52 protein-coding genes and 4 tRNA genes (1 of these 56 cut by a window edge) are annotated in these 55,399 nt (G+C 69.4%); 22 read left to right on the top strand and 34 right to left on the bottom strand.

Annotated elements, in window-relative coordinates; all coding sequences use genetic code 11:
- The 6 genes from ACIBH1_RS44160 to ACIBH1_RS44135 form a co-directional block, all read left to right on the top strand.
- Positions 1-851, top strand: the 3' portion of a protein-coding gene (locus ACIBH1_RS44160; protein ID WP_397320091.1) for a LacI family DNA-binding transcriptional regulator. 163 nt of this gene lie to the left of the window's left edge; only the last 851 of its 1,014 coding nucleotides appear in the window; the start codon falls outside the window, past its left edge; the stop codon is at positions 849-851.
- Between the two features lie 74 nt (positions 852-925).
- The gene (locus ACIBH1_RS44155; RefSeq protein ID WP_397320090.1) at positions 926-1,174 is read left to right on the top strand and encodes a hypothetical protein; all 249 of its coding nucleotides are present in this window, start codon (positions 926-928) and stop codon (positions 1,172-1,174) included.
- Positions 1,175-1,193: 19 nt separating this feature from the next.
- Positions 1,194-1,988 carry an N-acetylmuramoyl-L-alanine amidase gene (locus ACIBH1_RS44150; RefSeq protein WP_397320089.1) on the top strand — a complete coding sequence of 265 codons (795 nt, stop codon included), beginning with the start codon at positions 1,194-1,196 and terminating at the stop codon, positions 1,986-1,988.
- A 13-nt stretch (positions 1,989-2,001) separates the two neighbouring features.
- Positions 2,002-3,570, top strand: coding sequence for a beta-N-acetylhexosaminidase (locus ACIBH1_RS44145; RefSeq protein WP_397320088.1), 1,569 nt, complete (start codon positions 2,002-2,004; stop codon positions 3,568-3,570).
- A 65-nt stretch (positions 3,571-3,635) separates the two neighbouring features.
- Positions 3,636-4,148: an RNA polymerase sigma factor gene (locus ACIBH1_RS44140; protein WP_397320087.1), complete on the top strand. Its 513-nt coding sequence runs from the start codon at positions 3,636-3,638 to the stop codon at positions 4,146-4,148.
- Between the two features lie 5 nt (positions 4,149-4,153).
- Positions 4,154-5,248, top strand: a complete 1,095-nt coding sequence (locus ACIBH1_RS44135; protein ID WP_397320149.1) for a CU044_5270 family protein — start codon at positions 4,154-4,156, stop codon at positions 5,246-5,248.
- Here ACIBH1_RS44135 and ACIBH1_RS44130 read toward each other — a convergent pair.
- Positions 5,245-5,850, bottom strand: coding sequence for a hypothetical protein (locus ACIBH1_RS44130; RefSeq protein WP_397320086.1), 606 nt, complete (start codon positions 5,848-5,850; stop codon positions 5,245-5,247). The two genes, ACIBH1_RS44135 and ACIBH1_RS44130, sit on opposite strands and share 4 nt — an antisense overlap.
- The gene (locus ACIBH1_RS44125; RefSeq protein ID WP_397320085.1) at positions 5,847-6,605 is read right to left on the bottom strand and encodes a type II CAAX prenyl endopeptidase Rce1 family protein; all 759 of its coding nucleotides are present in this window, start codon (positions 6,603-6,605) and stop codon (positions 5,847-5,849) included. The genes ACIBH1_RS44130 and ACIBH1_RS44125 overlap by 4 nt, the downstream gene beginning before the upstream one ends.
- A gap of 110 nt (positions 6,606-6,715) precedes the next feature.
- Between ACIBH1_RS44125 and ACIBH1_RS44120 the strand changes: the two genes are divergently transcribed.
- Both ACIBH1_RS44120 and ACIBH1_RS44115 read left to right on the top strand, forming a co-directional pair.
- The gene (locus ACIBH1_RS44120) at positions 6,716-8,650 is read left to right on the top strand and encodes a sensor histidine kinase (protein ID WP_397320084.1); all 1,935 of its coding nucleotides are present in this window, start codon (positions 6,716-6,718) and stop codon (positions 8,648-8,650) included.
- Positions 8,647-9,288 (top strand): response regulator, encoded by a 642-nt coding sequence (locus ACIBH1_RS44115; RefSeq protein WP_397320083.1) that lies wholly within the window; start codon positions 8,647-8,649, stop codon positions 9,286-9,288. The genes ACIBH1_RS44120 and ACIBH1_RS44115 overlap by 4 nt, the downstream gene beginning before the upstream one ends.
- On the opposite strand, the gene ACIBH1_RS44110 is transcribed toward ACIBH1_RS44115, so the two are convergent.
- Together ACIBH1_RS44110 and ACIBH1_RS44105 are read right to left on the bottom strand one after the other, a co-directional pair.
- Positions 9,285-10,340 carry a quinone-dependent dihydroorotate dehydrogenase gene (locus tag ACIBH1_RS44110; RefSeq protein WP_397320082.1) on the bottom strand — a complete coding sequence of 352 codons (1,056 nt, stop codon included), beginning with the start codon at positions 10,338-10,340 and terminating at the stop codon, positions 9,285-9,287. The genes ACIBH1_RS44115 and ACIBH1_RS44110 overlap by 4 nt on opposite strands.
- A 6-nt stretch (positions 10,341-10,346) precedes the next feature.
- On the bottom strand, positions 10,347-10,982 hold the full coding sequence (locus ACIBH1_RS44105) for a response regulator (RefSeq protein WP_397320081.1): 636 nt from the start codon (positions 10,980-10,982) through the stop codon (positions 10,347-10,349).
- Positions 10,983-11,001: 19 nt separating this feature from the next.
- Here ACIBH1_RS44105 and ACIBH1_RS44100 point away from each other — a divergent pair, with 19 nt between their 5' ends.
- From ACIBH1_RS44100 to ACIBH1_RS44090, 3 genes are all read left to right on the top strand, one after another.
- Positions 11,002-11,361, top strand: coding sequence for a tautomerase family protein (locus ACIBH1_RS44100; protein WP_397320079.1), 360 nt, complete (start codon positions 11,002-11,004; stop codon positions 11,359-11,361).
- A gap of 19 nt (positions 11,362-11,380) precedes the next feature.
- Positions 11,381-12,760 (top strand): dihydrolipoyl dehydrogenase, encoded by a 1,380-nt coding sequence (gene lpdA, locus ACIBH1_RS44095; protein ID WP_397320078.1) that lies wholly within the window; start codon positions 11,381-11,383, stop codon positions 12,758-12,760.
- A gap of 76 nt (positions 12,761-12,836) precedes the next feature.
- Positions 12,837-13,130 carry a hypothetical protein gene (locus ACIBH1_RS44090; protein WP_397320077.1) on the top strand — a complete coding sequence of 98 codons (294 nt, stop codon included), beginning with the start codon at positions 12,837-12,839 and terminating at the stop codon, positions 13,128-13,130.
- Here the strand turns inward: ACIBH1_RS44090 and ACIBH1_RS44085 are convergent.
- From ACIBH1_RS44085 to ACIBH1_RS44075, 3 genes are read right to left on the bottom strand one after another with little or no spacing between them, the layout of a single operon-like run.
- Positions 13,052-13,606 carry a TetR/AcrR family transcriptional regulator gene (locus ACIBH1_RS44085; protein WP_397320076.1) on the bottom strand — a complete coding sequence of 185 codons (555 nt, stop codon included), beginning with the start codon at positions 13,604-13,606 and terminating at the stop codon, positions 13,052-13,054. The genes ACIBH1_RS44090 and ACIBH1_RS44085 overlap by 79 nt on opposite strands.
- A gap of 9 nt (positions 13,607-13,615) precedes the next feature.
- Positions 13,616-14,059: a DUF1772 domain-containing protein gene (locus ACIBH1_RS44080; RefSeq protein ID WP_397320075.1), complete on the bottom strand. Its 444-nt coding sequence runs from the start codon at positions 14,057-14,059 to the stop codon at positions 13,616-13,618.
- Between the two features lie 60 nt (positions 14,060-14,119).
- Entirely contained in the window at positions 14,120-14,917 is a 798-nt protein-coding gene (locus ACIBH1_RS44075; RefSeq protein ID WP_397320074.1) for an NmrA family NAD(P)-binding protein, read from the bottom strand.
- A gap of 74 nt (positions 14,918-14,991) precedes the next feature.
- Between ACIBH1_RS44075 and ACIBH1_RS44070 the strand changes: the two genes are divergently transcribed.
- Positions 14,992-15,909, top strand: coding sequence for an AraC family transcriptional regulator (locus ACIBH1_RS44070; RefSeq protein WP_397320073.1), 918 nt, complete (start codon positions 14,992-14,994; stop codon positions 15,907-15,909).
- Between the two features lie 66 nt (positions 15,910-15,975).
- A complete protein-coding gene (locus ACIBH1_RS44065) occupies positions 15,976-16,860 on the top strand; it encodes an alpha/beta fold hydrolase (RefSeq protein ID WP_397320072.1) in 885 nt (294 codons plus the stop codon).
- Here the strand turns inward: ACIBH1_RS44065 and fxsT are convergent.
- Genes fxsT through ACIBH1_RS44045 form a run of 4 tightly spaced genes read right to left on the bottom strand, consistent with a single transcriptional unit; the run spans position 16,829 to position 24,263 of the window.
- On the bottom strand, positions 16,829-20,719 hold the full coding sequence (gene fxsT, locus ACIBH1_RS44060; RefSeq protein WP_397320071.1) for an FxSxx-COOH system tetratricopeptide repeat protein: 3,891 nt from the start codon (positions 20,717-20,719) through the stop codon (positions 16,829-16,831). The two genes, ACIBH1_RS44065 and fxsT, sit on opposite strands and share 32 nt — an antisense overlap.
- Positions 20,720-20,735: 16 nt before the next feature.
- Positions 20,736-21,794, bottom strand: a complete 1,059-nt coding sequence (locus tag ACIBH1_RS44055; RefSeq protein WP_397320070.1) for a TIR-like protein FxsC — start codon at positions 21,792-21,794, stop codon at positions 20,736-20,738.
- 58 nt (positions 21,795-21,852) lie between these two features.
- Positions 21,853-24,081, bottom strand: coding sequence for an FxsB family cyclophane-forming radical SAM/SPASM peptide maturase (locus ACIBH1_RS44050; RefSeq protein ID WP_397320069.1), 2,229 nt, complete (start codon positions 24,079-24,081; stop codon positions 21,853-21,855).
- 23 nt (positions 24,082-24,104) lie between these two features.
- The gene (locus ACIBH1_RS44045; protein WP_397320068.1) at positions 24,105-24,263 is read right to left on the bottom strand and encodes a hypothetical protein; all 159 of its coding nucleotides are present in this window, start codon (positions 24,261-24,263) and stop codon (positions 24,105-24,107) included.
- A gap of 133 nt (positions 24,264-24,396) precedes the next feature.
- Between ACIBH1_RS44045 and ACIBH1_RS44040 the strand changes: the two genes are divergently transcribed.
- Positions 24,397-25,179 carry a GNAT family N-acetyltransferase gene (locus ACIBH1_RS44040; RefSeq protein ID WP_397320067.1) on the top strand — a complete coding sequence of 261 codons (783 nt, stop codon included), beginning with the start codon at positions 24,397-24,399 and terminating at the stop codon, positions 25,177-25,179.
- An 18-nt stretch (positions 25,180-25,197) separates the two neighbouring features.
- Here ACIBH1_RS44040 and ACIBH1_RS44035 read toward each other — a convergent pair whose 3' ends face one another.
- From ACIBH1_RS44035 to ACIBH1_RS44020, 4 genes are read right to left on the bottom strand one after another with little or no spacing between them, the layout of a single operon-like run.
- The gene (locus ACIBH1_RS44035; RefSeq protein WP_397320066.1) at positions 25,198-26,379 is read right to left on the bottom strand and encodes an ABC transporter permease; all 1,182 of its coding nucleotides are present in this window, start codon (positions 26,377-26,379) and stop codon (positions 25,198-25,200) included.
- Complete coding sequence (locus tag ACIBH1_RS44030) at positions 26,376-27,029, bottom strand: ABC transporter ATP-binding protein (RefSeq protein ID WP_397320065.1); 654 nt, start codon at positions 27,027-27,029, stop codon at positions 26,376-26,378. The genes ACIBH1_RS44035 and ACIBH1_RS44030 overlap by 4 nt, the downstream gene beginning before the upstream one ends.
- Complete coding sequence (locus ACIBH1_RS44025; protein ID WP_397320064.1) at positions 27,026-28,060, bottom strand: efflux RND transporter periplasmic adaptor subunit; 1,035 nt, start codon at positions 28,058-28,060, stop codon at positions 27,026-27,028. Before ACIBH1_RS44025 ends, ACIBH1_RS44030 begins: the two co-directional genes overlap by 4 nt.
- Positions 28,057-28,563 carry a hypothetical protein gene (locus ACIBH1_RS44020; protein ID WP_397320063.1) on the bottom strand — a complete coding sequence of 169 codons (507 nt, stop codon included), beginning with the start codon at positions 28,561-28,563 and terminating at the stop codon, positions 28,057-28,059. Before ACIBH1_RS44020 ends, ACIBH1_RS44025 begins: the two co-directional genes overlap by 4 nt.
- 88 nt (positions 28,564-28,651) lie before the next feature.
- On the opposite strand from ACIBH1_RS44020, the gene ACIBH1_RS44015 reads away from it, so the two are divergent.
- Both ACIBH1_RS44015 and ACIBH1_RS44010 read left to right on the top strand, forming a co-directional pair.
- Entirely contained in the window at positions 28,652-29,293 is a 642-nt protein-coding gene (locus ACIBH1_RS44015) for a response regulator transcription factor (protein WP_397320062.1), read from the top strand.
- Complete coding sequence (locus tag ACIBH1_RS44010; protein ID WP_397320061.1) at positions 29,290-30,420, top strand: sensor histidine kinase; 1,131 nt, start codon at positions 29,290-29,292, stop codon at positions 30,418-30,420. The genes ACIBH1_RS44015 and ACIBH1_RS44010 overlap by 4 nt, the downstream gene beginning before the upstream one ends.
- Here ACIBH1_RS44010 and ACIBH1_RS44005 read toward each other — a convergent pair.
- Positions 30,392-30,829: a GNAT family N-acetyltransferase gene (locus tag ACIBH1_RS44005; RefSeq protein WP_397320060.1), complete on the bottom strand. Its 438-nt coding sequence runs from the start codon at positions 30,827-30,829 to the stop codon at positions 30,392-30,394. The genes ACIBH1_RS44010 and ACIBH1_RS44005 overlap by 29 nt on opposite strands.
- A 78-nt stretch (positions 30,830-30,907) precedes the next feature.
- Between ACIBH1_RS44005 and ACIBH1_RS44000 the strand changes: the two genes are divergently transcribed.
- Positions 30,908-31,555, top strand: coding sequence for a sensor domain-containing protein (locus tag ACIBH1_RS44000; protein ID WP_397320059.1), 648 nt, complete (start codon positions 30,908-30,910; stop codon positions 31,553-31,555).
- A gap of 57 nt (positions 31,556-31,612) precedes the next feature.
- Here the strand turns inward: ACIBH1_RS44000 and ACIBH1_RS43995 are convergent, their stop codons facing one another.
- The 5 genes from ACIBH1_RS43995 to ACIBH1_RS43975 form a co-directional block, all read right to left on the bottom strand.
- Entirely contained in the window at positions 31,613-33,031 is a 1,419-nt protein-coding gene (locus ACIBH1_RS43995; RefSeq protein ID WP_397320058.1) for a PEP/pyruvate-binding domain-containing protein, read from the bottom strand.
- Entirely contained in the window at positions 33,028-33,579 is a 552-nt protein-coding gene (locus ACIBH1_RS43990) for a transcriptional regulator (RefSeq protein ID WP_397320057.1), read from the bottom strand. Before ACIBH1_RS43990 ends, ACIBH1_RS43995 begins: the two co-directional genes overlap by 4 nt.
- Complete coding sequence (locus tag ACIBH1_RS43985; RefSeq protein ID WP_397320056.1) at positions 33,576-35,033, bottom strand: TetR family transcriptional regulator; 1,458 nt, start codon at positions 35,031-35,033, stop codon at positions 33,576-33,578. The genes ACIBH1_RS43990 and ACIBH1_RS43985 overlap by 4 nt, the downstream gene beginning before the upstream one ends.
- Positions 35,034-35,085: 52 nt before the next feature.
- Positions 35,086-36,732 carry a RecQ family ATP-dependent DNA helicase gene (locus tag ACIBH1_RS43980; protein WP_397320055.1) on the bottom strand — a complete coding sequence of 549 codons (1,647 nt, stop codon included), beginning with the start codon at positions 36,730-36,732 and terminating at the stop codon, positions 35,086-35,088.
- A 115-nt stretch (positions 36,733-36,847) separates the two neighbouring features.
- The gene (locus ACIBH1_RS43975; RefSeq protein WP_397320054.1) at positions 36,848-38,989 is read right to left on the bottom strand and encodes a LamG-like jellyroll fold domain-containing protein; all 2,142 of its coding nucleotides are present in this window, start codon (positions 38,987-38,989) and stop codon (positions 36,848-36,850) included.
- 218 nt (positions 38,990-39,207) lie between these two features.
- On the opposite strand from ACIBH1_RS43975, the gene ACIBH1_RS43970 reads away from it, so the two are divergent.
- Positions 39,208-40,653: a PLP-dependent aminotransferase family protein gene (locus ACIBH1_RS43970; RefSeq protein WP_397320053.1), complete on the top strand. Its 1,446-nt coding sequence runs from the start codon at positions 39,208-39,210 to the stop codon at positions 40,651-40,653.
- 104 nt (positions 40,654-40,757) lie between these two features.
- On the opposite strand, the gene ACIBH1_RS43965 is transcribed toward ACIBH1_RS43970, so the two are convergent.
- The 7 genes from ACIBH1_RS43965 to ACIBH1_RS43935 form a co-directional block, all read right to left on the bottom strand.
- Positions 40,758-41,687, bottom strand: a complete 930-nt coding sequence (locus ACIBH1_RS43965; protein ID WP_397320052.1) for a serine hydrolase domain-containing protein — start codon at positions 41,685-41,687, stop codon at positions 40,758-40,760.
- Positions 41,688-41,705: 18 nt separating this feature from the next.
- On the bottom strand, positions 41,706-42,773 hold the full coding sequence (locus ACIBH1_RS43960; protein WP_397320051.1) for a serine hydrolase domain-containing protein: 1,068 nt from the start codon (positions 42,771-42,773) through the stop codon (positions 41,706-41,708).
- A gap of 122 nt (positions 42,774-42,895) precedes the next feature.
- The gene (locus tag ACIBH1_RS43955; protein ID WP_397320050.1) at positions 42,896-43,354 is read right to left on the bottom strand and encodes an N-acetyltransferase; all 459 of its coding nucleotides are present in this window, start codon (positions 43,352-43,354) and stop codon (positions 42,896-42,898) included.
- A 237-nt stretch (positions 43,355-43,591) separates the two neighbouring features.
- Positions 43,592-43,665, bottom strand: a tRNA-Phe gene (locus ACIBH1_RS43950).
- 4 nt (positions 43,666-43,669) lie between these two features.
- Positions 43,670-43,744, bottom strand: a tRNA-Asp gene (locus ACIBH1_RS43945).
- Positions 43,745-43,832: 88 nt separating this feature from the next.
- A tRNA-Glu gene (locus ACIBH1_RS43940) sits at positions 43,833-43,905 on the bottom strand.
- Positions 43,883-45,439, bottom strand: a complete 1,557-nt coding sequence (locus ACIBH1_RS43935) for a metallophosphoesterase (protein ID WP_397320049.1) — start codon at positions 45,437-45,439, stop codon at positions 43,883-43,885. Before ACIBH1_RS43935 ends, ACIBH1_RS43940 begins: the two co-directional genes overlap by 23 nt.
- Before the next feature lie 15 nt (positions 45,440-45,454).
- On the opposite strand from ACIBH1_RS43935, the gene ACIBH1_RS43930 reads away from it, so the two are divergent.
- Both ACIBH1_RS43930 and ACIBH1_RS43925 read left to right on the top strand, forming a co-directional pair.
- Positions 45,455-45,796 (top strand): metallopeptidase family protein, encoded by a 342-nt coding sequence (locus ACIBH1_RS43930; RefSeq protein WP_397320048.1) that lies wholly within the window; start codon positions 45,455-45,457, stop codon positions 45,794-45,796.
- Positions 45,797-45,921: 125 nt separating this feature from the next.
- Positions 45,922-47,187 carry an MFS transporter gene (locus ACIBH1_RS43925; RefSeq protein WP_397320047.1) on the top strand — a complete coding sequence of 422 codons (1,266 nt, stop codon included), beginning with the start codon at positions 45,922-45,924 and terminating at the stop codon, positions 47,185-47,187.
- On the opposite strand, the gene ACIBH1_RS43920 is transcribed toward ACIBH1_RS43925, so the two are convergent.
- Positions 47,188-47,709 carry a PspC domain-containing protein gene (locus tag ACIBH1_RS43920; RefSeq protein ID WP_397320046.1) on the bottom strand — a complete coding sequence of 174 codons (522 nt, stop codon included), beginning with the start codon at positions 47,707-47,709 and terminating at the stop codon, positions 47,188-47,190. It abuts the gene before it with no gap.
- Between the two features lie 85 nt (positions 47,710-47,794).
- Between ACIBH1_RS43920 and ACIBH1_RS43915 the strand changes: the two genes are divergently transcribed.
- Positions 47,795-48,949 (top strand): acyl-CoA dehydrogenase family protein, encoded by a 1,155-nt coding sequence (locus ACIBH1_RS43915; protein WP_397320045.1) that lies wholly within the window; start codon positions 47,795-47,797, stop codon positions 48,947-48,949.
- Between the two features lie 77 nt (positions 48,950-49,026).
- Positions 49,027-49,102, top strand: a tRNA-Lys gene (locus tag ACIBH1_RS43910).
- Positions 49,103-49,407: 305 nt separating this feature from the next.
- Here the strand turns inward: ACIBH1_RS43910 and ACIBH1_RS43905 are convergent.
- The 5 genes from ACIBH1_RS43905 to ACIBH1_RS43885 all read right to left on the bottom strand — a co-directional run bounded on the left by ACIBH1_RS43905 (position 49,408) and on the right by ACIBH1_RS43885 (position 55,239).
- Positions 49,408-50,457: an integrase core domain-containing protein gene (locus ACIBH1_RS43905; RefSeq protein WP_397320044.1), complete on the bottom strand. Its 1,050-nt coding sequence runs from the start codon at positions 50,455-50,457 to the stop codon at positions 49,408-49,410.
- A gap of 481 nt (positions 50,458-50,938) precedes the next feature.
- A complete protein-coding gene (locus ACIBH1_RS43900; protein WP_397320042.1) occupies positions 50,939-53,521 on the bottom strand; it encodes a VWD domain-containing protein in 2,583 nt (860 codons plus the stop codon).
- 230 nt (positions 53,522-53,751) lie between these two features.
- The gene (locus ACIBH1_RS43895; RefSeq protein ID WP_397320041.1) at positions 53,752-53,907 is read right to left on the bottom strand and encodes an IS3 family transposase; all 156 of its coding nucleotides are present in this window, start codon (positions 53,905-53,907) and stop codon (positions 53,752-53,754) included.
- 11 nt (positions 53,908-53,918) lie between these two features.
- A protein-coding gene (locus ACIBH1_RS43890; RefSeq protein WP_397320148.1) for an IS5 family transposase occupies positions 53,919-54,697 on the bottom strand; the annotation gives its coding sequence in 2 pieces (ribosomal slippage) (positions 53,919-54,394 and positions 54,394-54,697; 780 coding nt in all).
- A complete protein-coding gene (locus ACIBH1_RS43885; protein WP_397320040.1) occupies positions 54,583-55,239 on the bottom strand; it encodes an IS3 family transposase in 657 nt (218 codons plus the stop codon). Before ACIBH1_RS43885 ends, ACIBH1_RS43890 begins: the two co-directional genes overlap by 115 nt.
- Positions 55,240-55,399: the final 160 nt, after the last annotated feature.

The following is a 55,399-nucleotide window of genomic DNA, read 5'->3' as shown; positions in this document are numbered from 1 at the left end:
GCTACCGGCCCAACGCGGTGGCGCGCAGCCTGGTCGAAGGCAGAACCCACCTGGTCGGCGCGCTGGTCGCCGATCTGCACAATCCCTTCTACGCCGAGTTCCTCGACGGATTACAGGAGAGCCTGCACGGCGACGGGCTGCGCATGCTGATCGGGAACAGCCAGTGGGATCCCGCCTTCGAGGACGAGGCCGTCGAGGCCTTCCTCGAGTTGCGGGTCGACGGGCTGATCCTGCTGGGCATCGCGCCCACCAGCGAGACTCTCATCGAGGCCACCTCCTACACCCCGACCGTCGTGGTCGGCGAGCGCGACGTCGAGCTCGCGGGCGTCGACATCGTCGTCGACGACGACCAGCACGGGGCACGGCTGGCCATCGACCACCTGGTGGAGCTGGGTCACAAGCGGATCGCCCACATCGAGGGCAACCGCGCGTCCCGCTGCGAGGGTTACCTCATGGCCATGCGCCGCCATTCGCTCGCGCCGTACATCATGGTCGAGCACAGCGACTGCACCGAGGAGGGCGGCCGCAGGGCCGCGCTCGCGTTGCTGACCCGCGACCCCAGGCCGACGGCGATCTTCGCGGCCAGCGACATGGTCGCGCTCGGGGTGCTCGCAGCCGCCGGCGAGCTGGGCCTGCGTGTGCCCGAGGACCTGTCGGTCGTCGGTTACGACAACTCCCATCTCGCCTCCGTCAGCCAGATCTCGCTGACCAGCGTCGACCAGCCGCGCCGCACGATGGGCCGGTGGGCCGCCGCGATGCTCAGCGACCGCATCTCCGACCCGGGCAAGGTTGCCCGGCTCAGGCAAGTTCCGCCTGATCTCATCGTCAGGAGGTCAACCGGTCCTGCCTAAGCTTGGGTCAACCCCCGTAGCGCCTCTCCCCATCGGCGATTGACTCCTCTCGTCAATCTCAGGGGGAGATAGTCATGCGTGATCCGGAACTGGTGTCCTGCGCCCAGCGCGCCGCCGCGGAACTCGAGCGGGCCTGGGCGCACTGGCGTTCGGGCAAGGGCAGGGGCGGCGACGTCGGAGCCGAGTCGGTGGCCAGCTACGTCGCCCACTCCCTCGACCACCCGTGGGGCCGTCCTCGCGTGGTGCTCGGACTCGACGCGGAGGAGGCTCGTGAGCTCGCCGCCCTGCTGCAAAGACAAGAAGTGGGCGAACACGTCTGGTAAGTGACGTACGTTGGAGCGCATGCGTGCACTCCTGCTGGCCCTGTGCGGGCTGACCGCCGTCTCGGCCTGCGGTGTCGCCACCGGCGGCACCAGCAGGGAGGCCCTGCCCGCCCCGGTCCAGGCCGCGCCCGTCACCAAGGCGAACCCCTCCAAGCGGCCGCTCCAGGGCAGGACGGTGGTCATCGACCCCGGCCACAACGGCGGCAACTACAAGCACACCTCGAAGATCAACCGTCAGGTCGACGTCCTCACCAAGAAGAAGGCCTGTGACACGACCGGTACGGCCGACTCCACCGGTTACCCCGAGGCCGACTTCACCTGGGACGTCTCGAACCGGCTCGCCAAGATCCTCAAGCAGCGCGGCGCCTCGGTCAAGATGACCAGGAGCGACAACACGAGCTGGGGGCCGTGCATCACCGAGCGCGCGGCGATCGGCAACAAGGCCAAGGCCGACGCCGCCGTCTCCGTGCACGCCGACGGTTCGAGCGCCGGCAACCACGGCTTCCACGTGATCATGCCGGAGAAGATCGGCGGCCCCGTCGACCCGGTCGTGGGCGAGTCCAAGAAGCTCGGCGCCTCGGTGCGTGACGCCTTCCACAAGGGCACGGGCCTCGCCTACTCGACCTACATCGGCAGCAAGGCCATGGACTACCGCAGCGATCTGGGCGGGCTCAACCTCTCGACCGTGCCGAAGATCTTCATCGAGTGCGGGAACATGCGCAACACCGCCGAGGCCGCCAAGTTCCGCGATCCGGCCTTCCGGCAGAAAATCGCCCTAGCACTGGCCAATGGACTACAGAACTACCTGAAGTGACATCATCTGGAGCATGATTCCTCGCCCGCATGTCCTCAGTGAGCTCTCGGGCTCCTACGAGCTGTCCGTTGGCGCGATCGTCTCCGGTGACTTCACCGACGCCGTCCGCACCGCGCTGGGTTTCCTCGACCTGCGACCCGGCGACTCCGGCGACATCGACGTCAGGCACGACCCGAGCCTGGGAGCCGAGGCCTACCGGCTGACGGTCGGCTCGCGCGGCGTTGAGATCATCGCGGGTGACCGTGCGGGCGCCTTCTACGCCGCCCAGACCCTGCACCAGTTGCTGCCGCCGAGCTCCTACCGGTTCTCCGCCGCGCAGGAGTGGACCGTGCCGGGTGTGCGGATCGAGGACAGTCCCCGGTACGGCTGGCGCGGCCTGCACCTCGACGTGGCGCGCCACTTCCAGCCCAAGCGCGAGGTGCTGCGTTTCATCGACCTGATGGCGACGCACAAGCTGAACCGGCTGCACCTGCACCTCGTCGACGACCAGGGCTGGCGCGTGGAGTCGAAGGCCTACCCGCGCCTGCACGAGGTCGGCTCGCACCGGAGCCGGACGATCACCAGCTGGTGGCGCGAGGTGCCCGAGACCTACGACGACATCCCGCACGGCGGCTACTACACCCTCGAGGACCTGGCGGAGATCGCGGCCTACGCCCGCTCGCGCTCCGTCGTGATCATGCCCGAGATCGACGTGCCTGGCCACGCCACGGCGATCCTGTCGGCCTACCCCGAGTTCGGCGCCACCGGGGAGTCGTACGAGGTGCTGCAGAAGTGGGGCATCTCCCCCGCCATCCTGTCGCCGATGCCCAAGACCGTCGAGTTCCTCACCACGATCTTCGACGAGCTGCTCGAAGCGCTCGGCGAGACGCCGTACTTCCACATCGGCGGCGACGAGGTCGTGCTCGACCACTGGTCGGCCTCCCCCGAGATCGTCTCCTACTGGGAGTCGCTCGGGCTGTCGTCGGCCGTGGAGATGCAGGCCTGGTTCCTGCGCCGGCTGGCCGACGAGCTGGCCGAGCGCGGCAGCCGTACCGTCGTGTGGGACGAGGCGTTCGTCGGCGGCGGGCTGCGCGAGGACACGCTGGTCATGCCCTGGCGCGGTGTGCCCGTCGGCGAGCGCGCGGTCGCGGCGGGCCACGACGTGATCGCCTGCCCGGTCTTCCCGCTCTACTTCGACTACGCCGAGTCGGCCGCGCCCGAGGAGCCGATGTCGATCGGCGACTCCATCACCGTCGCCGACGTGGCCGCCTTCTCGCCGTTCGAGGGCGCGGTCGGCCTGCAGGCGCAGCTGTGGAGCGAGCGCACCCCCGACGCGCGCGTGCTCGACTACCGGGCCTGGCCGCGCGCGTGCGCGGTGGCCGAGGTCGGCTGGTACGGCTCGGCGGGCCCGGAGTTCCGCGAGCGCCTGGAGAAGCACCTGGGCGTGCTCGACGCGCTGGGCGTGGAGTATCGCCCGCTCGACGGTCCCAGGCCGTGGCAGAGCCGCCGTCCGCACCGGGCGGGCAAGCTCGACGTGCGCGAAGGCATGCGCCACCTGGAGGAGATGACGCTCGATCCGGAATCCACGCGACCCAGCGTGTAATTTCCGCGCGTCCCGGACCACTTCCTCCTGTCAACACAGTCCGGGACATGTGAGGGGTTGGGGCGGTGACGAGCGACCGTGAGCGGTTCACCACCATGTACGACGAATGCCGCCAGCGCGTCTGGGCCTACGTGGTCAGTCGCGCCGGCCGGCAGGTGGCCGACGAGGTGGTGAGCGAGACGTTCGCCATCGCCTGGCGCAAGTTCGACCAGGTGCCGCAGCACGCGCTGCCGTGGCTGCTGGGGGTGGCGCGCAACGTGTTGCGCGACTCCATCAGGGCGGAGGCCAGGCGTGACGGCCTCCAGCGCGAGCTGCAGGAGTGGATCACCGGTGACGTGGCCGACCACGTGGCCGAGCGTCTTGGCGTCCTCAAGGCCATGGCCAGGCTCACCCAGGACGAGAGGGAGATCCTCATCCTCGTCGCCTGGCAGGGCCTGAGTCCGAGGGATTGCGCCAAGGTGCTCGGCTGCTCGGTCCCCGCCTTCAGGGTGAGACTGCACCGTGCCAGGAAGCGCCTGCAGGCCGAACTCGACTCGCCCACGCTGTCCAGGAACGACCTCGTGGAGGAGCTGTCGTGAACCCGATGGAAGAGCTGCGCGCCGCCCGCCCTGATCACCTGGCTGCCGACGGGCCTGTCGACCCGCGCACCAGGCACGCCGAACTGGCACACGCCTTCGCCCAGCCCAGGCAGGCGCCGCGCAGGAGCAGGAAGCCGCTGGTGTGGAGTGTGGGCCTGGCGGCCGCCGCGGCCGCGGTGACCGCCGTGGCGGTGGTGGGAGTCCCCGAGACCGTCCAGCAGCGGCCGCCCGCGGCGGCGACGACCGCTGCCGCGACCGAGTTGTCGGCCAGGGACATCCTGCTGGTCGCCGCCACCAACGCCGAACGTGAGCCGGCCGACTCGGGCGAGTTCTGGTACGTCAGCAACAAGTGGCGCACCCTGTTCAAGACGAACGAGGGCTTCGTGATCTCGCTCGGGGGCGAGTCGGAGACCTGGGTGGGCGCCAAGGAGCAACACTTCACGATGCGGGATCTGGGCCCCACGCCCGCGACCGACGCCGACCGCGCCCTGTGGGAGCAGGCCGGCTCCCCACGCGAGGTCTCCTTCAGCGGCCAGAAGCGCATCACCATGCGGGAGGGCGCGTCGAAGCCTCACACCGGCAAGTCGAACGACAAGGAGATCTTCTGGCTCGGCCGCAACGTCACCATGGCCGATCTCCAGGCCCTGCCGAGCGACCCCGAGGCGCTCAAGGCCGACCTGTTGCGCTTCTACACGGGCCAGGCCACCGAGTCGAACGCGCCCTCGACCGAGGACGGCTGGCTGTTCCAGGTCGCCGAAGGGCTGATCACCACGATGCCGGTGAGTCCCGAGGTGCGGGCGGGGGCCTTCCGCATGCTGGCGGGCCTGCCCTCGGTCACCTCGCTCGGCCAGGTCACCGACGCCGCCGGCCGTACCGGGACCGCGATCGCCATCGAGGGCGAGTCGCAGAGCACGCCCGGCGACGCGAAGAAGGGCGTGGTGCAGATCCAGCTCATCATCGACGAGAAGTCGGGGCGCGCGCTGGGCAGGCAGAGCGTGGTCGTCGTCGCGGGCGGCGCCCAGCGGGGCCTGGCGCCCGGCACGGTGTGGAACGCCATGACCATCCTCGAGTCCGGCTGGACCGACGAGCGCCCGTCCTAGGCGGGCGCGGGGACGGGTTCGGCCGACGCCCGAGCCGATGCCGTCCCCACGGCCAGGAGGGCCAGGCCGGCCAGGACCGTCGCCGGGATGATCACCAGGCCCTCCACCACGGGCAGGCCGGGGCCGACGATCATCACCAGCGCCGAGACCAGCAGCACGACGCCGGCCGGCCGGACCGGCCGTCTCCCGCCTCGCCAGGCCAGGCCGGATCCGAAGGCCACCAGCGAGGCCAGCCACACCATCCCGGCCGCGGCGTTGACCGCGCCGCCGCCCCCGGCCTCCACCTGCTCGGCGACGCCGTGCAGGGGCGCGATGTAGGCCTCGAACCAGGCGCCGGGGGCCAGGGCGGCGAAGCCGACCGCCAGCACGATCCCGGCGATCGAGGTGAGCTTGGAAGGCCGCAGTGCCCGGCTCACCCCGATCAGCAGGGGCAGCCCGGCGGCCAGCAGCAGCCCGCCCAGGGCGAACACGAGGTGGGCCGCCTCCCAGGTCGCGGCGGAGTGGGCGGCGGCGTTGTGCTCCAGGGGGTGCAGGACGTTGCCGAGGGCGAACAGGATGCCGCCGGAGCCGACCAGGGTTCCCGACAAGATGCGCAGGTTCATGCTTTCTCTCCTTGGGATGGGCGCCACCAGGGCCTGGTGGCGACGACGACGATCACGATCGCGATCGAGGTGAGGGCTCCGCCTTCGCCCAGCCACCGGGCCGAACCCGTGGTCAGGGGTTCGGCGACGAGGTAGAGGGCGGAGTTCAGGGTGGTGTGCAGCACGAGGACCGGCCAGATGCTCCCGGTCCTGAGGCGCAGCGCGACCATCGGGAAGGCCAGGGCGACGGCCTCGACCGTGAACCACAGCAGCGCCCAGGCGGTGGGGACCCCCGGTCGCACGGCTCCGGGCACGAACAGCATCAGCGGGTAGTGGAAGGCCGCCCAGGCCAGGCCGACGACCAGGGTCGCCCCGTTCAGCCGCGTGACCAGGAACGAGCTCCAGCCCAACTGCTCGCCCACCGCCAGGACCAGGTAGAGCAGCACGCCGGGGACGAACACGGCGCCGGCGCGGACCTGGGTGAGGCCGGTCAGCCAGGCCGTGCCGTACGCCAGCCCGATGCCCAGCACGGGCACGGCGAACGCCACCCCGAGGTGCCGCCAGGAGGTGGGGCGCAGGCCCCACGGGAATCCGCGGGGTCCACCCCAGGCGACCAGCGCCGCCACGGCGGGCAGGAACGCCTGGCCGTACAGGGCCAGCTGCGCGCCGGGCGGGGCGTCGTCCAGATGGTTGAGGTCGGCGCCCTGGACCACGGCGACCGCCGCCGTCGCCAGGACGAGCGCGGGAAGGAGGATGGCGAACACCACGAGACGCATGTCCGGCATTTCATCCGCCCGCCGGTCCCTTCCGCCTGAACTGCGGGTCCCCATCCGGTCGGGACCTTGGTCCCATTGCCGCCCGGAGCGCGCGACCGGACGATGTGCTGGTGCGCTCTTCTTGGGTGATCTGCGGTGCGGCCGTCGCGGCCGTGCTCGTGGGCATCGTCCTCACCGTCAACGTCCCCGTCCAGGACGCCACCTACCTCCTGCTCGACGCCGTCGTGGGCCTGACCTATCCCCTGGTCGGGGCGTTCATCGTGGCGCGGCGGCCGGGCAATCCCATCGGCTGGCTGTTCTGCCTGGGCGGCACGGGCATGGCCCTGCAGGCGCTGGCGGGCGGATACAGCGTGTACGGCCAGGCGCACGGCTGGCCCGGCGTGGAGTTCAGCTCCTGGGTGGTCAACTGGGTGTTCTTCACCGGCTTCGGACCGCTGTTCCTGCTGCCGGCCTTCCTGCCCGACGGGCGCCTGCCCTCGCGGCGGTGGCGTCCGGTCGTGGGCGCGCTCGTCGCCGCCCTCGCCGTGCTGCAGGTCGTGCTCATGTTCAGGGACAACGTGTGGGTGTGGGGCACCGAGTCGCCGAGCCCGGTGGGCTTCGTGCCGACCGAGATCATCGCCGCCTGCTTCGGGCTGGTGGTGAGCGCCGCGGCCGTGGTGGGGGCGACCGCGCTCGCCGTACGGGTGCGGCGGGCCGAGGACCGGCGGCAGCTCATGCCCCTGCTGCCCGCCGTGGTCGCGATCGCGGTGGCCGCGGTGGTCGACGCCACGCACTCGGGGGGCGAGTGGGCGCTGGGCGTCTGGCTGCTGGCGCTGACCCTGCCCGCCCTGCCGCTGGCCACCGCGGTGTCGATCTTCCGTTTCCGGTTGTTCGACATCGAGGTGCTGATCAGGCGCACCGTCGTGTACGTCGTGGTGGCGGCGGTGCTGCTGGGCGCCTACCTGGCCACGGTGACCGCCCTGAACGCGCTGTTCCGCCAGCACGGCGGGGTTCTGGAGTCGTTGCTGGCCACCGGCGTGGTGGCGGTGGCGTTCGCGCCGGCGCGCGAGGCGGTCCAGCGGGCCGTGGGACGGCTGCTGTTCGGTAACAGGGGTGAGCCCGCCGCGGCCCTGTCCCATCTGGGGCAGCGGCTGGAGGCGACGGCCGCCCCCACCGAGCTGCTCGACGGCGCGGCCGAGACCGTGGCGCGCACGTTGCGCCTGCCGTCCGTCGCCGTGGTCACGCCCGCCGGGGTCCCCGTGTCGGTCTTCGGCGGCATCCCCGAAGGCGGCGTGCGCATCGTACTGCTGAGCGGCGGGCGCGCGGAGGGGGAGCTCCGGGCCGCGCCCCGCTCCCCCGGCGAGCCGCTGAGCAAGGCGGATCTGGCGGTGCTCGACGACCTGGCGCCGCACCTGGCGGTGGCGCTGGCGGCGGTGCGGCTGGCCACGGAGGTGCGCGACTCGCGCGAGCGCCTGGTCAAGGCACGCGAGGAGGAGCGCCGGCGGCTGCGCCGCGACCTGCACGACGGCCTGGGCGCCGACCTGACCGCGATCGGGTTACGGCTGTACGTGATCGAGGCCACCGCCCCGGCGGAGCTGCGCGCGCAGGTGAGCTGCGTCAGGGAGCTGACCCAGTCGATCGTCGGTGACGTCAGGAAGATCGTCCACAACCTTCGCCCTCCCGCCCTCGACGAGCTGGGGCTGTCGGGGGCGCTGGAGGATCTGGCGCTGGACGTGAACCAGGGCCCGAACATCGCGGTCACCATCGCGGAACCGCTCCCGGAGCTGCCCGCGGCGGTCGAGGTGGCCGCCTACCGGATCACCCAGGAGGCCCTGTCCAACGCGCTGAGGCACTCGGAGGCGGCCAACGTGGAGATCACCGCCAGGGCCGTGACGGAGCGGCTGGTGCTGCGCATCCGCGACGACGGGCGCGGCCTGCCCGACCCGCTGCGCGAGGGCGTAGGATCCGGCAGCATGCGAGAGCGGGCCGCCGAGGTCGGCGGCGAGCTGCGACGGTCGTCCGAGCCCGGGCGAGGGACCCTCGTGGAGGCGGTGCTACCCCTGTGAACGATCCCGTCCGCGTGCTGCTGGTCGACGACCACCCGCTGCTCCGCCACGGGCTCAGGGCGCTGCTCGAACAGGTCGGCGGCGCCGTGGTGGTCGGCGAGGCGGGCGACGGCGCGGAGGCGGTCGAGCTGGCGCTCTCGCTCGATCCCGACGTCGTCGTGATGGACCTGGTCATGCCGGGCATGTCCGGCACCGAGGCGACCAGGAAGCTCATCGACCGCCGCCCCGACCTCGGCGTGCTCGTCCTCACCATGAGCGACGACGACGCGTCGGTGTTCGCGGCGCTCCGTGCCGGTGCTCGCGGCTACGTGCTCAAGGGGACCGCGGGACCCGACTTCCTGGCCGCTGTGGCGGCCGTGGCCCGGGGCGAGGCGGTGTACGGGCCTGGCGTGGCGCGCAGGATCCGCCGCTTCCTGACCAGCGGGCCCGACAGCGGGCCCTTCCCCGAGCTGACCCAGCGTGAGCGGGAGATCCTCGACCTGCTCGCCTCGGGGCGGTCCAACGCGGAGATCGCGCGGGCTCTGTTCCTGAGCCAGAAGACGGTGAAGAACCACCTGACGTCGATCTTCGCCAAGCTCCAGGTGGCCGACCGCGCCCAGGCGATGGTCAGGGCGCGGAGGGCGGGGCTGGGCGACTAGGGGGCGGTCCTGCCGATCACTTCGGTGACGGACTTGACGCCGTGGCGCTTCAGGCGGCGCGACAGGTCGCGGTGGAGCGAGTGCGCCCACAGCGGGCCGCCGTAGATCATCGCCGTGTACCCCTGGACGAGCGTGGCCCCCGCGAGCAGCCGCTCCCACACGTCGTCGACGTTCTCGACGCCGCCGACGGAGACCAGGGTCAGGCGGTCGCCCACGCGGGCCCGCAGCCGCCGCAGCACCTCGACCGAGCGGGCCTTCAGCGGCCTGCCCGACAACCCGCCGGTCTCGCCCGAGTGCCTGATCGTGGTGTTGGTCGCGATGATGCCGTCGAGGCCGAGCTCCAGCGCCAGGTCGGCGACGGCGTCGACGTCGTCGTCGGCCAGATCCGGCGCGATCTTGACGAGCAGGGGTGTACGGCGGGGCGTCGAGTCGGCCACCTGCTTGACGGCGGCCAGCAGCGGGCGCAGCAGCTCGACCGCCTGGAGGTTGCGCAGCCCGGGCGTGTTGGGCGAGCTCACGTTGACGACCAGGTAGTCGGCCAGCGGCGCCAGCTCCTTGGCGCTGGTGACGTAGTCGTCGGCCGCCTCCGACTCGGGCACGACCTTGGTCTTGCCGATGTTGACCCCGACGATCGCCGGAACCCCGCGCGTACGGCGGAGCCTGCGCGCGGCCGCGGGGGCGCCCGCGTTGTTGAAGCCCATCCTGTTGATGACGGCCCTGTCCTCGGTCACCCGGAACAGGCGCGGCCGCGGGTTGCCCGGCTGGGCGTGGGCGGTGACCGTGCCCACCTCGACGTGGCCGAAGCCGAGCGCCGACAGCGCCTCCGCGCAGGCGGCGTCCTTGTCGAACCCGGCCGCCAGCCCGAAGGGCGACGGGAAGTGCACGCCGAAGGCCGAGACCCGCAGCGCCGGGTCGCTCGGGGCCAGGGTGCGGTGCAGCAGCTTCTTGACGACGGGGAGCACCGACAGCAGCGCCAGCGCCCTGATCGTCAGGTGGTGGATCCGCTCGGGATCGAGATGGCGCAGGACCAGCGAGAACAGCAGTCGGTACACAGGTGCCTAGGCTACCAACCCGGCCTCGTAGGCGATGATCGCGGCCTGCACCCTGTTGCGCACGTCGAGGCGGATGAAGATGGCGCTGACGTACGCCTTCACGGTGCCCTCGACGATGTGGAGCCGACGCGCGATCTCGGCGTTCGACAGGCCCTTGCCGACGAGCGTGAGCACCTCCAGCTCGCGCTCGGTCAGCCCGCTCAGCCGCTCGCGGGCCTGGGCGCCCTTCGACAGGCCGCCCATCAGCGAGATGACCCGGTGGGCGACCTTGGGCGACAGGTAGGCGGCGCCGCCGGCCACGGCGTGGATGGCGGCGAGCAGCTCGCGCGGGTCGCCCGACTTCAGCAGGAAGCCGCTGGCCCCGACGTCGAGGGCCTTGGCGATGTAGTCGTCCTCGCCGAACGTGGTGAGCATGATCACCTTGGTGTGCTTGGCGATCTCCTGGGCGGCGGCCAGCCCGTCGAGCCTGGGCATGCGCACGTCGAGCAGGACGACGTCGGGGAAGTGGCTGCGGGCAAGCTCCACGGCCTCGCGTCCGTCGCCGGCCTCGGCGACGACGTCGAGCTCCGGGTCGGCGCCGAGGATGGCGCGCACCCCGGCTCTGATCATGGCCTCGTCGTCGGCCAGCAGGATGCGGATCACCCCTCTATAGTGACCCACCATGGCTCAGGTGAAGATTTACGCCCGCAAGGATGTGTGGTCCGGGCGACGTCAGGAAATCTCTGACAAGGTGCACGGGGCCCTGGTCTCCGAGTGGGGGCTGCCCGACGACAAGCGGTTCCACCGCTTCTTCCTGATGGACGCCGACGACTTCGTCGCCCCCCGCTCCCCCGAATATCTGATCGTGGAGATCCTCTGCTTCGAGGGCCGCAGCGACGACGCCAAGCGCGCCCTGCACCGCCGCCTTTCGGCCGAGTTCGCCGAGGTGGAGATCACCATCGTGGAAACTCCCAAGGTCAATTGGGGCATCCGAGGCGTCCCGGCGGATGAACTGGCCCTGACGTACAAGGTGGAGGTCTAGGGCGACTAATGTCCGGGGTATGAGCAACCACTATGACGTAGTCGTCCTCGGCGCCGGGCCGGGGGGTTACACCGCCGCGGTCCGCGCTTCCCAGCTCGGTCTCAAGGCCGCCGTGGTCGAGGAGAAGTACTGGGGTGGCGTCTGCCTCAACGTGGGCTGCATCCCTTCCAAGGCCCTGCTGCGCAACGCCGAGCTGGCGCACATCTTCACCAAGGAGGCCAAGACCTTCGGCATCAGCGGTGAGGTGAGCTTCGACTACGGCGCCGCCTTCGACCGCTCCCGCAAGGTGGCCGACGGGCGCGTCAAGGGCGTGCACTTCCTGATGAAGAAGAACGGCATCACGGAGTACAACGGCAAGGGCGCCTTCCTCGACGCCAACACCATCCAGGTCAACGGCGAGACGATCACCTTCGACCACTGCATCATCGCCGCGGGCGCCACCACCAGGCTGATCCCCGGCACGCAGCTGAGCGAGCGCGTGGTGACCTACGAGGAGCAGATCCTCTCCAGTGACCTGCCCGAGAGCATCATCATCGCCGGCTCCGGCGCGATCGGCGTCGAGTTCGCCTATGTGCTCCACAACTACGGCGTGAAGGTCACCATCGTCGAGTTCCTCGACCGCATGGTGCCGCTGGAGGACGAAGAGGTCTCCGCCGAGCTGCTCAAGCGCTACAAGCGGCTGGGCATCGACGTGCGCGTCGGCACCAAGGTCGAGGGCATCGAGGACACCGGCTCCAGCGTCAAGGTCACCGTCTCCAAGAACGGCCAGAACGAGGTGCTCGAGGCCGGCAAGGTGCTGCAGGCGATCGGCTTCGTGCCGCGCGTCGAGGGCTACGGCCTCGACAAGACCGGCGTGCAGCTGACCGAGCGCGGCGCGATCGCGGTCGACGGCCGCGGCCGCACCAACGTGCCCCACATCTTCGCGATCGGCGACGTCACCGCCAAGCTCATGCTGGCCCACGCCGCCGAGGCGATGGCCGTGGTGGCGGCCGAGACGATCGCCGACCACGAGACCATGGAGATCGACTTCGTCATGGTCCCGCGCGCCACCTACTGCCAGCCGCAGATCGCCAGCTTCGGTTACACCGAGGCGCAGGCGCGCGAGCTGGGCAGCGAGATCAAGGTGCAGAAGTTCCCGTTCACCGCCAACGCCAAGGCCCATGGCCTGGGCGACCCCAACGGCTTCGTGAAGATCATCGCTGACGCCAAGTACGGCGAGATCCTGGGCGCCCACCTGATCGGCCCCGAGGTCACCGAGCTCCTGCCCGAGCTGACCCTGGCCCAGCAGTGGGACCTGACCGTCAACGAGGTGGGCCGCAACATCCACGCGCACCCGACCCTCGGCGAGGCGGTCAAGGAGGCCATCCACGGTCTCGCCGGCCACATGATCAACATGTGAGACACCTCACATAGGCAGTCACGAGAGACGGTGAGACGATTCGGTCTAACCGTCTCTCTGCCTTTGGGAGGGGTCGATGGAGACCCGACGAGAGCAACTCCAGGCCTGGCTGGCCCACGCCCGCCGCACCGGTGACCCCACGGTGCCGCTCGACGTGCTGATGGATCTGACCCGGCGCTGGTACACCACCCTGGCCGCGCGCCTCGACGAGGGCGACCAGGTGCGGCAGGCCTACGACCGCCTGTCGGCCGAGGACCCGACGTGGCGGTGGGTCCTGGACCACTACCGGGATCACCCGGTGGTCGCCGACACCGCCGCCCAGATGAACCTGGAGATCTCCCGGCTGTCGCCGAGAGAGGTCGTGGGGTGAGCGATGAAGCTGAGCACGACCCTGGTGCAGAACTCCACGGCCTGGCGCGGAGAGACCCTGAGCAGATGAGCGTGCCGGCCGGCCGCCAGGAGCGGGGCGAGTCCGTCGGACAGCGAGGTGATGAACGACGGGTGGCCCGGCCGCTCGACCAGCATGGCGAACAGCTCCTCCGGCTCCTCGGCGAGCATACGCTGGAAGACGTCGTGGTTGGCCAGGTATTCGAGGCTGTACTCCACGCAGGCGGCGATCTGCTCCTCGGGCGGCAGGTCGGAGGCGAAGATGTGCTCCAGCTGCCCGACGAATCTGGCGCTCTCGTGCAGGAGCACCAGCTCGCCCATACGTTCCTTGGAGCCGAAGGTGCGGTAGATCGTCGCCCGTGACACCCCTGCCCTGACCGCCACGTCGCTGAGCGAGGTCTTGCGGAAGCCGTACGTGGCGAAGCACTCCAGCGCCGCCTGGATCAGCCGCTCGTCCACAGCGGGAGTTTAGCTCCAGCCCAGCAGGCCGACGGCCAGCAGCGCGAGGCTGGCCAGCGAGGCGACGGCGCGCAGGGTGTTCCAGCGGGTCCAGCGGGGCTGGTACTCCGCGAAGGTCAGCTTGCCCGCGTCGACGGCGTTGTTCATCGGCACGTTGACGATCGAGGTGACCAGGAAGGACCCCACGAAGTTGACCGCCAGGGCGGCCCAGAACCACACGTTGCCGGTCAGTACGGCGACGGCGGCGTCCAGGATCATCGAGCCGATGAAGGCCAGCATCAGCCACGGGTTGATGATCTTCTTGTTGATGCTCCGCATGGCCGCCGCGGCGGCCTCCTCCGGGATGGCGGCGAGCCCCCACATGACGGACATCGAGTAGGCGTAGAACAACCCGGCCAGCGCGCCCGTGGTGACGACGGCGAGCACGGCGAGGACGATCGCAAGAGTTTCCATGATGATCTCCCTTTTATCGTGTGAGGGCGGGTCCGGGCCAGGCCCGGACCCGGCGAAAGGTCACCACGCGGCGGTGGCGGCGTACTCCGAGAAGTCGCGGGGCTCGCGGCCCAGGGCCCGCTTCACCCCGTCGGTCAGGCGCTCGTTCCTGCCGTCGAGCACGTGGACGAACAGGTCGGTCAGCGGCTCGGCCTCCTCGCGGGGCAGACCGTACTGCATCAGCATCTCGACGTACTCGCCCGCCTGCATCGGGTGGTAGGCCACCGGCTTGCCGGAGGCCTTGGAGATCTCCGCGGCCACGTCGTGGAAGGTCAGCAGCCGCGGGCCGGTCAGCTCGTAGATCCGGCCGGCGTGCCCGTCCTCGGTGAGCGCCGCGACCACGACGTCGGCGATGTCCTCGGCGTCCACGAAGGGCTCGGAGCGCTCGCCCGCGGGCAGGGCCAGCACTCCCCCGGCGACCATGTCGGCGAAGGCGCCCTCGGAGAAGTTCTGGTTGAAGAAGCTGCAGCTGACGACGGTGGCCTCCAGGCCGGATTCGAGCACGGTCCGCTCGCTGACGGCCGCCTCGTCCTCGCCGCGGCCCGAGAGCAGCACCAGGCGCCGCACGCCGGCCGCCTTGGCCTTGTGGGTGAGCGCCCTGATCGCGTCGGCCGCGCCGGGGAAGGCCAGGTCGGGGTAGTAGGTCACGTAGGCCGCGTGCACGCCGTCGAGCGCGGCGTCCCACGTCGCCTGATCGTTCCAGTCGAAGGGGATCTCGCTGGAGCGGGAGACTCCTCTGACGTCGAGTCCCTTGTCGTCGAGCCGCTTGATCACTCGGCTGCCGGTCTTGCCGTTCGCGCCAATCACCAGGAATGTCATGGCTTAAGTACATCGGTCGGCCGTGAGACTCTCCATAGTTGAGAGGCTCACTTCCATGTTCTATCGTCTCACGTATGGATGCCCTCGCCGGACTGTTGAGCGGCCCACGGGCCCAGAACGCCTTCCTGCTGCGCGCGATGATGGCGCCGCCGTGGTCGATCAGGGCCCAGGACGGCTCGCCGCTCAGCGTCATCGTCATGCTCAGCGGCGACGCCTGGATCACCCCGGACGACGGCGAACCGGCACGGCTGGAGCAGGGCAGCATCGCGATCACCCGCGGTCCTGGCGCCTTCACCTTCGCCGACGATCCCGCCACTCCCCTGCAGATCATCATCGACCCCGGCAACCGCTGCCGCAGCCTCGACGGCCGCCCCCTGGTGCAGGAGCTCAGCCTGGGCCTGCGCACCTGGGGCACCTCCTCCGACGGCCCGGTGGCCATGCTGATCGGCAGCTACCACCTCGACACCGAGGTCAGCCGCCGGCTGCTGCGCGCTCTTCCCCCGCTGGTGGTGCAGCCGGGCGCCGACAGCCCGCTCGTCACCCTGCTCGACCACGAGATCGCCAAGGACGAGCCGGGCCAGGAGGTGGTCCTCGACCGCCTGCTCGACCTGCTGCTGATCGGCGTGCTGCGCAAGTGGTTCGCCAACCAGGCCAACCACTGGTACCTGGCCTTCAACGACCCCGTCGTGGGCATGGCGCTGCGGCTGCTGCACAACGACCCGGCTCACCCGTGGACGGTGGCGCTGCTGGCCGAGCGCGTCGGCGTCTCGCGCGCCACGCTCGCCAGGGCCTTCACCGACCTGGTGGGCGAGCCGCCGATGAGCTACCTCACCGACTGGCGGCTGACCCTGGCGGCCGACCTGCTGCGCGAACCCGGCATGACCGTCGGCAGCGTCGCGCGCAAGGTCGGCTACGGCAGCCCGTTCGCCCTCAGCGCCGCGTTCAAGCGGGTGCGGGGGGTGAGCCCGCAGGAGCACCGCTCCGGTGGTTGACAGGCCAGGAGGGCCGGGGTCAACTGAAGAGATCAGGGGACCCGGAGGATCGCGTTGCACCGTTCCATGACACTGCCCGCGTCCGACGGCAGAGTGCTGGGCGTGCATCTGAGCGGCGACCCTCACGGCTCCCCGGTCTTCCTCCTGCACGGCACGCCGGGCAGCCGGATGGGCCCGCATCCCCGCGGCCCGGTCATCCACCGCCTGGGCGTGCGCCTGATCACGATGGACCGGCCCGGCTACGGCCTGTCTGAGCGCAGGAGCGGGCGCCGGGTGGCCGACGTGGCCGAGGACGTGGCGGCCGTCGCCGACGGGCTGGGCCTGGAGCGCTTCGCGGTGGTGGGCCGCTCCGGCGGCGCCCCGCACGCGCTGGCCTGCGCGGCGCTGCTGGAGGACCGGGTGAGCAGGGCCGCGGTGCTGGCGCCCATCGCCCCGCCCGACGCCCAGGGGCTCAACTGGTTCCAGGGCATGGCCAGGTCCAACATCATCGAATACTCCTCGGCCGCCTTCGGCCTGCCGATCGTGACCCGGCTGCTGACGGCCATCGCCGAGCAGATCAGGCGCGACCCGACCCACCTGGTGCCGACGATCATGCACGAGCTCCCGGTGCCCGACCAGCACATGATCGCCGACTTCGGGGTCAGGCTGCGGCTGGCGACCAACTTCGCCGAGGCCGTACGGCGGTGCGGCGCCGACGGCTGGGTGGACGACACCCTGGCCTTCACCAGGCCGTGGGGCTTCGACCCCGAGGCGGTCACCGCCCCCACGCTCGTCTGGCACGGCGAGGCCGACGTGTTCTCGCCCGTCGACCACGCCCGCTGGCTGGGCGGCCAGCTCCCCAACGCCCACCTGGTGATCAAGCAGGGCGCGGCGCACTTCGACACGATCCGCGTCCTGCCCGACGCCCTGGCCTGGCTGGTCAGAAAGGTTGCGGCTCCAGGTCGCGGTTGACCCGGCGCCACCCGCGCAGCGCCTCGGCCGACGGGTGCACCTCGCCCAGCGTGCGCACCAGCTCGGTCAGCGTCTGCGAGCGCAGCTGGGCCGCCTCGTCCTTGCGGCCCAGCGCGCGCAGGCTCACGCACAAGTTGTGGCGGCCGGCGAGCGTGTCGGGGTGGATGTCGCCCAGCTTCTCGGTCAGTTGCTCCGTGGTCTCCCGCTCCATCGCCACCGCCCTGTCGAGGTCGCCGCTCTCGGCCAGGCAGTTGGCGAGGTTGAGGGCCGAGGCCAGGGTGAACGGGTGCGAGGCGCCGAGCTGGTCGGCCAGGCCGCGCCAAGCCCGTTCGGCCAGGTCGCGGGCGGCGACGGCGCCGTCGACGCCGCGCACGTAGGTGGCCAGGTTGTTCTTGCCGATCAGCGTGGTCGGGTGCGACTCGCCCAGGTCGGCCAGGTAGAGGTCGACCAGGCCGCCGGCCACCTCGACCGCGCGTTCCTTGTCGCCCAGCGCCGACATCGACGCGGCCAGCTCCAGCCGGGCCGCCAGCGCGTCGGGCGTGCCCTCGTAGTGACGCCGGTACCTGTCCTCGGTCTCCAAAGCCATGTTCCAGGCCTCCTGCTGCTCCCCCAGCCGCCGCAGCGAGACAGCCAGGCTCTTGGCGGCGCGCAACGTGTCGACGAACGCGTCGCCGAGCGCCTCCCTGTACCTCTGCAGCGTGGCGCGCAGCAGATCGGTCGACTCGCGGAACCGCCCCAGCTCGCGCAGGTCCCGGGCGACCTGCGCGGCCGAGAAGAGCGTGTACGGGTGGAGCAGGCCCAGCACCCGCTGGCGGCGCTCCAGGTTGTCCTGGTCGAGCACCAGGGCGTTGGCCGGGTCGCCGACCAGGCGGTAGCCGAGCGCCAGGTTGTTGGCGGCGGCCAGCGTGCGCGGATGCTCCTCGCCGTAGGCGAGCTTCCACTGGTCGTAGGTGCCCCTGTCGAGCTGCAGGCCGCGTTCGTACTCGCCCATGCCGCGCAGGTCCGCCGCGAAACCGCCGGCGGTCATCAGGGTGTGCGGGTGAATCGCGCCGACCGACTCCAGCTGCCTGGCGTGCACCCACTCGTCGAGCTCGCGCGCCTCGCCGTACTTGCCCTGGGAGCGCTTGACGTTGGCCACGTTGAACAGCAGGTGCAGGCGCTGCCTGTCGTCGACGCCGAACTCCGCCTCCCAGCGGCTGGCCAGGGCGTCCCCGAGCTCCAGCGCGGCGTCGAAGTCGCCGCGCTTCCACAGGTAGCGCACGCGGTCGGTGAGCAGCTGGCGGGTCTCCTCCTCCGTGCACTCGGTGGCCCGCGAAGGCTCCAGGTGCTGCCAGATCAGGCCGTAGCGGTGCCAGTTGTCGGGGTCGTCGACGTCGCCCTGCCGAGGTCTGGCTCCGACCAGGACGCGGTGGACGGCGTGGGTCGCGCGCACCTGCTCCGTCTCGTCCATGCCGCTGCGGATGACGGCCTGGACCAGCCGGTGCACCTGGATGGTGTTGTGCCCGAGGTCGACCTTGGCCAGGGCGTAGCGGCCGATCTCGCGGATCACCCGGCCGAGCACCAGCTTCTCGCGCAGCGAGTCGTCGTACGGCAGCAGCTCCTGCATCATCTCGTCGCTGTAGAGCAGCTGCATGGAGATCGGCTCGGGGGCGAAGAAGGCGCACAACTCCAGCAGCCGGACCGAGGCGGGCGAGGTCTCGCGCAGGCGGCGCAGCGACAGGTTCCAGGTGACCGCGACCGGGCTCGGGTAGTCGGTGGGCTGGCCCAGCCGCAGCACCTGCTCGGCCTCGCTCTCCAGCTGCGCCACGAACTCCTTGGGCGGCATGCCCGACTCGGCCAGCCAGGCCGCCGCCTGCTCGACGGCGAGCGGCAGGTTGCCCAGGCCGTTGGCGACCCGGATGGCGTACTCCGCGGCCAGGGTCGGCACCCGGCGGCTCAGGTGCTCCAGGCTCTCCTCCTGGGTGAACACGTCGATCTCCAGCGGCGACGCCACCGCCGACCAGGCGGAGTTGCGCGAGGTGATCAGCACGTGCCCGAAGGCTCCGCCTGGGAAGTAGTTCCTGATCTCGTCGGGCTCGCCGGCGTTGTCGAAGATCAGCAGCCAGCGCCGTGACTGGTCGCCGACCCTCAGCGTCTCGCGCACCTGGGCGACGACCTCGGCCACGTTCTCGGCGATGGGGATGTCCATCGCCCTGGCCAGTTCCTCGAAGGCGGTGTGGATGCGTTCCTGGTTCTCGGCCGAGATCCACCACACCACGTCGTAGTCGGCGCGGAAGCGGTGGGCGTATTCGAGCGCGACCTGCGTCTTGCCGACGCCGCCGAGGCCGTACAGGGCCTGGGGCAGGACCACCGCCTGCGCGCCGCCGGTCAGCTCCCTGCGCAGCGAGTCGAGGACGGCCGCGCGGCCGGTGAAGGCCGCGTTGCGGGCCGGGACGTTCCACACGTCGGGCTCGCTGCCGGGGAATCGGGCCCCGAGGTCCTGCAGGTCGATGGAGTCGCGGCCGACGTCGCGGCCCAGCGCGCGCATGAGGGTGCCCGCCGCGTCCTCTTCCTGGGAGCGGGTCAGGTTGGTGAGCACCCGCTGGCCGAACGGCGGCGGGAAGTGCGGCTCGCTGACCCGCAGGGCGACGAGCTCGGTACGGCCCGCGGCCTCGGCCTCAGTGAGCTCCCTCCAGACCTCCAGCCGCCTCAGCGCCCGGACGAAGGCGCTCGACAGCACCACGATCGACTGCTGCGGATGGTTGCGCTGCTGGTGCTCGCTGTTCTCGGCGTCGACCGCCTGGAGCATGACGCGGTAGCCGTGCCGGTCGAGCAGCATGGCGATCCAGTCGGCCCACATCTGGTCCTCGGTGACGTACCAGAGCTGGATGTCGGAGTGGTGCCCGGCCAGGCGGCGGGTGTACTGGTCGCGGTAGCGCAGCCGTACCTGCTCGTCCATCGGCGCCAGGCGGGAGACCTCGCCGTCGGTCAGTTCCTCGGCGAGCCGCTCGAAGGAGGCCAGCATCGAGACGGGACGGTTGGGGACGTCGCCGAAGGCGGCCAGGATCTCCTCGAAGGCGTAGTAGGGCACGTAGGGGATCTCGACGTTGCCCCAGTAGGAGTCGAGGCGCTGCGGGCCCAGGCCGCGAGGGAAGGACTCGAAGCGGCTGCGGGCCAGGCTGCGGCCGGCGTCGCACTTCTCGTTCTCGTTCATCTCGACGCGCATCGGCACGGGCAGGATGCGGATGCCGCGGTCGCGGTAGCGGTCGGCGATGTGCCTGACGACGCCGGCGGTGCCCTCGATGCCCTGGTCGGAGAGGGTGAAGCAGGCCACGAGGGAGTCGGGCAGCTGCACGGTGCAGATCTCGGCGATGTCGCTCAGCCCGGTGCGCGAGTCGATCAGGACGTAGTCGTAGCCGGCGCGCATGTCGTCGCGGAGCGCGTCGAGGAAGACGCCGCCGCCCTGCCGCTCGTAGAAGGTGTCCCAGTCGAAGCCGGAGACCAGCGAGGAGTAGTCGCGGTTCTGCCGCCCGGCGGTCAGCAGTTCGAGCGAGCCGTCGCCGAAGTCGAAGTCGACCGTGATGGTGTGCGGCTTGACCTGGGCGTGGCCGCGGTGCCAGTCGGGTGGCCGCTCCGTGTTCTTCATGACCTCCCACTGGTAGTTCGTGATCATGTCGATCACGCCCGGAGTGGCGCCGATCATGCCCTGTTCGAGGAACGGGTGGAAGAACCTGTGCAGTCCGGGCGACTCCAGGTCCCAGTCGACCACCAGCACCCGTTTGCCCGCCGATGCCAGGATCCAGGCGACGTTGGCGACCGCCATGGTCCGGCCGGTGCCGCCCTTGTAGGAGTAGAAAGTGATGATCTGCCCCGTGGTCATGTCCTCTCCCTCCTGATCAGAACCTGGGTCGTTCCGTGCCGCTGTCGGGCGGCGGGTTGGCCGCGCCGTGCTTGAAGTACTGCCTGCTGGCGTTGTCGACCTGCTCGATCAGCGCCTCCTCCAGGTCGGCCGCGGCGGCGACCTGGGTGACCATGCCGCGTTCCTTGGCCTTGGGCCCGAGGGTCTCGCCGATGCGGCGCAGGTCGTCGGGCGAGGGGTCCTTCTCCCACACCACGACGACGGCGACCCACGGTTTGACGACCAGGTATCTGAGGTCGGGCCCGGCGGCCTTGGCGTCGACGATCACCACGACGGGCCGGACGGGATGCGACCTGGTCAGCTCGGCGCGAAAGGAGTGCAGGTCACGAAGGTCCGGGGTGCACTGTTTGGCGCTGGCGATGCGGACGGCGACGTCGCGCGCGTGCCAGTCGGGCGCGGACAGCACGGCCAGGGCCAGGGGGCGCTCGCCGTCCTGGCCACCGAAGGCGTTCTCGCTGAGGGTGAAGTCCTCGGCGGTGCCGTGGGGCAGGTGGCGCGACTCGTGGGCCTTGGCGACGATCACCGTGGCCAGCTTCATGATGACCCTGTTGGCCTCGGCCCGGTGGGTGCGCATCAGGCCGTAGAGGCCCTCGCGGTGGTATTTCTCGCCCAGATCGGGACCGCGATACTGAATCTCCCTGGCGCACGGCGGCAGGTCGCGGCAGGGCGCCCAGAGGACCGGGACGATCGGCCTGTCGATCGCCGGAACGCCGTCGAACCGGTGCGCGAAGGTGGCCCACTCCCGGCCGCAGTTCTTGCTCTGGAACAGGCGCGGAGAATACAGCGGCACAAAAACCGAGCACGTATTCAGATGGGCCGTGATGGCGGCGACCCACGAGCTGCCCAGTTCCAGCGTGACGTCCATGAATCCGGCCGGGTTCGCGCTGAGGTTGGCCAGATCGATGGTGAGGCTCTCGTAGAACGTCCGCACCCAGTAGTTGGGATCCACCCGGTCACTGGGATTGTGCTTGGGAATGCGGGCGTAGCTCAGGAAACAGATGGGTCCAGGAGGCGGGTCTGGTTGATATGGTGCCAATCCGCCCCCCTTCGCGAGATCTTCACTATAGAAATCGGCTCAGCGTAAGGAAAGGGCTTCAAATACGGCTGACCCAATTCTCGTAATGGGCATGTGCCATCTTCGTGGCCCTCTCTTCCGCGCCCGGGGCGACCGGCTCGGCGAGCGCGGGTTCGAGCGCCTCGGCCATGCCCGCCACGAACAGCTCCCCGGCCGGGGTCAAAGCGCCGGACTCGGCCAGCGTGCCCAGCGCCCTGCTGGTCTGCGCCCGCCACCGCGCGAACTCGACCTCGCCGGGCTCGGGCGCCCGGTGCCGGTGGCCGCGCCAGAACTCGGTGACCGCCAGGTGCGCGTAGGTGCCCTGCAACAGGCCCTCGAACGGACGGGGATCAGGGCGCCAGGGGGCGTAGAACAGCCGCCGCTCGCCCGCGTCGAACAGGTCTGCCGCGTCGAGCAGAGCGCCCAGCTTGACGTGCTGGAACTCGTGGATGAGCAGCAGCGCCAGGAGCGCGGGGTCCGCGGGCAGCGCTGCGGCGACCGCTCCGAAGGCGTGGCGGGCGGCCGAGCTGATCTCGCCGCCGTTCTCGGGGGCCGCCAGCGGCATCACGACGCGCAGGCCCGATGTCAGGGCGCCGCGATACCGCGGGAAGTCGGTCTCGATCAGGGCGGCCGCGGCGGCGAACGCCTCCCGCCACCGCGCGCTCGTCTCCTCGTCCAGGCGTGGCTCGGGGTCGTGGCCGTGGCAGCCGCGATACGGGTCGAGGTCCTCCAGCACCACGGTGTCGCTCAACCGGCGCAGCGGCTCCTCGACCTCACCGGGTTCCGGTACGGCCAGCCGTACGCCGTCGCGGGCCGGGACCGCGCCCAGGGTCGGCAGGTAGGCCCAGCCGTCGCGGGCCGCGACCGCGATCCCCGCCTGGAGTCCCGCGTGCGCCGCCGCCGCGGCGGCGATGTTGCCCAGATACCCGGCGTGCGAGGAGTCGGCCAGGCACGAGGTCGCCCACACGCGCACGTAGGGGTGGTCGATGACGCGCCTGACCGCCTCCGGGTGCGTGGCGTCGAGGTGGGTGAGCAGTTCCCAGGCCTCGGGGTGGTGGCCGCCCGCGGCCTTCAGCAGGGCCCGGCCGATGGAGCGCTGGATCCCCGCGAGCACCTCCACGTCGGCGGCGTCGCCGTACCCACGGGAGAGCGCCTCGAAGGTGGGGCCGGGCAGCGCATGGGTGGGCACGGTGGCACTCCGCACGTAGGTGATGAGGTCGAGCAGGTCGGGGCAGTAGACGCTGGGGTTGGCGAAGCCGCTGCCGCTCTTGAAGCGGTGGGCGTACAGGCCGCCGCCGCAGGTGCCGACCACCGGGCAGGCGCGGCACGTGTCGGAGAGCGAGGCCAGGCCGAGCTGCCTGCCGGCGATCCCGGCGTGCGCGGCCACCTCGTCGAGGTCGTGGCGGAAGACGTCGAGCTGGGTGGCGGGGGCGCCGTGGTAGGCGACCTTGAGCGAGTCGGCCTGCTCGTAACCGCCGTCGGTCTCGATCACGACGAGGTCCTTGGCGTCGAGGCCGAGGGATTCGGTCAGGCTGATGCCGCCGCGCGTGGTGCGCACGATCGAGCTGAAGGTGCGGATCGGCAACCGCCCGCCGTCGGCGCGCCAGGCGTCGAAGATCGCCTTCAGCCAGGCGGCGTAGGCGTCGGGCACCGGGCGCATCGGCGGGGTGTCCCACGTGGCGTGGGGCAGCAGGAAGTCGACCGCGGGCGGCTCGAATCCCCTGAGCGCCTCGTAGACGGCGATCGGGTCGTTGCGGACGTCGATCGTGCACAGCAGACCGGAGTACAGGCCCGTGCCGCGCAGCAGGCCGAGCGCGCGCACCACCCGGTCGTAGCTGGAGCGGCCGTCGGCGTAGCGCCGGTGCCGGTCGTTGGCCTCGCGGTCGCCGTCGACGGAGACCCCGACCAGGACGTGGTGACGCTCGAAGACGTCGAGATAGGCCTTGCTCAGCAGGACGCCGTTGGTGTGGATCTTCAGCTCGAGCTCGCACTCGAGGCCCTGGCGGAGGGCCCGCGCGATCTCGTCGAGCCGTCTGGGCCCGGCCAGCAGCGGCTCGCCGCCGTGCAGGATGACGTGGACCCGGTCGAGGCCGTGGCGTTTGACGTGTTCGGCGATGCGCAGCACGGTCTGGTCGAGAGCCTCGGGCGTGATGACCTTCGGTTTGCTCGACCACGAGGTGTCGGCGGCCTCGTAGACATAGCAGTGGTCACACGCCAAATCACACCTGGTGTGAACTTTGAGGATGAACTGCCGGAATGGCCGTGCCATCCCCCAACGGTAATACTCCGCGGCTAGATGGAGGAGTTGAACGCGGTGATATCGAGCCTCTCGACGGTCTGCGGAGCGATGCGGCGAAGGATCTCGTCGATGTCGTCTTGCAGCACCTCGGCCAGGGCGACCTCGGTGAGGTCGGGCACTGCCGACTGGGGGAGCGCTTCGGTGATGCTCATTTCAACAACCACCCCATCTGTCGGCTGGCGCCGTCATGCCCCGAACACTGTCTTCCTATCATCCGCCCGGGGGCCACAATTACCCTTTGGGTAACAGTGTCCTATTGCTTTTCCGAGAGGCGGCACCAGTTTTATGTATCACCGAGAAGTACGCAAACTGGCTGCTCGGCGTTCACCCGGCCTTCGCGAACTCGCCTCGACCTGGGGGCTGCACGAGCATCCGGGCGAGCTTCCCCACCGCGTCCACAACAACGACGGCACCGCGTGGGTGTGGGGCGAAATGTCGGGAATCTCCATCACCGGCCGCTTCGGCAACGCCTTCGACGTGTTCGCCGCGCGGGCGACCGAGGAGATGATCGAGCACGCCTTCGAGACGACGGCCGCCGGTACGGCGGAGCCGTACATCCTGACCGACGTCGTCGACGACGACCACGAGCGGATCGCCCTGCTGGAGCGGCTCGGCTTCGAGCGCTTCCGCGTCTGGGACCACGTCAACACGATCGAGCTGAGCGACGTCGAGGTGCCCGCCACCGCCCGCGAGGCGACGCAGGACGACGCACCCGGCATCGCCGACGCCCTGGAAGGCGCCTTCGGCGAGCGGCGCGACTGGTTCTGGGAACGCGCCGCCGTCGGCGTCGCGGGCGACGGGACGATCGGCGCGGTCACGTTCTTCTGGACCGACCCGGTGACGAAGACCGGCCACTTCGAACCGGTCGGCACCCACCCCGCCCACCGGCGGCGCGGCCTGGCCAGGGCCGCGATGCTGCACGGCCTGCGCGAACTGCGCGCGGCGGGGATGACCTCGGCGACGGTCAACCACAACGCCGAGAACCTCCCCGCCGCCGCGCTCTACCGGTCACTCGGCTTCCGCGTCACCAACGAGACGTACGGCTACCGCCGGCCGCGCGGGAACTGACGCCCGGCCACGCCGGCCTCACGTGGTCGCCAGAGCCATCGTCGGCGACATCCTGGCGGCCCGCATGGCCGGGTAGATCCCCGCGATCGTCCCGATGAGCAGCGTCGCCCCGATCGCCCCGCCGATCGCCCACGGAGGCACGATCGGCGGCCAGTCCCTGCTGAAGGCGTAGCCGCCTGTCGCCAGGGTGCCGAGCACCGCGCCCACGACCCCGCCCAGCGCCGACAGCAGCAACGACTCGGCCAGGAACTGCACGCGGATCTGCCCCCTGGTCGCCCCGAGCGAGCGCCGCAGGCCGATCTCCTTGCGCCGCTCCAGGACCGAGATGACCATGGTGTTGGCCACCCCCACCCCGCCCACGAGCAGGGCCACCGCCCCCAGGCCGAGCAGCAGGTTGGTGAAGGCGCCCGCCGCGGCGGCCTTGGCGGCCAGGCCGTCGGAGGGCCGGCTGACCTCGACCTCCTCGGGGTTCTCCGGGTTGACCGTCTGCGGCAGGATCGCCCGCACCGCCTCCACCGAGGCGTCGGTGGAGCGCTCGTAGATGGTCGTGGCGTGCCCGTCGAAGTCGAGGTACTTCTCCGCGGCGGGGAAGCCGACGAGCGCGGACCGTTCGATCTCGGGGGCGAGCGTCATCGGGCCGAGGATGCCGATGACGCTGAACCAGCGGTCGCCCATCCACACCCTGACCCCCGTGCGGGTGATGCCCAGCCGTTTGGCCGCCTCGGAGCCCAGCACGACCGCCGGCTGGCGCTCGGTGGCCGCGTTGAGCCAGGTGCCGCGCCGTACCTCGCCCTCCAGGGTCTTGAGCAGCTCGGCGGAGGCGGCCTGGACGGTGATGCCGCCGGTGACCGCCTCGGGGATGCGGTCGGTGCGCCGCACGCTGGTGTCGACCACGCCGGTGGCGGCGGCGGTCTGCACCGGGCCGATGCGCTCGACCATCTCCAGGGCCTTGACCGGCAGCTTGGCCTCCTCGCCGAACATGGTCTGGCCGGGACCGACGGTCAGCAGGTTGGTGCCGAGCCGGTCGAGCTGGCGCAGCAACTGCTCGCGTGACGACGACGAGATGCCGATCACCGCGATCATCGTGGCGATGCCGATCGCGATGCCGAGTGCCGACAGGAAGACCCGCGTGGGCCTGGTGCGCAGGCCGACCGCCCCGACCCGCAGGACGTCCCTGGCCGACAGGCGTGCGGGCTTCACGTGAGCCGCCCGTCGCGCATGCGGACCTGGCGCGGGCACCACTCGGCGATGTCGTTGTCGTGCGTGATGATCGCGATCGTGGTGCCCGCGTCGTTGAGGTCCTTGAGCACCTTCAGCACCTCGGCGCCCGAGGCGGTGTCGAGGTTGCCGGTCGGCTCGTCGGCCAGCAGCAGCGGCGGGTCGCCCACCACCGCCCTGGCCACCGCGACCCGCTGCTGCTCGCCGCCCGACATCTGGTTGGGCTTGTGGTCCAGCCGGTGGCCGAGCCCGACCCGCTCCAGCGCCTTCCTGGCCCTCCTGCGGCGTTCCCGCAGCGGCGCCCCGCTGTAGAGCATGCCGTCGGCGACGTTGTCGAGCGCGGTGACGCCGGGCGACAGGTGGAACTGCTGGAAGACGAAGCCCAGGTGGCGGGCGCGCAGCGCCGACAGCTGGCGGTCGGTCAGCCTGGCCACGTCGTGGCCGGCGATGCGCACCGTCCCTGACGTCGGCCGGTCGAGCGTGCCGATCATGTGGAGCATGGTCGACTTGCCCGAGCCCGACGGCCCGACGATGGCCAGCAGCTCGCCCGGCTCGACCTCCAGGTCCACGCCGCGCAGCGCCTGGACCTGGCCGTTGTAGACCTTGGTCACCTCTTTCAGCTCGATGATCATGTACTCGGCACCCCGACCTTCATGCCCTCCTTCAGATCGCCCTTCACCTCGACGAAGCCGCTGCCGAAAGCGCCCGTCTTCACTGGCACGATCCGCGTGGCCGCACCCTCGACCACCTCCACGCCGAACCCGCCCTCGCGCAGCGCGAGCAGCGCCTCGACCGGCACGGCGAGCACGTCCTCGTGCTTCTCGCTCTGCAGCTCGACCTCGACGGGCGCGTGGTCGAGACGCGTCTTCGGCTTCTTGGTGAGCGTGATCTCGACGTCGATCGTGGTGGTCTGGTTCTCGCGCTCGCCGGTGACCTCGGCGACCGTGCCGACCTCGGTGATGCGGCCCGCCACCGTCTCGCCGCCCGGCAGCTCCACCGAGACCTTGGCGCCCTTCCTGGCCAGGGCCTGGTCGGAGGCGTTCAGGTCCATGTGGACCTGGAGCTTGGTGCCGCTGACCGCCAGCGCCTTCTGGCCCGGCCGTACCTTGTCGCCCTTGGCCGCGCTCACCTCCTTGACACGTACGGCCGACGGCAGGAAGACCACCTCGGCGGCGGTGACGCGGCCGGTCTCCTCCAGGCCTCGGTCGTCCTGCCACTCCTTGATCGCGGCGTAGGTCGAGTACGTGAACTCGTCGTCCACGGTCACGTCGTAACCCAGGGCCTTCAGGTTGCGTTCGAGCTGCCTGACGTCGGGGCCGTCGCCGACACCCCAGTACAGGTCGCGGTAGAGGGGCAGCTCGCCGTACATCAGGGTGACCGGCTTGCGGTCCACCTTCAGCAGGCTCTGGCCCCTCTTGACGACCTTGCCCTGGTCGGGCGCCCAGGTGACGGTGCCCGACGCCTCGATGGCGACCTGCTGCTCGTCGGCGTAGATCAACTCGCCGTCGACGGTCTGCGTGTCGACCAGGTCACGCCGCTCGACCGTCGCCGTGGCAGGCACCTCCGCCTGGGGCTCGGCAGCCGGCGCGGGCTGGTTGAGCAGGACGAACGCCGCCCCGCCGCCGATCACGAGCGCGGCCAGGACCAGGAGGCCGGCCTTCATGATCCCTGACCCTCCGGACCGAACTCCTTGCAGGCGGCCTGCGCCTCGTCGACCTTCTTCGGGTCGGTGCCCCTCGGGACGTTGATCTCGATGCGGCCGTCGGCCGACGGGTCCTTCATCGGGATGCCGTGCTCGCGCATGCACTGGGCGAACTTGAGCATGCGGTCGCGCTCCTCGGCGGGGATGCCCTGACCCCTGTCGCCGACCGCGCCCTCCATGTGGTGCTGGCAGGCCTTCTGCGCCTTCTCCATCTTCTCGCGGTCGCCGGGGCCGCCCTTCATCATGATCCGGCCGTTCTTGGGATCCTCCATCTGCACGCCGTTCTCACGCATGCACTGGGCGAACTTGAGCGCCGCCGCGTCGCTGTCGACGGTGGCCGACGGGGAGGACGACGGCTGGGCCGTACCTCCGCCGGCGCTGGCGACTCCGGTGTCGGCGGGTGCGCCTCCGCAGGCGGCGACGGACATGGCCAGCATCAGGGCCGGCAGGATGAGCCTTCTCATGGCGGCAACTGTCGGGCGGGCCGCGCTAAACGCGGATAAGGCGCCTGACTTACCGGCGTCTAACACTTCCCACGGCACCCTCATAGGCATGCGAGTGCTGGTGGTGGAGGACGAGGAACAGATGGCCGACGCCATCGCCCGCGGACTGCGGCTGCACGCGATGGCCGTCGACGTCGCCTACGACGGGCAGGAGGCGCTGGAGCGCGCCTCCTACGTCGACTACGACGTGGTCGTGCTCGACCGCGACCTGCCCGAGGTGCACGGCGACGAGGTCTGCGCCTCGCTCAACGGCAGCACGCGGGTGCTCATGCTCACCGCCGCCGGCCAGGTGCGCGACCGCGTGCAGGGACTGGGGCTCGGCGCCGACGACTACCTGGCCAAGCCGTTCGTCTTCGCCGAACTGGTCGCGCGTGTCCGCACCCTCGGGCGCAGAACCGTGCGCGACGTCCCGGTGCTGGTCGAACGGCGCGGCATCGTGCTCGACCCGGCCAGGCGCACCGTCCTGCGCGGCCCGCGCGAGATCGTGCTCAACCGCAAGGAGTTCGACCTGCTGCGGGTGCTGATGGAGGCGTCCGGATCGCTGGTCAGCTCCGCCGACCTGCGGCGCCGCGTGTGGGACGAGTTCGCCGTCGAGAGCGGGGTGCTACGGGTGACCATGACGTCGCTGCGCCGCAAGCTGGGCGCACCCGCCGTGATCGAGAACGAGCCCGGGAAGGGTTACCGGCTGTGAAGCGGCTCGGGCTGCGCATGCGGCTGACACTGATCTACGGCGGGCTGTTCTTCCTGGCCGGATCGGTGCTCGTATGGTTCACGTACCTGTCCAACAGCCGCTCGCTCAACGTGCGCATCGTGGGCAAGTTCACCGCCACCGCCACCGCCCCGCCCACCGGGCCGCAGGTGGACAGGTTCTACGTCGACGACGCCATGAAGGGCCTGGAACAGAGCGCGATCAACGTCCAGAACGACATGCTGCGCACCTCGATCATCATCCTGGTGATGGTCGGGCTGGTGGCGCTGATCATCGGCTACTTCGTCGCCGACCGCGCCCTGCGCCCGCTGGAGCGCGTCACCGAGACCGCCCAACGGCTCTCGGAGAGCACCCTGCACGAGCGGATCGGCCTTCGAGGCCCCGCCGACGAGGTCAAGAAGCTCGCCGACACCTTCGACGCGATGCTGGACCGGCTGCACCGGGTCTTCGACAACCAGCGGCGCTTCATAGCCAACGCCTCCCACGAACTGCGCACCCCGCTCGCGATCAACCGGACCGTCCTGGAGGTCGCCCTCGAGGAGCCGGCCGTCTCCGAAGACCTCCGGGTGCTCGCCCGCTCCCTGCTCGGCACCAACGCCCGCTACGAGCGGCTGATCGAAGGACTGCTCCTGCTGGCCGAGTCGTCGGAAGAGCTCGCGGTGCGCAAGCCCGTCGACCTGTCGCAGATCGTCAGGACAGCCCTCGCCGACGTGCCGCTGCGCTCCGCCGAAGTGACCGCGGAACTGCCCGCCGTCATGGTCGACGGCGATCCGCTGCTGCTGGAGAGATGCGTCTTCAACCTGCTGGAGAACGCCGCCAAGTACAACGTCAAGCACGGGCACATCTGGGTCGCCGTCGACCTCGACGGCTCGCTCCGCGTCGAGAACACCGGCCCCGCCGTACCTCCCTACGAGGTCGACGACCTGTTCGAACCCTTCAGACGCGGCCACGGCGACCGGGTGCGCTCGGCCCGCGGCTCAGGGCTCGGCCTCTCGATCGTCCGCGCCATCGTCGAGGCCCACGGCGGCACCGTCGCGGCCGTGGCCCGCCCCTCCGGCGGGCTCGCCGTGACCGTACGGCTCACGCCAGCGGAATCAGGTAGTGGATGAAACCCCTGTTGACCGCCACCTGGTCGTACAGCCTGCGAGCGGTGGCGTTGCCCTCCTGAGTCAGCCAGTAGACGCGGCTGAGCTCCCTGTCCTTCGCCCACACGGTCACGGCCTCGATCAGCGTGCGCGCCACCCCCCGGCCGCGCGCCACCGGGTCGGTGAACAGGTCCTGCAGGTAGCAGACGTCCGCCGAAGTGGTGCTCGCGTGGACGAGGAAGTGGGTGATGCCCACCAGCCTCCCGTCGAGCCTCGCCCCCAGGGCGTGGACACGGGTGTCGTCCATGAACGCCCGCCACGACGAGTCGTACTGCTCCTGCGGCAGCTCGCGCTCGTAGAAGGCGTTGTAGCCCGCGAACAGCTCCTGCCACCGCGCGCGATCTTCGGGAACCAGCCTGCCGATCTCGATCACGGGGTAAGGCTAGCCCTACCAACACTTGGCCAGCTCGCGGGATCGAGAGCCGGGCGCGACCTCCGTAGTTTCTTAGACATGAGAACCCTCCAGCGCCTCCGCGCCGACAGCCGCTACACCATCATCGGCTTCCCCACCTCCATCGCCTCCTTCAGCCTGACCATCGCCGGCGTGGCCGCGGGCATCGGCAGCGCCGTCGCCTTCGTCGGGCTGCCCATCCTGTCCGGCACCGCGGCCATGGGCCGCCGCTTCGCCGACCTCGAGCGCTCCTCGATCGCCTCGGTCGTCGACCACCCCGTGGAGTCACCCGCCTACACCGAAGCGCCGTCGTGGGCCGGCTGGTTCCGCCGCGTCATGAACCCCCTGCTGAACGGCCAGGCCGGGCTCGACCTGCTGCACGCCGTCCTTTCCTTCCCCCTTGCCATCGTCTCCTTCGTGCTGACCGTCACCTGGTGGGCCGGGACCGTCCTCGGACTGACCTTCCCGCTGTACGGGTGGATCCTGTTCAACACCATCGGTCCCGAGGGCAGCCTGCCCGCGCTGCTCGGCTTCGGCGGCGGGCTGGCCGGTTACGTGATCTTCAACACCGTCGTGGGGCTGCTGTTCGCGATCACCCTGGTGCCCGTCGTGCGCCTGGCGGCCCTCGTCCGGGCCAGCCTGGGCGAGGCCCTCCTCACCCGGGCCGTCCATGGGACGCGGCCCTCACGGGTGGCGATGGCGGCGTGAAGCTGGCGAATCCCGCCCCGGAGTGAACTCACTCCGGGGCATTTTCGCGCTCGGGGGCTATTTCGCGCGGGGGCTATTCGCGCTCGGGGCCTTTTCGCTCCGCAGTACGGCATGCGCCGCGATCAGCAGCGCCACCTCATCTCCTGCCTCATCCCCCGCCTGGTCCCCCGCCTGGTCCCCCGCCTCGTCCTCCGGCTGGTCCCCTGCCTCGGCCACCAGCTCGGCGGCCCACCCCAGGAGCGTCTCCAGCTGCGGATCGGCCTCCGTGACCACGGCCGCCACGCTTCCCAGCACCACCACTCCCCCCGTGCCGTCGATCGTCACCACCTGCCCTTCGGCGAGGTCGTGGCTCCCGACCCCCACCACGGCCGGCTTGCCCATCGACCGGGCGACCACCGCCGCGTGGCACGTCGGCCCGCCGCGAGCGGTGACCACACCCGCCGCGGCCGCCAGCCCTTGCATGTCCAGCGGCGACGTCTCGGGCCGCACCAGGATCACCGGCCCACCGGCCGCGATCCGCACGGCGCTGTCGGAGGTGGTGGCCACCCGGCCGCTCACCACCCCAGGACACGCCCCCACCCCACGCGCCACGACCTCCAGCCCTCCGGCGACCTCCGGCCCTTCCGCCGCCACCCCCGGCCCGTGCCTCACCCCACCGGCCACGACCTCCCTTGTCGCAGCCAGCCGGGGTGTCCGGGCCGAGGCCAGCATCGACGGCTCGACCCTGAGCAGCGCCGCCCGGCGGTCGATGACCCCTTCCTCCGCCAGATCCACCGCCACCCTGACCGCCGCCCGCCCCGCCAGCCCGCCCGGCCGTACCTGCAGGAACCACAACCGCCCGCCCTCGAACGTGAACTCCACGTGGCAGACGTCCCGATAATGGCCTTCCAGCCTGGCCAGAGCCTCGCCCAGCCCGTCGCGAATCCCCTGCGGCAGCACGCTCAACGGCTCGGTCACCGCACTCCCCGACACGACCGCGTCCCCGCGCCGCCCCAGCAGCACCTCGCCGTACAGCCCTGGCTCACCCGTGTTCGGATCCCGGCTGAAGGCCACCCCCGACCCGCCCCGCTCGCCGTACACCATGGCCTGGATCGTGACCGCCGTCCCCAGATCATGCGGGATGTCATGAAGCACCCGATAAGTCCTGGCCCGCGGCGTGTCCCACGACGCGAAGACCGCCTCCACCGCCTTCCCCAGCTCCTCACCGGAGACGTCGAGCAGGGTGCTCATCATGCCGGGCATCGACACCATCGCCCCCGACCGCACCGACACCGCCCCCCGTACGGCAGCAGCCAGCTCCGCCACCAGCCCATCGGGCAGCCGCCCGTCCCTCAGGTAAGCGCGGCACACATCCACAGGGATCACCCACCCGGCAGGTACGGCCAAGCCCAGGCGCATCATCGTGACCAGCCCGTGAGCCTTGCCGCCGATCACGTCCGCGGGCTCGTCGAGGTGGGGCGAAAGCGGCAGGATCATCGCGGGATGCCCAACGTGACCAGCAGATCCTCGTGGAGCTGGAACCAGATGGCGTGATACGACTCCATCTCGTCGGTCAGATACTCGGTGCGCCCGTCGAGCGCCAGCTTCAGCGCCACGGAGAGCCGCTCCCGATACCGGCCGAACCGCGGGAGCACGGCGGTCAGATCGGCGATGACGGCGGTCGCACGACGGTCGAAGTCGGCAAACAACGCCAGGACCTTGGCACCGTCAGAACGCAACTGCCAGGCCGTGCACAGGTCGAGGAGCTCGGGATTGAGCACCAGGAACTCGTCGAAGACGAGCAGCACCCGAGCCCGTGCCCCCGTGGCGTCCAGCTCGGCGGCGGCCTGCTCGGCAGCGGCCTTCTTCCCGCGGTCGGTCAGACCCCAGCCGCCGAACTCGCCCGGCAGCCGCGTCACCAGACCGTCCACGGCCAGGTCGATCAGCTCGGACTCGGCCTCGGGCTCGGGCAGGGCGGCGATCTTCGCGATGCGGTCGAGCTTGGCGAAGCCGATGCAGCGGAGGGTGTGGAGCAGGGAGTTCATGGGCGTACCTCGGCAACCGCGTGGGCGGCGCCTCTTCCTTCGGCTCGGGCGATGATCTCACCGTTGTGGATGCGTATGGCAATTTCCAGCTCATCGGGCTCGGGGCCTCCGTCGGGAGGACGCCCTACGCCCACGACCCGGCCGTTGTCGCCCGACCCGTGGTCGTCCCGGCCGTGGTCGTCCCGGCCGTCGTCGCCCCGGCCGTCGTCGTCCCGGCCGTGATCACCCCGGCCGTGATCACCTCGGCCGTGATCAACCCGGCCGCGACCGTCCCGGCCGTCCTCACCCCGGCCGTCCTCACCCCGGCCGTCCTCACCCCGGCCGTCCCCACCAGCGCGCCCCAGGACCGCCGACGTGACGGCCAGGTCCTCGTCCAGCACCAGGCGCAGCGGCACCCCCACCTCCAGCACCCGCAAGCACCCCGCCAGGTCACCGACCCTGAGCCGCACCAGCCTGCCCAGCTCCGCCGGGTCGGCGGTTGCCACCACCACGGTCACCTGATCGTCCGGCCGAGCCGCCCGCACGGCCTCCTCGGCCGCCTCCAGCCGCTGCGTCCCCAAAACGACGATCACCCCGTCCGTCCCGAGGTCCACCGGCCGCCCCGTCAGCTCGTCCCGCACCCCGTCCGGAGGTCGCCACGGCTCCCAGACCTGGCGCGCCGCCCCGGTGAAGTCGAGGTATGGCGGAGCCCACTCGTCGTCCAGGTCGAGCCCGGCGAGGTGGCGGCTGGCCTGGATCACGTCGAAGGGGTCGCCGAACCCCGGCGCCCGCTCGGCCAACTGGCATGCACCGGCAAGAAGCGTCAGCACCAGCTCCGCCAACCGCACCCGCCGCCCCCGGGCCGCCTCCTCGCGAGCAAACCGCCCCGGCGATTCCCCAGGACGCCGGAACTGCCCTGGCTCCCAGCCGCGAAGAGCTCGCCCCTCCGCCGCTTCACCGCGCGGGTCCCGGCCCCCCGCTTCTCCTCCGCGAGGCGCCGTCCCCCCTCCGGGCGTGCCCTGACCCCCCGCCTCCTCCTCGTCGGGGAACTGCTCCAGTGCCAGCCCCAGCAGCACCCCCTCCAGCCGCGCCACCTGGGCCAGGGTCGCCCGGCCGAGGTCGTCCTCGAACACCCCCGCGAGCGACCGCAACCGCAGGCGCGCCGCGGCTGGAGGGTCGCCCGCCAGCGGCAGCCGTTCGAGCCACACCCTGACGAACGCCCCCAGCGCCCCGGCGAGGGAGTTCTGCCTGCCCGGCGACGTGTCGTGCTCCAGCAGGTCGAGCAGCACCGCCAGGTACAGGGCCCGCTTGCTGGGGAAGTTCGAGTACACCGCCCCCCGGGTGAGGTCGGCCCGGGCGGCGATGCGGTCGATCTTGGCGTCCTGGTAGCCGTGCGCCGCGAACTCGTGGCCGGCGGCGCGCAGGACGGCGTCGCGGGTGAGTTCCTGGCGTTGCGCCCGGGTAAGGCGGGGCATCGGGATACCTCGATCATTCAGATGATGGGAACATCTGAATGATACGACCATCTCACTGTGCCGTCAGCACGTCCCCGATCGCCGCGAGCGCGAGCGTCTTGTAGCCGACCGAGTCGAACGCCACCGTGATCCGGTCCGTCTCGCGGCTCATCACCGTCCCTTCTCCCCACGCCTTGTGCACGACCTTCGAGTGCAGCGGGAACGGCCCCTCGTCAACCGCCGGCGCCTCAGCGGGCCGGGGAGTCGCCACGCAGGTGTCGCAGTTGCCGCAGTGCCTGCCGTACGGCTGGCCGAAGTACTCCAGCAGGAAGCGGCGACGGCACCCGGTCGTCTCCGCGTATCCCCGCATCATGTCGATGCGCGAATCGTCGACGCGGTGCCGTACCTCGTCGAGCTCCACCGCCCGGGCCGCGGCCCGCTTGGGCGTGGGCCCGCCGCGCACCGCGCGCACCTCACCCGAGGCGCTCACGGTCAGCGCCTCGGCCTGCTCCAGCAGGTTGATCAGGCTGGTCAGCTGCGACGACCCGATCCCCAGCAGCGACCGCAGCTCGGAGACCGGCACCGTGCCGCCGTGCTCGGCGACGAGCGTCGCCACTCGCAGCAGCGCCTCGGCGTCGACCCGGCCGGAGGCGAAGAAGCGCCGCAGCCCGAGGTCCTCCGACCGGTAGAACAGCACCGCGTGCGCCGGGTTCCCGTCGCGCCCCGCCCGCCCGATCTCCTGGTAGTACGCGTCGGGCGACTCCGGCGGAGCCGCGTGCAGCACGTGCCGTACGTCGGGCCGGTCGATCCCCATGCCGAACGCCGACGTGGCCACCACCACGTCCAGCTCGCCCGCCGTGAACAGCTCGTGCACGCGGGTGCGCTCCTTGGCCCGCATCCCCGCGTGGTACGACTCGGCCCGGCGCCCGGCCTGGGCCAGCGCCTCGGCGTATTCGGCGGCCTCCCGCCGGGTGGCGACGTAGATCAGCGTCAGTCCTTCGGCCGCGGCGGCGTGCTCGATCAGGGCCTTGCGCTTGTCCTCCTCCCTGACGAACCTGCGCACCTTCAGCTCGATGTTCGGCCGGTCGAAGCCGCGCACGATCTGCACCGGGTCACGCATGCCCAGGAAGCGCACGATCTCCTCGCGCACGTTCGGCGCGGCCGTGGCGGTCAGCGCAACGACCGGCGGGTGGCCGAGCCGTTCGATGACCTTGCCCAGGCGCAGGTAGTCGGGGCGGAAGTCGTGCCCCCAGGAGGAGACGCAGTGCGCCTCGTCGACGGCGATCAGCGAGGGCCGCGCCTTGGCCAGCCGGTCGACGACGTCCGGCTTGGCGAGCTGCTCGGGCGACAGGAAGACGAACTCGGCCTCGCCCGCGGTGACCTTCTCCAGGCCCTTGTCCACCGACGAGGTGGAGTTGACCGCCACCGCTCCGCCCGCGTCGGCCTTGAGCAGGCTCATCACCTGGTCACGCTGGAGCGCGATGAGCGGTGAGACCACGACCGTCGGCCCGTCGCGCAGCTGGGCGGGCACCTGGTAGACGGCCGACTTGCCGCTGCCGGTCGGCATGACCAGCAGCACGTCCCGGCCGTCGAGCAGGTGTTCCATGGCCTCCTGCTGGCCGGGCCGCAGCTCCTGCCAGTCGAAGGTCTGGCGTGCCGTGGCCCGCAGCTTGCGGCCACGCCTGCCGTACCTGCTGTTGAGCCGTTCCAGTAATCCCATGGGCCTCCCCCTCGGTTCGGGCGGTCATTACCCCGGAATCCGGCCTGCTCTACCGTGGTCGCGATTTCCGCACCTCAGCGGCCTGCCTGCCCGGGCAGGCAGGCCGCTGAGGCGGTCAGACGGGCCTGGCCATGTCGGCCTGGATCTGCTCCGCGCTCAGGTCGGTGGAGTAGATCCTGACCTCGTCGATCAGGCCCTTGAAGTAGATGCCGTAGTAGGGGTCCTGGCCGAACCGTAGCGGGTTGGTGCCCGGCCGGATGGCGGCCAGGTGGCCGTCCCCGGCTGCGGCGACCTGGACGCCGTTGACGAACAGCTTCATCGTGCCGCCGCCGAAGGTGAGGGCGACGTGGCTCCAGGTGCCCGTCGGGAGCGGGGTCGGGCCGGCGACGAGGTGCCCGCCCGGGTAGAAGGGCTCGACCTTGCCCGAGGGGCCTTCCGGCGGGGAGCCGGTGTTGCTTCGCGCGGCGTGCAGGACGTACTCCTCGGTGCCGTTCTCGCCCTTCTGCACGAGGGGGTGCGTCTGGGAGATCTCGGTCGGATACACCCACGCTTCGACGGTGAGGGCGTCGTCCATCACCAGCGACGCGGCGTGAGGCACCAGCGCGACACTGGCGTTCGTGGTGAACGACAGCGCCTTGCCGTACTTGCCGTCGGCCCACGTGGTGGCCGTGGCCGTACCGTCGTTGTCCTTGCCCGAGGAGTCGCCGACGGCCTGGCCCGTGCCCTCGTTCATGCCGTAGGCGGCGGCCAGGCAGTCGGCGGGCGGGCAGCCGGTGACGTCGGCGGCGGCCGACGGGGAGAGTTCGCCGGGCTGGCCGGCCGAGTCGACGGCGCGGACCTGGTAGTGGTGACGGCCCGCGGACAGCCCGGTGTCGACCAGGCTGGTCCCGGTGAACGTGCCGAGCAGGATCGACCCGGTGCCGATCCCGGCGTTCGAGGAGCGGGAGCGGTAGACCTCGTAGCCGGTGACGCGGTCGTCGTCGGCGGGCGTGGTCCAGGAGAGCGTCGCCTTGCCGGGTCCGCCCGTCGCGGTCACCGACGGCACGCCCGGCGGCTGGTCGGGCACTCGCGCCGAGGCCTCGTTGGACGCGGGTCCGGCCTGTCCCGCGTAGTCGATCGCGATGACCCTGTAGTAGTAGGTGCCGGCCTCCAGCGGCGAGTCGGTGTACAGGGCGGGGCCGTTCGTGGCGATGAGCGTGCGCGGAGTGGGCGTGAACCCCCGCGTGGTCGAGCGGTGCACCCGGAAGTAGGCCAGGCCCCACGGAGCGGTGGGCATCGCCCAGCGCAACTCGGCCGAGTCGAGGCGGCCGCCCGCGACGAGCGAGCCGGGCGCGGAGGGCGGGTCGCCGGGTACGGTCACCTCCACCGCGACCGCGGCCGAGGGCGGGCTCGCCTGCGAGCCCGTGTCCAGCGCGACGACCCGGTAGTAGTGGGTGCCCGCCGGCATGCCCACGTCCCAGAAGGCCGTACCCGCGAGGGCGTCCCTCTCGCCCACCCAGGTGGCGGCCGACGGGGTGAACTCCGGCGTGGTCGAGCGGTGGATCTCGTAGGCGCGCACCCCGATGTCGTCCGTCGAGGCCGTCCAGCCGAGCTGGACGTTCGCTGACTGCGCGGTGACCGTCAGCTCCGTGGGCTGCGACGGCGGCCGGTCGACCGCGACTATCGGGTGGTTCATGTCCAGCTTGACCTGGGCGGTAGTCCTGGCGGTGGAGAAGATGCGCACCTCGTCGATCAGGCCGTTGAAGTGCCGCCCGAGGTAGCCTCCGATCCGCAGCGCGCCGTTGCCCTGGTGGATGCGGCCGGAGACCGCGCGCTCGCCCTGCAGCGCGCCGTTGATGTAGACCCTGAGCCGCTGACCGTCGTAGGTCGTGGCCAGGTGCTGCCAGCTGAACGGGGAGAACCCGTGGCGCGAGGCCACCTTGCGGGTGGTGTTGGTGGTCACGTAACCCGCGGCCCGGTAGGCGGAGTCGCCCGGCTCCATGTCGGGCCCGGTCAGCCCGTAGGCGGGACGGCCGGAGGCGTCCTTGACCACGATCGGGCCCTGGGTGTCGGTGAACTCGGCGGTGATCCAGGCCTCGATGGTGAACGCCTTCGACAGCTTGAGGCCGGCCGACGACGGCACCTTCACGACGCTGGTGCCGCCGTCGAACCGCAGGCCCCTGCCGTACCTGCCCTCGGCCCACGTCGCGCCGGTGATCGTGCCGTGGTTGCCCTTCCCCGAGAGGTCCTGTACGGCGGAGCCCGCGCCTTCGTTCATCCCGTAGGCGGCCACCAGGCCCGGCTCGGCGGCATGGGATGCACTCGGTGTAATCAGAACGATGCTGAAAGTGATGGCCGCAATCAATGCGGATAAGCCGGATGAACTCTTCACGTGTTGTCCCCCAGTGATGATGAAACCCCGTTGCGGTGCGCCCCGAAGCACCGGTGAGCGCAGTATGCGCTCTTGTGGGAGCGTTGTCACGACTTCGTGGCAGGATGCGCGCTGTGATGGAGCTGCACATCGACCGCGACGGCCCGGACGGTTTGTCCGAGCAGATCTATCAGCAGATCAGGACGGCGATCCTCGACGGGCGGCTACGGCCGGGCGATCCCCTCCCCTCGACGAGGGATGCGGCCAGGCAGCTCGGCGTCTCCAGGACCACGATCGCCTCGGCCTACGACCTGCTGTCCGCGGAGGGCCTCGTGGGCGGCCGCGTCGGAGCGGGCACCTTCGTCAGGGCGACCGGCCCGCACCCGGCGGGCTGCGTGCCCGAGACCCGGCCCGCGGGCAGCCCGCTGCGCCCCCGCGCGATCTGGGACACCGTCATCATCCCCACCCACCTGTCCGAGGAGCCGGAGTACGACTTCCGCGTCGGCCTCCCCGACGCGCGCCTGTTCCCGTACCAGACCTGGCGCCGCCTGATCACCCGCGAGCTGCGCACCTCGGCCGTGCGTGCCGGCATCGTCGGAGAACCGGCCGGCCACCAGGGCCTGCGCGAGGCCATCGCCAGGCACGTCGGCGTCTCCCGCGCCGTCCGCGCCGACCCGGCCGACATCGTCGTCACCAGCGGAAGCCAGCAGGCGCTCGACCTGATCGTGCGCGTGCTGTTACGCCCCGGCGACCGCGTGGCCGTCGAGAACCCCGGTTACCCGCTGCACCGCAACCTGCTCGCCACCTCCGGCATGGACGTCGCGCCCGTGCCCGTCGACGCCGAAGGCCTGGTCGTCGAGGCGCTTCCCGACGACTGCCGCCTCGTCATCGTCACCCCGTCGCACCAGCTCCCGCTCGGGGTGCGCATGTCGCTGCCCCGCCGCCTCGCGCTGCTGGAGTGGGCCGCCGCCCACGACGCCGCCATCATCGAGGACGACTACGACAGCGAGTTCCGCTTCGCAGGCCCGCCGCTGGAGACCCTGCACTCGCTCGACCGCTCCGGCCGCGTCATCTACCTCGGCACCTTCTCCAAGGTCATGCTCATCACGCTGCGCCTCGGCTTCTGCGTCGTCCCCTCGGAGCTGCGCCAGGCCATGCGCGCCGCCAAGCACCTGGCCGACTGGTTCACCCCCGTGCCTGTCCAGGCGGCGCTGGCGGGATTCATCGACGAGGGGCTGCTGGCCCAGCACATCCGCCGCATGCACAAGGTCTACGGCGAGCGGCACCGCCGGATCGCCGCCGCCGTCCGCCAGGACTTCACGCCCTGGCTGGAGCCGATCCCCTCGGCAGCCGGGCTGCACCAGACCGCCTGGCTCAGGACCGGCGCGGCCGACGAGCTCTTCCCCGCCATCGTGGAGGCCAAGAAGCACGGCGTCGGGATCTTCACCGTGCGCATGTTCGCCGTGCCAGGCACCGACTTCCGCAACGGCCTGCTGTTCGGCTACGGCTCCATCCGCGCCGAGTCCATCGACGGCGGGTTGCGGATCATCCGCAATGGCCTGGTGCGTTAACACCCGAATTGGCCCTCGGAATCGCGGATCTCCGGCTCTTACAGTCGTGTCGTTCCCCTGGTGAAACGGAGTGCTGGGCCCGCTAAGGCCGATGGGGGCCGGTCTCAGCACTCCGTTTCTAGCAAGCCGTTCATGAGCGCGACCCGCCGTTCCGTGTGGTCGCGGGTCGCCACGAGCGCCACGCTGAGGCCCAGCGCGGGGACCCTGGCGTGCAGCGCCCGCAGACCGATCCAGCCACCGCCGTGTCTGAAGACCCGATGCCCGGCCTGCGACCGCACCCCGACGCCCCACGCGTAGTCGAGCGGCGTCCCGTCGTCGAGTCGGCCCGGCGTCTGCGTGAGCGCCGAAACGCCCAGCTCGTCGTCGTTCATGGCCTGACCCCATCGCAGCAGGTCCGTCAGGGTGCTCCACACCCCGCCGTCGCCCAGCGACAGCGGGGCCGGGCGCGGGGTGACAAGAGGTACGGCCCCAGGCGGCGCCGGTTCGGGGCCAGCCCAGAAGCGCGTGCCGTCCATCTGGAGCGGCGCGAACAGGCGATGCCTGGCGAAGCCGGGCAGCGGTTCGCCCGCCACCGTCTCGACCACCGCCGCCAGGCACACGTATCCGGCGTTCGAGTAGGCGTGATGCGCGCCCGCCCGGTGGTCCGGTTCGGCGAACGTGGCCAGGGCATCGAGAATGCCCGCCGTGGTCCGGCCCGCCGTCCGGGCATCGACCCTGCGGTCGGCGGGCAACCCGGCCGTGTGATGGACCAGGTGCCGCACACGGACGTACGCGGCCCACGGCGGCAGTCCTGGCAACCATCGCGACAGCGGCGACTCCACGTCGAGCGCGCCGTCCAGGACCAGAAGGGCCGCGCAGGCCGCCGTCATCTGCTTCGACAACGACGCGACGTACAGCAGCGACGTCGACGCCAGGCCGTGGGCCAGGTGGACGTCGCCGCCCCGCCGCCGCACCCCCACCACGATCGGCTCGTCAGGGCCGTATCCGGCATCGGCGACCAGCGTCGCGAGGTCTGGGCGGTGCACCTGGTTCACGTCACCTCTACTGGGCTCTCAGACCTCGCAGAACGCCTCGTGGACCAGCCGCTGCTGGGCGTTCTGGAACGCCGCGGCGGTGGCCGCGAAGTCCAGGTCGGCGTCGCCGGTGGTCAGCGAGGCGGTCATCGTCGTACGGCCGTCGGGCGAGCTGTACATCAGCGCGCCCCAGCCGAAGAAGCCGCCGTTGTGGGTGATGACCGTGCCGCCGCAGTCGGTCTTCTGCACGAAGACGCCCAGGCCGTAGTTGATCTCGGGGTACGGCGTGAGCATCTGCTCCAGCAGCTCGGCCGGGATCAGCTTCCCACCGGTCAGCGCGGAGATGAAGGTGTGCAGATCCTTGGTCGTCGAGATCATGTCACCGCCGGCCGAGACCCACGAGGGATTCATACGGGTCACGTCGACCAGCTTCCACTCGCCGTCGACCTCGTAGCGGTAGTAGCCGTGGGCGTGCGGCTCCGGGATCTCCGGCGAGCTGCCCGGCAGCACGGTGCCCGTCAGGCCCAGCGGGCCCAGGATGCGCTGCTGCATCTCCTCGGTGAGCGAGCGGCCGGTGACGTTCTGGATCAGCAGCTTGAGCAGCACGTAGTTGGTGTTGGAGTAGCTCCAGTCCGCACCCGGGGCGAACCTGACCGGCTTGGACAGCGCGAGCCGTACCAGCTCCTCGTCCTGGTAGCCGGTCGTCAGGCTGTCCACGTACTCCTGGCCCTGCCAGGGGATGCCCGCCGCGATCGTGCCGTCGGCGTAGTACTCGCCGGTGAAGTTGAACACCCCGCTCGTGTGCTGCAGGAGCATCCGCACCGTGATCGCCCGGTCCAGGCCGTAGCCCGGCAGGTAGTCGTCGGCCGCAGCGTCGAGCCCGACCGCACCCTCGGCCACCAGCTGCAGGACGACGGTCGCGACGAAAGTCTTGGTGTTGCTGCCAATACGGAAGTGCCCGTCCACCGACGGCTTGCCGGGCTCGCCCAGCTTGCGCACTCCCGCGCTGCCCGTCCACTCGCCGTTCTCGTCATTGACGCGCACCAGGACACCGGAGAAACCGGAGGCGGCGACTTCTTCGATGGCTTGCTGCAAGTTCCTGGACATGGTGACTCCTCGTGTCTTGGGCGGGGGGACCCGCACCGGCTCATGACGTTCACGATGTCCGGCCGGTCTGATGGCGAGCTGACACGCCGCTGACACAAGAAGGTGCCGGAGCCCGCCACGCGTCAGCGCCCGCGATAGTCGACCGCCTCGAAGGGCCACTGCTCCGCCAGCCACCCCTTGACCGCCTCGTACAAGGGCACATCCAGGTCCGCACGACCACCCGTCACCCAGGAGGACACGTCGGCGTCGCGCCCTTCGCTCTGCGAGGGATAGATGTAGACGCACCCGATCACGTCACCGCTCGCCGCGTCGAGAACGGTGTAGGTGAACCCGCGACGCCCCGCGAAGTCATTCGCATGCCGCTCCAGGTCGGCGAGGTTCGCCTCCAGGGTCATCCCACCGAGCGGAGGCCAGCGGCCGTCGGGGAAGCCGGGGGTGGAGCGGATGTGCTCGATGCTGCCGTTCCAGGCGGCATGATCGGCCACGTTGTGCTGCGGGCCCAGAGGCTCGAGCCGGAACTGCGGGGCGACCAGGGTGGTGGGGACGGCGAAGCCGTCGGGGACGAAGGCGCGGTTGCTCATGCAGGTGAGGGTAGGAGGCGGAGCTTGTGGGGGCATCCTGTTTGATTCCCTGACCTACTCGACGCCGAAGCTACCGAGCGTGTTTCCACCGGTCTCGCTCGTGGAGCATGCTCACGTAGTCGATCTCGGTCATCGTTATGCCCATCAGGGCCCAGTAGGCCAAGCTTGATGAACGCACACACAAAAACGCCCCGAGGCGCATGCGCTTCGGGGCTTCCTTGTGCTGATGAGAGCGTGTGGTCAGGGGCGGGGTCGAACCGCCGACCTTCCGCTTTTCAGGCGGACGCTCGTACCGACTGAGCTACCTGACCTAAGCGGTCCTGACGGGACTTGAACCCGCGACCTCCACCTTGACAGGGTGGCGAGCACTCCAAACTGCTCTACAGGACCTTGCTTTGTTCTCGCTTGGCGTTTCCGCCTCGCTTAGCTTACCAGCTTCCCGGTGGTCTTCGACCAGCCGTTTTTCCAGTAAACCCAGTGCCCCCAACGGGATTCGAACCCGTGCCGCCGCCTTGAAAGGGCGGTGTCCTAGGCCGCTAGACGATGGGGGCTCAGGATTCGCATCCTGTTCCCGACGCCTTCCGTCGGAGACCTCTGAAGCATAGGGGACGATTGCCCCTGATGCCAAAGCGACGTAGACGTAGGCGTCGTAGCGCCAGTGATCGTTCCCGTTGGCGACGGGGCGTTCGTTGGCTCTGGAAGAATCATACGTGCAGGGTCGGGCTCCACGTGACGCCGGATGTTGATCGATTGCTCTCCGAGGCCTCCGAGGGTGACATCGTCCCAGGCCTGGAGGCGGTGGGTCTCCTTGTCGAAATAGAGCACCGAGGCTTGGACGGCCGTCGGTTCCTCGTGTTCGAGGGCGCGCAGGCCCGCTCCGCCGGTCGATCCCTGGGTGAGGACGCGGGTGCCCGAGGGCCAGACCTTGGTCCAGCGGTTGTGGCCGTGGCCGGCGAGCACCATGTGGGTGAGTCCGGAGAATCCCTGGCCGACGCCGGGGTCGTGCACGGCGACGAGGTCGGGGGTCTGCTCCAGCCGTACGGCGTGTTCTTGGCCGTAGCGCAGCAGGTAGCCGGGGTCGTTGTTCTCGTAGGTGGTCTTGTCGGGCGTGAAGCGGGGGTCGCCGAGGCCGTAGATGCGCAGGCCGGCGACGGTTTCCATGCGGTCGTCGAGGACGACCGCGTTCTTGTGGCGCGCGACGGCGCGTTCGGTGAGCTTGGAGTCGTGGTTGCCGCGGACGAAGACGTACGGCACGCCGAGCTTGCCGATGTCGTCGGTGATGTAGTTCTCGGGCTTGGAGCCGTGGTCGGTGATGTCGCCCGTGTCGACGATGAGGTCGACGTTGAACTGGTCCTTCAGCGAGCGCACGACGTCCCAGGCGAGGGGGTTGAGGTGGATGTCGGAGATGTGCAGCACGCGGATGGACGTGGGGTCGGCGTCGTAGACCGGCAGGCCCGACATGGTGTCGTAGAGCTTGGAGACGTTCGCGACGAGCTTGGTGAGCTGCCCGCGGTACGACTCGAATCTGGTGACGATCGTCTCGGCGCTGCCGATGAGGGAGGGTGCGGCGGCGATGAGGCCGGTGTAGCGGGGCTCGACCAGCGACTGGGGCCGGAAGGTGAGCGCGGCGGCGGCGCCGGTGCCGGCCAGGGCGACGGCGGAGGCGGTCAGGCCGACGAAGGAGTACATGGGCCGTCTGAAGACCATCAGGACGGCGATGAGCGCGCCGGAGCCGGCGCACAGCAGCGAGCGGATGACCAGCGCCTGCACGCCGTCGCGCAGGTCCGAGACGATCAGGTCGGGCAGTCGGTCGGCCAGGCGCGGATCCTCCAGGTACATCCTGGCCCGTTCCTGGTCGATGTTCTCGAGCGTGACGCGCAGCCGCAGGGGGGCGCTGTGGGTGCGGAAGCTGAGGGTGCCGAGGGGGCTGGCGTCGACGACGGTCTCGCCCTGCCAGGCGGGACGCAGGGTCATCCCGGTCTCGACGGGGCCGATCTGGGCACGCACGGTGCCGCTGAGGAAGATGCCCAGCCAGGCGCCCACGGCCGCCACCAAGAGTACACCGGCGATGCGCAGGGCCTTCATGGCCTAAAATCAAGCGTGATCGAGGTCTCCCGGGAAAAGTTCGAAGAGCTCGTGTCCGAGGCGCTGGACACGATTCCTCCGGAATTGACCCGCATGATGAACAACGTGGTCGTCGTGGTCGTCGACGATCCGCCCGAGCCGGATCTGCTCGGTCTGTACACCGGTGTCCCCCTCACCGAACGTGGCGACTGGTACTCAGGGGTCTTGCCCGACCGCATCGAGATCTACCGCAATCCGATATGCCAAATCTGCGATACGGAAGATGACGTGGTGGAGGAAGTGCAGATCACGGTCGTGCACGAGATTGCCCACCATTTCGGGATTGATGACGATCGGCTCCACGATCTCGGCTGGTAACCCGACATGTCGTCATCCGCGATTACAGTTTGCAAGGCCTTGGATGCTTTCGGTTGCGACGTGCCACTCGATCAGGCACCTTGGGTGACATACCGAACACTCTGAGCAGTCACACGGCGGGGACTATGGGGAAGCACAGGCGTGCTCCCGAACGACAGGCCACCTACGGCGAGGTCATCGCCATCCGCGAGTTTCGCACGCTCTGGTACGGCCAGGGCCTTTCGCTCCTGGGTGACCAACTGGCCCAGGTGGCTCTGGCCGTACTGATCTACGAACGGACCAGGTCGCCGCTGGCCACGGCCGCCGTCTACGCACTCACCTATCTGCCGCAGATCGTCGGCGGGCCGTTCCTCGCGGGCCTGGCCGACCGATTCGCGCGGCGGCGGATCATGATCGCCTGCGATCTGCTGCGCGGGCTGCTCGTCGCCGTCATGGCCGTGCCGGGGATGCCGCTGTGGACCATGTGCGTCCTGGTCTTCTTCGTGGTCCTGCTCAGCGCGCCGTTCTCGGCCGCGCGCGCGGCGCTGCTGCCGGAGATCCTGGAGGGCGACCGCTACGTCGTCGGCTCCGCGCTCCAGAACATGACGAACCAGGCGATGCAGATGCTGGGCTTCGCGGCGGGCGGCGCGCTGATCGCCTCGCTCGGGCCGTACAAGGCGCTGGCGCTCGACGCGGCCACGTTCCTGTTCTCAGCGCTGATCATCATGTCCGGTGTACGGCGGCGCCCGGCGGCCTCGCAGGGCTCATCCAAGCCGTCCATGTGGCGCATGACCAGGGCAGGAGCCTCACTCGTCTTCGGCGATCGCCAGCTGCGCACCCTCGTGATGTTCGCCTGGCTGTGCGGCTTCTACGTGCTCCCCGAAGGCATCGCCGTGCCGTACGCGATCTCCCTGGCCGACGAGACGCTCCCCGTCCCTGTCGTGACCGGCCTGCTCATGGCCGCGATGCCAACGGGGACCGTGCTGGGGGCGTTCCTGTTCAGCAGGTTCGTCTCCCCGTCAGGGCGGCTGCGGTCGATGGGGTGGATGGCGATGCTCAGCTGCGCGCCGCTGATCGGCTGCGCGATGCATCCACCGCTGGAGGTGGTGCTGATCCTCTGGGTCCTGTCGGGCGTCGGCGGCGCCTACCAGCTGGCCGCCAACGCCGCCTTCGTGCAGTGCGTGCCCGCCGAGCGGCGAGGCCAGGCCTTCGGGCTGGTGCAATCGGGGCTCATGGCCGCCCAGGGCGTCGGCATCCTCATCGGCGGCCTGGCAGCCGAGAGACTCGGTCCCGAACCGGTCGTCGCACTGGCCGGCGTCAGCGGGCTGACGGTCGCGGCCGTGCTGGCGATGGTCTGGACCGAGTCTCGTGCTGATCTGTCCGCCCGGGTTCGTGCCGAGGCCACGGCCTGATCACTGCTGACGCGGCTCGCCGGCGGGCGCGTCGTGATCGGGCGTCTCCGTCGCGGGCTGCGGCTGCGTGTGCACCGTCGGCTGCTCGGGCTGGGTGTAGCTCGGCGGCGGGGTGGTCACCGGAGCCTGGACCTGCGGCTCGGCGGCCGGGTGCGCCCGCGGTGCCTGCGGAGGCGTCTGCGGGGCGGGCTGGGGAGCCGGCTGCGGCGGGTAGGGGGTCTGGGTGGGGTAGGTGGTCTGCGGCGGGTAGGTGGCCGAGGTGGTGGTCTCGTGCCAGGGCTCCTGCGGCTTGTTCTGCTGCTTGTTCAGCAGATCCTGCACGATCGACGGGCGGCCCTCCTCGGGCAGCAGAAGCCAGCCGATCGCGTACGCCGCGATGCCCGCACCACCGAACAGGGTCAGCACGCCCAGCCCGATCCTGATGATGTTGGGATCGACGCCCAGGTACTGTCCGACACCCGAGCACACACCCGCGATGATCCTGCCGTCCTGGGTCCTGCGAAGCTGCTTGGTCTCGTTCATGCCTCCAGCCTGCCCTGTGGACAGTCCTTCGCACATCGGGATTCCCCCTGGTAGAACCCTGGTGACCCCTGACAGGATGGTTTTCATGGACGATCTCCTCCGCATCGACGACCGGCTCGACGGCGACCAGCGGCTGATCCGCGACACGGTCCGCACCTTCGTCTCCGACAGGGTGCTCCCCCACGTCGCGGACTGGTTCGAGGAGGGCACCTTCCCCGCCCGCGAGCTCGCCCCCGTCCTCGGCGAGCTCGGCCTGCTCGGCATGCACCTGACCGGGTACGGCTGCGCCGGAACCGACGCCACCTCGTACGGCGTGGCGTGCAGGGAACTGGAGGCGGGCGACTCCGGCCTGCGCTCCTTCGTGTCCGTTCAGGGATCCCTGGCGATGTTCCCCATCTGGAAGTACGGGTCGGAGGAGCAGAAGCAGGAATGGCTGCCGCGCATGGCCGCGGGCGACGCCATCGGCTGCTTCGGCCTCACCGAACCCGACCACGGCTCCGACCCGTCCTCCATGCGCACCTTCGCCAAGCGCGACGGCTCCGACTGGATACTCAACGGCTCCAAGATGTGGATCACCAACGGCTCCATCGCCGACGTCGCCGTCGTCTGGGCCCAGACGGACGAAGGCGTCAAGGGCTTCGTCGTCCCCACCGACACGCCCGGCTTCTCCGCACCCGAGATCCACAAGAAGCTCTCGCTGCGCGCCTCCGTCACCTCCTCGCTCTACTTCGACGACATCCGCCTGCCGGGCTCCGCCGTACTGCCCGAAGTCACAGGGCTGCGCGGCCCCCTGTCGTGCCTGTCCGAGGCACGCTTCGGCATCCTGTGGGGCGTCGTCGGCGCCGCCCGCGCGTGCCTGGAGTCGGCGGTGGCGTATTCGCAGACGCGCGTGCAGTTCGACAAGCCCATCGGCGCCTTCCAGCTCACGCAGGAGAAGCTCGCGTGGATGTACGTGGGGATGGCGCAGTCGTCCCTCACCGCGTTCCACCTGGGAGCCCTGAAGGACGCCGGCACGCTGGAGCCGCGGCAGATCAGCTTCGGCAAACTCGCCAACGTGCGGGCGGCGCTGGACATCGCCCGACAGGCCCGGTCGATCCTCGGAGGGAACGGGATCACTCTGGAGTATCCGGTCATCAGGCATATGAACAACCTGGAGAGCGTGCTGACGTACGAAGGGACGCAGGAGATCCACACACTCGTCCTGGGAGAGGCGCTGACCGGGCTCGCCGCCTATCGGTAGCTGGCTGTGCGTTATCGTGATCGGGCGGGAATCGCGTCGCGGGGGGCGGGGTAGTCTCTGTACCCTGCATCTTGCGAGGGGCGTTAGCTCAATTGGCAGAGCTGCGGACTTTTAATCCGTAGGTTCCGGGTTCGAGCCCCGGGCGCCCTACCACTCCACACCCTATCTGACCTGGGGTTTCTCCGTTTTCGACTCGCCTCTGGGAGGCGAGAATGGCCGAGACCATGCTCGTCACATGCTCTTCGGCATAGCGGCCGGGCATGCGCGCGGGGCGGAATGCCCCGTAGCGCGGGCGGTCACGGTGCCGCCCTGCTCGGCAGGCAAAGCCAGACCCGCCAGACGCCCAAGGGAATAGGCGTGACAGAAGGGTCGCACGGACGCCGCACCCGACTCGACCCCAGACCCTGTACCGCTTCAAAACTCGTACACATGGCCTGAGCTGGTGTTCTTTGGGCTGGCTAGGCTGCTCTGTGGTACTCGTTGATCGCTCCCCTCAGCACCCTGCGGCGCTGAATCCGGCCTTCCAGCGGTACAACAACGTGCTCGTCTTGAGTGGGTGGGCGTTGTTGGCGGGACTGGTGCGGGCGATGGTTGTTGTAGTGCTCGGCGTACTCCTCCAGGATCGATCTCAGATGACGTTCGTCGTAGATCAGCATCCGGTCGGTGCATTCGGCTCGGACGGTGCGCACCCAGCGTTCGGCGTAGCAGTTGGCCCGAGGTGTCCGCGGTGGCGTCTTCATCACCGTGATCCCCTCGTCGGTGAAGATCTGATCGAAGGCGGCGGCGAATTTGCCATCCCGGTCTCGGATGAGGAACCGGAACAAGGTAGCCCGGTGCCCGAGATCCATGAGCATGTTGCGGGCCTGCTGCGCGGTCCAGGCTCCGGTGGGATGGGCGGTGACGCCCAGGATGTGTACGCGTCGGGTCTCCACCTCCATCACGAACAACACGTACAAGCGCTTCAAGAAGATCGTGTCGACGTGGAAGAAGTCACACGCCAACAGCCCTTTCGCCTGCAGGCGCAGGAACGTCCGCCACGAGGTGTCGAAGCTTCGTGGCGCCGGCGGTTGTCGGCGTGAACGCAGAATCCGCCGCACCGTCGCCGCGCTGACCTGCACACCGAGCCGCAGCAGTTCGCCGTGGACTCTCCGGTACCCCCACCTCGGATTCTCCTGGGCCAGACGAAGGACCAGCGCCCTGACCTCTTTGCTGGCTCCGGGACGGCCGGTGCGGTGGGGGTAGGTCCAGGAGCGTCTGATCAAACGACGATGCCAGGCCAACAAAGTGCCGGGCGTGACAAGCCGATGAGACCGCAGCACCGACGGCAGGAAGCGGGCCAAAGCCGCGAGAAGCGCCCGATCGACCCAGTCCGGCTTCGGCCGGACGACCTGACGCTTCAACACGGCCACCTCATGGCGGAGCACCATGATCTCGACATCCTTGGAAGCCTGACCACGACCCAGCAACACCAGCCAACCGAACACCCGGATCAAGGTCAGATACAGCATACGAACCGCCACAGACCGCGATCTTGCCCGCACGGCACATGGAGGTCAAAACCGCAGATCAAGCACCACGCGATGAGTTATGAAGCAGTACAGGTGAATCTCCCCCGCACATCGGTGCCGAGCTGCCGTTGCAGGACCATGACCTGGTGACGCAGAGCGAGGATCCCGACATCCTTGTCACGATCACTCATCGGCAGCAGCCGTAGCGCGGCGAAAGGGTTCTTGACGGTCAGATTAAGCCAAGCGAAGAAGCACGAGCGATCATCATGCCGCGCCCAGCGATCTCCCGTCTGTGTGAAGACGGCCACTCCCTCCTTGAACTTCGCAAGGCCATGACCTGGCCGGACGGGATTTTCGGCAGGCGCACAGTCCTATCGCCGCCCAGTCCTGTAGGTCGCGCTCATCCGACCCGTCACGTAGCCGGTAGGCGTGGAAAACCCGGGATCATTGAGCTGGTTCCTGAGCACGCGCCCTATGCACGTCAAGACAACCGAGCCATAAAGCGGTAGGAGTGGTTGTTACCCGTGAACACCGTAAGACACACAAAGGATCCCTTACGGAGACTGCCGTCATCAGCAACATTAATCCTTACGGCCTCAGACTGTTCGAAAGTCTTCTGGAGGGATCCGTCATGTCCGCTCACGAGTTGTCCGCCACTGTACACAGCCAATGTCCAGGTCTGGTTTCCTGTGGTGAAGGCAAAGCCGGGCGGGATTGTTCTAGATCCGGCAATGGTGTCCCAGTGGTGTCCAGTGGGCTTCCCATTTGCTCTGCACACGTTCAGGACCAGGTCCACCACTTCGCCCTCGATGACGACATCGAAAACCACATCGGGGAAGCCGTCAGGAGCGATGCGGCCGTCCTGACCGCCCAAGATGTCAGGGCCTGCACGAGTGTGAAGCTGGAGGTTGTGCATACCCAGTGATCCCTGCGCGGTCACTGCGGCGTCCACGAAAGCCGGGTCACCAGAGACAGCGACGTCCAGCACGCAGTCTTTGAGAACCTGAGGGTCAGTAACCCCAGCGGCTTGGCAGATCGCTTCTGCTTCGTGCTGGTCTGGCAGACCGACAGCGCTGGTCGGCTGAGGGGGGAAGGTCTTATCGGTAAACGTGTCGGTGCTCTCCCCCTCGGCATATTTGAAGAGCGATTCGGCTTGTCGGATGCGCCAGCTGTCACCGAAGCTGCCGTAAAGGTCGGCGAAGCCTATGTTCAGTCCGAAGGTCTGGCCCGTGCGCGAGGTGAGGTCGTCGTTGATGTCGCCGTTGAAATTCCCGAGCAGGCCTGTAAGCTTCCCTGCCCTGTCCGGGGACACGGCTACTGTCACGTCATAACCCCAAGGGCGCGCCGTTACGGCTATCTCGGTACCGTCCCTCCAGCGAGCGATAAAGGCTCCGTTTGTGGTACGAGTAATGGACGCATCGCCTGGGAGTGTAGTTTCGCCTACCTGTAATGACCAGAGCGTGCCATTACGCCATACTTCTGGAACGTCGAAACCGGCGATGGAGAATCCGAGATGCGTGCCCGCCACGCTGAGTCCAACGGCGCTGATGACACTCACCACTGTGGACCCCCGGTAGGGCGTCATTCTGGTTTGCAGCCGCAGATCGTCAGGTCGGTCCGGATCCAGCAAGATATCGAATTCGCCGTGCCCTTGAAAGTCGTAGGCGTGGCCGTCACCAGTGCGCATGTGTGGATCGCCGAGCGCGCCGCCGCAGCCACCGTCCTGCTTGCAGCTGCTCGGCTTGGGCGTGTCGGGGCGACATGGGCCGGCGGGCAGCTTCTTGCCGCTGTATTTGGTCCGTTGCGGCAAACCCTGGCTCACGCGGTATTTGTTCTCGGCGCGTGTCGCCTCGACCTCGTCGATTGCGATGTGCGTGTTTAGCGGCCCTGTGGGCGTGCTCTCGACGCAGTCACGCCCGTCATCCTTGCCGCTTCGGAGCTGGTCGTAGTGTGTAAGTTCATGGTAGAGGGTAGCGCACTTCTCAGCTTTCACCCCGTCGGAAAACGTCATCTGACGCTCTGGAGGGCTAGTATCCCATTTTATCGTTCTAAAATCTTTGGCCCCCCGGCGGAAATGTTGCTCACCCTGCCTTCCAGGAAGAAGTATCACCCGGTCATCCTTATCGCTGGATGATCGTTTGAAGACTCCTTCAGGATCTCCCCCCGACTTGTTGAAGTTCGCCGCGCATTCCTGATATGACGAACTGGTCCCACTGAGGGGGCTGATATCTGCTGCGGCAGATCTTTGGCCACTTGAGCAAATCAACGCTAGCGGAGCGAGGAGAATCAACGCACCCGCGGCCGCACGTCGCCACAGCAGGATGAGCACGATTGTCAGGCTCAAAATCAACCCGACTCCGCCGATCAGGAGCCATATGGGCAACCTCGGACCCTCCGTGGTCGACTGCGTTTTGGTTGGAGTCGCTCCTGCTGTCGATGGAGCTGCAATATGCGGCGCGTATTCGAAATTCACCGTCACTAAACTCTTTGGCGTCAAGCAAAACTGGCTTGAGTCAAATGGGGCCCGATAGATCAGAGATATCTCAAATTGCCCCTTTCCGTCGATCGGCCAGAGCGCGGAAGTTGCAATTCCTGTATCTGTCGAATCAATCATCTCGAACGACCGGGCATCGGCCGATTCGAGAACAAGTGTGATTGACTCTCCCGTATTGATGGTCTGACTTGAAGCCGTCAGCGCTGCACCATATCCGTCGATGAGATTGATGCGACTCACTGATGGATCGACAGTGATCCCATCGCGCTTCACTGAGGTGAATTGGAGGGCTAGACCTGGTGACGTTGCAATGGCGCATGCATCGCCTCTGTTGGTCAGCGTATAGGCGATGGACGGGTATTCACCAAGGCTAACTCGAGGCTCTATCGCGGCAGTGGCCAGAAGTGGAATGCGATCCACGGTTTCTGCAAAGGTCGGACTTGCCTGGAACGCCACAACGGCGGCCATCATTAAAGCCATTAGACAAGCCGCAAATTGCCGCATCCCCGTCTCCACGTGTACGAGAAAAACTGCTGGATGAAATGTCGCAAAGCGCAAGAAGTGTTTCATCTCACAGCATTGATCGGAAGAGGCTAGACCGGTACATTTCAATATCACACAGCGGTCTTGAGGTCGCCCGCATCAGGCGTGTGCAACCGGACCGACCGGATCTGCGGCAGCCCCCGAGCACAAATGGAACTTCAGGTCCGCTCCCAGGCAGAGAAGTTGCTTAGTAGGCCACTCGGCCCATGCACCAGGCAGTGAGCTTGTTCCGCTTTGGCGACACCTTCGTTGTGTGGTCAGGTCGTGTGGGCGGCTTCGTAGGCGGCGGGACTGCGGTAATCGAGGCTGCTGTGGAGCCGGTGCAGGTTGTACCAGCCCCCGATGAACTCGAAGATCGCGCTGTGGGCGGCAGCTCTGGAGGGCCAGGGACGATCGTCGGACAGCTCGTCCATTAGACCGTGTCCTATGTGGTGAGCCGGATGAATCGCTTGTAACAGCACAGTGCGGCAGCGAATCCGAGAAAGGCCAGGTAGTTGCCACCGTAGCGTTCGTAGCGGATGGTGAGGCGCCGGTAGCCGGTCAGCCAGGACATCGTGCGTTCGATCACCCAGCGGTGCCGGCCTAATCGCTGGCTGGACTCGATTGCCTTGTGGGCAATACGGACGCCGATGCGCTTGCCTCGCAACCACCGGCGCAGGTCATCACGGTCGTACGCCTTGTCAGCGTGGAACTTGCCAGGTTTGATGCGCCGGCCGCTGCCAGGATCGTGTCTCCTTTGGAGCTCGGCCACGATGGGCTTGAGGCCTTCACCGTCGGGGGTGTTACCAGATGAGACACCGACCACGAGGGGCAGGCCGGCCCGGTCGGACAGGATGTGCATCTTGGAACCAGGCTTGCCCCGGTCCACGGGGCTCGGACCTGCAAGGTCGCCCCCCTTTTCGCCCGCACGTGGGCGGAGTCCAGCACGACACGGGATAGATCAAGCAGCTCGGCGACAGCGAGCTTGTCGAGCACGACCTGGTGCAGCCGGGCCCACACGCCAGCCCGTGACCAGATCAAGAACCGCCGGTGTGCGGTGGACTTCGATATCCCGAAGCATGGCGGCAGCGCACGCCATGCGCACCCACTCACCAGTACATAGACGATGGCCGCAAACACCGCCTCATCAGGGGTGTTCTGCGTCCCACCGCCCTGCGGACGCACCAGCGCCGGCGGCAACAACGGCCTGACGATCTCCCACAATCCGTCCGGGACGATCCAGCCCACTCGCTCCTTCCATGCCTCACCAACGTCTCACTCACCACATAGGACACGGTCTTAAGCGTGGCGAAGAAGGATTCGGCCAGCGCCTTGTCCCAGCACTGGCCGGTCCGGCCGACCGACAGGCGCACCCCGAGCCGTGAGGCCAGGGCGGAGTAGTCGGCGCTGGTGTACTGGCAGCCCTTGTCTGAGTGAAAGATCACCGATCCGGTGGGGCGGCGGCGTGTCCAGGCCTGGCGTAGCGCCTCGGCCACCAGGTCGGTGAACAGATGATCTGCCGTCGCCCAGCCGACCACCCTGCGGGAGGCGACGTCGATGACCGTGGCCAGATACAGCCATCCCTCTTCAGCGGCGATGTAGGTGATGTCGCCGCACCAGCGGGCATCGAGCCCGTCCGCGTCGGGGGTGAAATCGCGGCCGATCAGGTCCGGCCTGCTACTGGCACCTAGATCGGGGATGGTAGTCCGGTGCCGGCGCCGCCGATACCGTCCGGCCAGACCGAGCTCGCGCATCAGCCGGGCCACCCGCCGCACTGCTCGCCGTCCCGACGCAGTTGCACATGCACCCGGGGTGCGCCGTAGCTGCCCCGCTAGGAGCTGTTCGGGGTTCGGATCTTGGTAGGGGTGGCTCAGCCTGGTAGAACGTCGGATGTGGCGCGCTTCGATATGACGGATGCTGAGTGGG

Source organism: Nonomuraea sp. NPDC050663, assembly GCF_044456985.1.
In the GTDB taxonomy this organism is placed as follows: Bacteria; Actinomycetota; Actinomycetes; order Streptosporangiales; family Streptosporangiaceae; genus Nonomuraea.
Note: the sequence above shows the minus strand (reverse complement) of the source record. Positions and strands in the feature narration are given on the sequence as shown.

Coding starts and splice junctions, on each gene's coding strand:
- ACIBH1_RS44080 (WP_397320075.1), bottom strand. CDS start 14,059: ATGGAAACTCTTGCGATCGTCCTCGCCGTGCTCGCCGTCGTCACCACG.
- ACIBH1_RS43935 (WP_397320049.1), bottom strand. CDS start 45,439: ATGAAGGCCCTGCGCATCGCCGGTGTACTCTTGGTGGCGGCCGTGGGC.
- fxsT (WP_397320071.1), bottom strand. CDS start 20,719: ATGACCACGGGGCAGATCATCACTTTCTACTCCTACAAGGGCGGCACC.
- ACIBH1_RS44150 (WP_397320089.1), top strand. CDS start 1,194: ATGCGTGCACTCCTGCTGGCCCTGTGCGGGCTGACCGCCGTCTCGGCC.
- ACIBH1_RS43895 (WP_397320041.1), bottom strand. CDS start 53,907: ATGGACGAGCTGTCCGACGATCGTCCCTGGCCCTCCAGAGCTGCCGCC.
- ACIBH1_RS44130 (WP_397320086.1), bottom strand. CDS start 5,850: ATGAACCTGCGCATCTTGTCGGGAACCCTGGTCGGCTCCGGCGGCATC.
- ACIBH1_RS44040 (WP_397320067.1), top strand. CDS start 24,397: ATGTATCACCGAGAAGTACGCAAACTGGCTGCTCGGCGTTCACCCGGC.
- ACIBH1_RS44020 (WP_397320063.1), bottom strand. CDS start 28,563: ATGAGAAGGCTCATCCTGCCGGCCCTGATGCTGGCCATGTCCGTCGCC.
- ACIBH1_RS43960 (WP_397320051.1), bottom strand. CDS start 42,773: ATGTCCAGGAACTTGCAGCAAGCCATCGAAGAAGTCGCCGCCTCCGGT.
- ACIBH1_RS44125 (WP_397320085.1), bottom strand. CDS start 6,605: ATGCGTCTCGTGGTGTTCGCCATCCTCCTTCCCGCGCTCGTCCTGGCG.
- ACIBH1_RS44135 (WP_397320149.1), top strand. CDS start 4,154: ATGGAAGAGCTGCGCGCCGCCCGCCCTGATCACCTGGCTGCCGACGGG.
- ACIBH1_RS43995 (WP_397320058.1), bottom strand. CDS start 33,031: ATGATCCTGCCGCTTTCGCCCCACCTCGACGAGCCCGCGGACGTGATC.
- ACIBH1_RS44000 (WP_397320059.1), top strand. CDS start 30,908: ATGAGAACCCTCCAGCGCCTCCGCGCCGACAGCCGCTACACCATCATC.
- ACIBH1_RS44045 (WP_397320068.1), bottom strand. CDS start 24,263: ATGAGCATCACCGAAGCGCTCCCCCAGTCGGCAGTGCCCGACCTCACC.
- lpdA (WP_397320078.1), top strand. CDS start 11,381: ATGAGCAACCACTATGACGTAGTCGTCCTCGGCGCCGGGCCGGGGGGT.
- ACIBH1_RS43985 (WP_397320056.1), bottom strand. CDS start 35,033: ATGCCCCGCCTTACCCGGGCGCAACGCCAGGAACTCACCCGCGACGCC.
- ACIBH1_RS44145 (WP_397320088.1), top strand. CDS start 2,002: ATGATTCCTCGCCCGCATGTCCTCAGTGAGCTCTCGGGCTCCTACGAG.
- ACIBH1_RS43900 (WP_397320042.1), bottom strand. CDS start 53,521: ATGAAACACTTCTTGCGCTTTGCGACATTTCATCCAGCAGTTTTTCTC.
- ACIBH1_RS43975 (WP_397320054.1), bottom strand. CDS start 38,989: ATGAACGAAGGCGCGGGCTCCGCCGTACAGGACCTCTCGGGGAAGGGC.
- ACIBH1_RS43980 (WP_397320055.1), bottom strand. CDS start 36,732: ATGGGATTACTGGAACGGCTCAACAGCAGGTACGGCAGGCGTGGCCGC.
- ACIBH1_RS43915 (WP_397320045.1), top strand. CDS start 47,795: ATGGACGATCTCCTCCGCATCGACGACCGGCTCGACGGCGACCAGCGG.
- ACIBH1_RS43905 (WP_397320044.1), bottom strand. CDS start 50,457: ATGCTGTATCTGACCTTGATCCGGGTGTTCGGTTGGCTGGTGTTGCTG.
- ACIBH1_RS44065 (WP_397320072.1), top strand. CDS start 15,976: ATGACACTGCCCGCGTCCGACGGCAGAGTGCTGGGCGTGCATCTGAGC.
- ACIBH1_RS43925 (WP_397320047.1), top strand. CDS start 45,922: ATGGGGAAGCACAGGCGTGCTCCCGAACGACAGGCCACCTACGGCGAG.
- ACIBH1_RS44155 (WP_397320090.1), top strand. CDS start 926: ATGCGTGATCCGGAACTGGTGTCCTGCGCCCAGCGCGCCGCCGCGGAA.
- ACIBH1_RS44030 (WP_397320065.1), bottom strand. CDS start 27,029: ATGATCATCGAGCTGAAAGAGGTGACCAAGGTCTACAACGGCCAGGTC.
- ACIBH1_RS43920 (WP_397320046.1), bottom strand. CDS start 47,709: ATGAACGAGACCAAGCAGCTTCGCAGGACCCAGGACGGCAGGATCATC.
- ACIBH1_RS44050 (WP_397320069.1), bottom strand. CDS start 24,081: ATGGCACGGCCATTCCGGCAGTTCATCCTCAAAGTTCACACCAGGTGT.
- ACIBH1_RS44090 (WP_397320077.1), top strand. CDS start 12,837: ATGGAGACCCGACGAGAGCAACTCCAGGCCTGGCTGGCCCACGCCCGC.
- ACIBH1_RS43955 (WP_397320050.1), bottom strand. CDS start 43,354: ATGAGCAACCGCGCCTTCGTCCCCGACGGCTTCGCCGTCCCCACCACC.
- ACIBH1_RS44025 (WP_397320064.1), bottom strand. CDS start 28,060: ATGAAGGCCGGCCTCCTGGTCCTGGCCGCGCTCGTGATCGGCGGCGGG.
- ACIBH1_RS43970 (WP_397320053.1), top strand. CDS start 39,208: ATGCGCGCTGTGATGGAGCTGCACATCGACCGCGACGGCCCGGACGGT.
- ACIBH1_RS43990 (WP_397320057.1), bottom strand. CDS start 33,579: ATGAACTCCCTGCTCCACACCCTCCGCTGCATCGGCTTCGCCAAGCTC.
- ACIBH1_RS44070 (WP_397320073.1), top strand. CDS start 14,992: ATGGATGCCCTCGCCGGACTGTTGAGCGGCCCACGGGCCCAGAACGCC.
- ACIBH1_RS44100 (WP_397320079.1), top strand. CDS start 11,002: ATGGCTCAGGTGAAGATTTACGCCCGCAAGGATGTGTGGTCCGGGCGA.
- ACIBH1_RS44015 (WP_397320062.1), top strand. CDS start 28,652: ATGCGAGTGCTGGTGGTGGAGGACGAGGAACAGATGGCCGACGCCATC.
- ACIBH1_RS44075 (WP_397320074.1), bottom strand. CDS start 14,917: ATGACATTCCTGGTGATTGGCGCGAACGGCAAGACCGGCAGCCGAGTG.